This window comes from Thioalkalivibrio sp. ALR17-21, from assembly GCF_000420185.1.
Classification (GTDB): domain Bacteria; phylum Pseudomonadota; class Gammaproteobacteria; order Ectothiorhodospirales; family Ectothiorhodospiraceae; genus Thioalkalivibrio; species Thioalkalivibrio halophilus.
Genome location: NZ_ATUL01000017.1, coordinates 1 through 54366, shown reverse-complemented (window position 1 = coordinate 54366; position 54366 = coordinate 1). Strand labels below are relative to the sequence as shown.

59 protein-coding genes and 2 tRNA genes (1 of these 61 only partly in view) are annotated in these 54366 nt (G+C 66.1%); 49 read left to right on the top strand and 12 right to left on the bottom strand.

What is annotated here, in order from left to right; genetic code table 11:
- The 3 genes in view from G020_RS0110045 to G020_RS0110035 are tightly spaced (each overlapping or abutting the next) and all read left to right on the top strand, a layout consistent with a single transcriptional unit that may run on beyond the window.
- Window positions 1-147, top strand: partial view of a TolC family protein gene (locus G020_RS0110045; protein WP_231363063.1) — the end only. It extends 1152 nt beyond the left edge of the window; only the last 147 of its 1299 coding nucleotides appear in the window; its start codon lies beyond the left edge, outside the window; the stop codon is at window positions 145-147.
- A complete protein-coding gene (locus G020_RS0110040; protein WP_024329513.1) occupies window positions 144-2330 on the top strand; it encodes a type I secretion system permease/ATPase in 2187 nt (728 codons plus the stop codon). The genes G020_RS0110045 and G020_RS0110040 overlap by 4 nt, the downstream gene beginning before the upstream one ends.
- Window positions 2327-3583: an HlyD family type I secretion periplasmic adaptor subunit gene (locus G020_RS0110035; protein WP_231363062.1), complete on the top strand. Its 1257-nt coding sequence runs from the start codon at window positions 2327-2329 to the stop codon at window positions 3581-3583. The genes G020_RS0110040 and G020_RS0110035 overlap by 4 nt, the downstream gene beginning before the upstream one ends.
- 464 nt (window positions 3584-4047) lie before the next feature.
- Here G020_RS0110035 and G020_RS0110025 read toward each other — a convergent pair whose 3' ends face one another.
- Complete coding sequence (locus G020_RS0110025; RefSeq protein ID WP_019589477.1) at window positions 4048-4230, bottom strand: hypothetical protein; 183 nt, start codon at window positions 4228-4230, stop codon at window positions 4048-4050.
- A 321-nt stretch (window positions 4231-4551) separates the two neighbouring features.
- On the opposite strand from G020_RS0110025, the gene G020_RS0110020 reads away from it, so the two are divergent.
- Genes G020_RS0110020 through G020_RS0109995 form a run of 6 tightly spaced genes read left to right on the top strand, consistent with a single transcriptional unit; the run spans window position 4552 to window position 9992 of the window.
- Window positions 4552-5844 carry a TolC family protein gene (locus G020_RS0110020; RefSeq protein ID WP_024329511.1) on the top strand — a complete coding sequence of 431 codons (1293 nt, stop codon included), beginning with the start codon at window positions 4552-4554 and terminating at the stop codon, window positions 5842-5844.
- Between the two features lie 21 nt (window positions 5845-5865).
- Window positions 5866-7032, top strand: a complete 1167-nt coding sequence (locus tag G020_RS0110015) for an efflux RND transporter periplasmic adaptor subunit (protein WP_024329510.1) — start codon at window positions 5866-5868, stop codon at window positions 7030-7032.
- Between the two features lie 7 nt (window positions 7033-7039).
- Window positions 7040-7747, top strand: coding sequence for an ABC transporter ATP-binding protein (locus G020_RS0110010; protein WP_024329509.1), 708 nt, complete (start codon window positions 7040-7042; stop codon window positions 7745-7747).
- The gene (locus tag G020_RS0110005; protein ID WP_024329508.1) at window positions 7747-8976 is read left to right on the top strand and encodes an ABC transporter permease; all 1230 of its coding nucleotides are present in this window, start codon (window positions 7747-7749) and stop codon (window positions 8974-8976) included. The genes G020_RS0110010 and G020_RS0110005 overlap by 1 nt, the downstream gene beginning before the upstream one ends.
- Window positions 8977-9000: 24 nt before the next feature.
- Complete coding sequence (locus G020_RS0110000; RefSeq protein ID WP_024329507.1) at window positions 9001-9483, top strand: hypothetical protein; 483 nt, start codon at window positions 9001-9003, stop codon at window positions 9481-9483.
- Complete coding sequence (locus G020_RS0109995; RefSeq protein WP_019589472.1) at window positions 9480-9992, top strand: C39 family peptidase; 513 nt, start codon at window positions 9480-9482, stop codon at window positions 9990-9992. Before G020_RS0110000 ends, G020_RS0109995 begins: the two co-directional genes overlap by 4 nt.
- A gap of 30 nt (window positions 9993-10022) precedes the next feature.
- Here the strand turns inward: G020_RS0109995 and G020_RS0109990 are convergent, their stop codons facing one another.
- A complete protein-coding gene (locus G020_RS0109990) occupies window positions 10023-10538 on the bottom strand; it encodes a prepilin peptidase (RefSeq protein WP_024329506.1) in 516 nt (171 codons plus the stop codon).
- A 35-nt stretch (window positions 10539-10573) separates the two neighbouring features.
- Complete coding sequence (locus G020_RS0109985; protein ID WP_024329505.1) at window positions 10574-10750, bottom strand: Flp family type IVb pilin; 177 nt, start codon at window positions 10748-10750, stop codon at window positions 10574-10576.
- Between the two features lie 302 nt (window positions 10751-11052).
- Between G020_RS0109985 and cpaB the strand changes: the two genes are divergently transcribed.
- The 12 genes from cpaB (at window position 11053) to G020_RS0109925 (ending at window position 24060) form a co-directional block, all read left to right on the top strand.
- Window positions 11053-12033 carry a Flp pilus assembly protein CpaB gene (gene cpaB, locus G020_RS0109980; protein WP_024329504.1) on the top strand — a complete coding sequence of 327 codons (981 nt, stop codon included), beginning with the start codon at window positions 11053-11055 and terminating at the stop codon, window positions 12031-12033.
- A 19-nt stretch (window positions 12034-12052) separates the two neighbouring features.
- Window positions 12053-13321: a type II and III secretion system protein family protein gene (locus G020_RS0109975; RefSeq protein ID WP_231363061.1), complete on the top strand. Its 1269-nt coding sequence runs from the start codon at window positions 12053-12055 to the stop codon at window positions 13319-13321.
- Complete coding sequence (locus G020_RS0109970) at window positions 13321-14535, top strand: pilus assembly protein CpaE (RefSeq protein WP_024329502.1); 1215 nt, start codon at window positions 13321-13323, stop codon at window positions 14533-14535. The genes G020_RS0109975 and G020_RS0109970 overlap by 1 nt, the downstream gene beginning before the upstream one ends.
- A complete protein-coding gene (locus tag G020_RS0109965) occupies window positions 14532-15779 on the top strand; it encodes a CpaF family protein (protein ID WP_024329501.1) in 1248 nt (415 codons plus the stop codon). Before G020_RS0109970 ends, G020_RS0109965 begins: the two co-directional genes overlap by 4 nt.
- Before the next feature lie 39 nt (window positions 15780-15818).
- Window positions 15819-16712 carry a type II secretion system F family protein gene (locus G020_RS0109960; RefSeq protein ID WP_024329500.1) on the top strand — a complete coding sequence of 298 codons (894 nt, stop codon included), beginning with the start codon at window positions 15819-15821 and terminating at the stop codon, window positions 16710-16712.
- A gap of 10 nt (window positions 16713-16722) precedes the next feature.
- Window positions 16723-17667: a type II secretion system F family protein gene (locus G020_RS0109955; RefSeq protein ID WP_024329499.1), complete on the top strand. Its 945-nt coding sequence runs from the start codon at window positions 16723-16725 to the stop codon at window positions 17665-17667.
- 151 nt (window positions 17668-17818) lie between these two features.
- The gene (locus G020_RS0109950; protein WP_024329498.1) at window positions 17819-18445 is read left to right on the top strand and encodes a hypothetical protein; all 627 of its coding nucleotides are present in this window, start codon (window positions 17819-17821) and stop codon (window positions 18443-18445) included.
- Window positions 18445-18753, top strand: coding sequence for a DUF3613 domain-containing protein (locus tag G020_RS0109945; protein WP_024329497.1), 309 nt, complete (start codon window positions 18445-18447; stop codon window positions 18751-18753). The genes G020_RS0109950 and G020_RS0109945 overlap by 1 nt, the downstream gene beginning before the upstream one ends.
- A 17-nt stretch (window positions 18754-18770) precedes the next feature.
- Complete coding sequence (locus G020_RS0109940; RefSeq protein ID WP_255349527.1) at window positions 18771-20633, top strand: TadG family pilus assembly protein; 1863 nt, start codon at window positions 18771-18773, stop codon at window positions 20631-20633.
- A gap of 30 nt (window positions 20634-20663) precedes the next feature.
- The gene (locus G020_RS0109935) at window positions 20664-21131 is read left to right on the top strand and encodes a TadE/TadG family type IV pilus assembly protein (protein ID WP_043689170.1); all 468 of its coding nucleotides are present in this window, start codon (window positions 20664-20666) and stop codon (window positions 21129-21131) included.
- A 13-nt stretch (window positions 21132-21144) separates the two neighbouring features.
- Window positions 21145-21567, top strand: coding sequence for a response regulator (locus G020_RS0109930; protein WP_024329494.1), 423 nt, complete (start codon window positions 21145-21147; stop codon window positions 21565-21567).
- 87 nt (window positions 21568-21654) lie between these two features.
- Window positions 21655-24060: an ATP-binding protein gene (locus tag G020_RS0109925; protein WP_024329493.1), complete on the top strand. Its 2406-nt coding sequence runs from the start codon at window positions 21655-21657 to the stop codon at window positions 24058-24060.
- Window positions 24061-24074: 14 nt separating this feature from the next.
- Here the strand turns inward: G020_RS0109925 and G020_RS0109920 are convergent, their stop codons facing one another.
- The 3 genes from G020_RS0109920 to G020_RS0109910 form a co-directional block, all read right to left on the bottom strand.
- A complete protein-coding gene (locus G020_RS0109920; RefSeq protein WP_024329492.1) occupies window positions 24075-24848 on the bottom strand; it encodes a response regulator transcription factor in 774 nt (257 codons plus the stop codon).
- Between the two features lie 94 nt (window positions 24849-24942).
- The gene (locus G020_RS15385) at window positions 24943-25107 is read right to left on the bottom strand and encodes a hypothetical protein (RefSeq protein ID WP_196800314.1); all 165 of its coding nucleotides are present in this window, start codon (window positions 25105-25107) and stop codon (window positions 24943-24945) included.
- A 3-nt stretch (window positions 25108-25110) separates the two neighbouring features.
- Complete coding sequence (locus tag G020_RS0109910) at window positions 25111-26157, bottom strand: folate-binding protein YgfZ (protein ID WP_024329491.1); 1047 nt, start codon at window positions 26155-26157, stop codon at window positions 25111-25113.
- A gap of 111 nt (window positions 26158-26268) precedes the next feature.
- Here G020_RS0109910 and sdhC point away from each other — a divergent pair, with 111 nt between their 5' ends.
- The 6 genes from sdhC to G020_RS0109880 are packed head-to-tail and all read left to right on the top strand — an operon-like array spanning window position 26269 to window position 30633.
- Window positions 26269-26652, top strand: a complete 384-nt coding sequence (gene sdhC / locus G020_RS0109905; protein ID WP_024329490.1) for a succinate dehydrogenase, cytochrome b556 subunit — start codon at window positions 26269-26271, stop codon at window positions 26650-26652.
- Window positions 26649-26987, top strand: a complete 339-nt coding sequence (gene sdhD, locus G020_RS0109900) for a succinate dehydrogenase, hydrophobic membrane anchor protein (RefSeq protein WP_024329489.1) — start codon at window positions 26649-26651, stop codon at window positions 26985-26987. Before sdhC ends, sdhD begins: the two co-directional genes overlap by 4 nt.
- On the top strand, window positions 26984-28759 hold the full coding sequence (gene sdhA / locus G020_RS0109895) for a succinate dehydrogenase flavoprotein subunit (RefSeq protein WP_024329488.1): 1776 nt from the start codon (window positions 26984-26986) through the stop codon (window positions 28757-28759). Before sdhD ends, sdhA begins: the two co-directional genes overlap by 4 nt.
- Window positions 28759-29460: a succinate dehydrogenase iron-sulfur subunit gene (locus tag G020_RS0109890; protein ID WP_018945634.1), complete on the top strand. Its 702-nt coding sequence runs from the start codon at window positions 28759-28761 to the stop codon at window positions 29458-29460. Before sdhA ends, G020_RS0109890 begins: the two co-directional genes overlap by 1 nt.
- Complete coding sequence (locus G020_RS0109885) at window positions 29460-29714, top strand: succinate dehydrogenase assembly factor 2 (protein WP_024329487.1); 255 nt, start codon at window positions 29460-29462, stop codon at window positions 29712-29714. The genes G020_RS0109890 and G020_RS0109885 overlap by 1 nt, the downstream gene beginning before the upstream one ends.
- Window positions 29668-30633, top strand: coding sequence for a NifU family protein (locus G020_RS0109880; RefSeq protein ID WP_024329486.1), 966 nt, complete (start codon window positions 29668-29670; stop codon window positions 30631-30633). The genes G020_RS0109885 and G020_RS0109880 overlap by 47 nt, the downstream gene beginning before the upstream one ends.
- 36 nt (window positions 30634-30669) lie before the next feature.
- Here G020_RS0109880 and G020_RS0109875 read toward each other — a convergent pair whose 3' ends face one another.
- Genes G020_RS0109875 through G020_RS0109865 form a run of 3 tightly spaced genes read right to left on the bottom strand, consistent with a single transcriptional unit; the run spans window position 30670 to window position 34657 of the window.
- A complete protein-coding gene (locus tag G020_RS0109875; protein ID WP_024329485.1) occupies window positions 30670-32739 on the bottom strand; it encodes a DUF3488 and transglutaminase-like domain-containing protein in 2070 nt (689 codons plus the stop codon).
- A complete protein-coding gene (locus G020_RS0109870) occupies window positions 32736-33761 on the bottom strand; it encodes a DUF58 domain-containing protein (RefSeq protein WP_024329484.1) in 1026 nt (341 codons plus the stop codon). The genes G020_RS0109875 and G020_RS0109870 overlap by 4 nt, the downstream gene beginning before the upstream one ends.
- On the bottom strand, window positions 33743-34657 hold the full coding sequence (locus G020_RS0109865; RefSeq protein ID WP_024329483.1) for a MoxR family ATPase: 915 nt from the start codon (window positions 34655-34657) through the stop codon (window positions 33743-33745). Before G020_RS0109865 ends, G020_RS0109870 begins: the two co-directional genes overlap by 19 nt.
- Window positions 34658-34783: 126 nt before the next feature.
- Between G020_RS0109865 and G020_RS0109860 the strand changes: the two genes are divergently transcribed.
- From G020_RS0109860 to G020_RS0109830, 7 genes are read left to right on the top strand one after another with little or no spacing between them, the layout of a single operon-like run.
- Window positions 34784-35935 (top strand): ABC transporter permease, encoded by a 1152-nt coding sequence (locus G020_RS0109860; protein WP_024329482.1) that lies wholly within the window; start codon window positions 34784-34786, stop codon window positions 35933-35935.
- 3 nt (window positions 35936-35938) lie between these two features.
- Window positions 35939-36730, top strand: a complete 792-nt coding sequence (locus G020_RS0109855) for an ABC transporter ATP-binding protein (RefSeq protein WP_024329481.1) — start codon at window positions 35939-35941, stop codon at window positions 36728-36730.
- Window positions 36727-37758, top strand: coding sequence for an MlaD family protein (locus G020_RS0109850; RefSeq protein WP_024329480.1), 1032 nt, complete (start codon window positions 36727-36729; stop codon window positions 37756-37758). Before G020_RS0109855 ends, G020_RS0109850 begins: the two co-directional genes overlap by 4 nt.
- Window positions 37758-38390, top strand: coding sequence for a membrane integrity-associated transporter subunit PqiC (locus tag G020_RS0109845; protein WP_024329479.1), 633 nt, complete (start codon window positions 37758-37760; stop codon window positions 38388-38390). Before G020_RS0109850 ends, G020_RS0109845 begins: the two co-directional genes overlap by 1 nt.
- Entirely contained in the window at window positions 38390-38905 is a 516-nt protein-coding gene (locus G020_RS0109840) for a glutathione peroxidase (protein ID WP_024329478.1), read from the top strand. Before G020_RS0109845 ends, G020_RS0109840 begins: the two co-directional genes overlap by 1 nt.
- Window positions 38902-39429, top strand: coding sequence for a tRNA adenosine(34) deaminase TadA (gene tadA / locus G020_RS0109835; RefSeq protein WP_024329477.1), 528 nt, complete (start codon window positions 38902-38904; stop codon window positions 39427-39429). The genes G020_RS0109840 and tadA overlap by 4 nt, the downstream gene beginning before the upstream one ends.
- Window positions 39426-39797, top strand: coding sequence for a hypothetical protein (locus G020_RS0109830; RefSeq protein ID WP_024329476.1), 372 nt, complete (start codon window positions 39426-39428; stop codon window positions 39795-39797). Before tadA ends, G020_RS0109830 begins: the two co-directional genes overlap by 4 nt.
- 195 nt (window positions 39798-39992) lie before the next feature.
- Here G020_RS0109830 and G020_RS0109825 read toward each other — a convergent pair.
- Together G020_RS0109825 and G020_RS0109820 are read right to left on the bottom strand one after the other, a co-directional pair.
- Window positions 39993-40068: transfer RNA gene (locus G020_RS0109825), tRNA-Thr, on the bottom strand.
- 1 nt (window position 40069) lies between these two features.
- Window positions 40070-40154 (bottom strand) — tRNA-Leu (locus tag G020_RS0109820).
- Between the two features lie 90 nt (window positions 40155-40244).
- On the opposite strand from G020_RS0109820, the gene queA reads away from it, so the two are divergent.
- From queA to secF, 5 genes are read left to right on the top strand one after another with little or no spacing between them, the layout of a single operon-like run.
- On the top strand, window positions 40245-41330 hold the full coding sequence (gene queA, locus G020_RS0109815) for a tRNA preQ1(34) S-adenosylmethionine ribosyltransferase-isomerase QueA (protein ID WP_024329475.1): 1086 nt from the start codon (window positions 40245-40247) through the stop codon (window positions 41328-41330).
- Window positions 41320-42435, top strand: a complete 1116-nt coding sequence (gene tgt, locus G020_RS0109810) for a tRNA guanosine(34) transglycosylase Tgt (RefSeq protein ID WP_024329474.1) — start codon at window positions 41320-41322, stop codon at window positions 42433-42435. The genes queA and tgt overlap by 11 nt, the downstream gene beginning before the upstream one ends.
- A 48-nt stretch (window positions 42436-42483) precedes the next feature.
- Entirely contained in the window at window positions 42484-42813 is a 330-nt protein-coding gene (gene yajC / locus G020_RS0109805; protein ID WP_018870412.1) for a preprotein translocase subunit YajC, read from the top strand.
- A 13-nt stretch (window positions 42814-42826) separates the two neighbouring features.
- Window positions 42827-44692 carry a protein translocase subunit SecD gene (gene secD / locus G020_RS0109800; protein WP_018945649.1) on the top strand — a complete coding sequence of 622 codons (1866 nt, stop codon included), beginning with the start codon at window positions 42827-42829 and terminating at the stop codon, window positions 44690-44692.
- A gap of 16 nt (window positions 44693-44708) precedes the next feature.
- Window positions 44709-45659 carry a protein translocase subunit SecF gene (gene secF / locus G020_RS0109795; protein ID WP_024329473.1) on the top strand — a complete coding sequence of 317 codons (951 nt, stop codon included), beginning with the start codon at window positions 44709-44711 and terminating at the stop codon, window positions 45657-45659.
- Window positions 45660-45766: 107 nt separating this feature from the next.
- On the opposite strand, the gene G020_RS0109790 is transcribed toward secF, so the two are convergent.
- On the bottom strand, window positions 45767-46594 hold the full coding sequence (locus G020_RS0109790; protein WP_019022478.1) for an inositol monophosphatase family protein: 828 nt from the start codon (window positions 46592-46594) through the stop codon (window positions 45767-45769).
- 160 nt (window positions 46595-46754) lie between these two features.
- On the opposite strand from G020_RS0109790, the gene G020_RS0109785 reads away from it, so the two are divergent.
- The 10 genes from G020_RS0109785 (at window position 46755) to iscX (ending at window position 54145) form a co-directional block, all read left to right on the top strand.
- Complete coding sequence (locus tag G020_RS0109785) at window positions 46755-47540, top strand: RNA methyltransferase (RefSeq protein ID WP_024329472.1); 786 nt, start codon at window positions 46755-46757, stop codon at window positions 47538-47540.
- A gap of 56 nt (window positions 47541-47596) precedes the next feature.
- The gene (gene cysE, locus G020_RS0109780) at window positions 47597-48403 is read left to right on the top strand and encodes a serine O-acetyltransferase (RefSeq protein ID WP_018945653.1); all 807 of its coding nucleotides are present in this window, start codon (window positions 47597-47599) and stop codon (window positions 48401-48403) included.
- A gap of 60 nt (window positions 48404-48463) precedes the next feature.
- Window positions 48464-48982 (top strand): Rrf2 family transcriptional regulator, encoded by a 519-nt coding sequence (locus G020_RS0109775; protein ID WP_024329470.1) that lies wholly within the window; start codon window positions 48464-48466, stop codon window positions 48980-48982.
- Window positions 48982-50205 carry an IscS subfamily cysteine desulfurase gene (locus G020_RS0109770; protein ID WP_018945655.1) on the top strand — a complete coding sequence of 408 codons (1224 nt, stop codon included), beginning with the start codon at window positions 48982-48984 and terminating at the stop codon, window positions 50203-50205. The genes G020_RS0109775 and G020_RS0109770 overlap by 1 nt, the downstream gene beginning before the upstream one ends.
- A gap of 48 nt (window positions 50206-50253) precedes the next feature.
- Window positions 50254-50661: a Fe-S cluster assembly scaffold IscU gene (gene iscU, locus G020_RS0109765; protein WP_024329469.1), complete on the top strand. Its 408-nt coding sequence runs from the start codon at window positions 50254-50256 to the stop codon at window positions 50659-50661.
- A 7-nt stretch (window positions 50662-50668) separates the two neighbouring features.
- Window positions 50669-50992, top strand: coding sequence for an iron-sulfur cluster assembly protein IscA (iscA, locus tag G020_RS0109760; RefSeq protein ID WP_018870403.1), 324 nt, complete (start codon window positions 50669-50671; stop codon window positions 50990-50992).
- A 121-nt stretch (window positions 50993-51113) separates the two neighbouring features.
- Complete coding sequence (hscB, locus tag G020_RS0109755; RefSeq protein ID WP_018870402.1) at window positions 51114-51635, top strand: Fe-S protein assembly co-chaperone HscB; 522 nt, start codon at window positions 51114-51116, stop codon at window positions 51633-51635.
- Window positions 51636-51690: 55 nt separating this feature from the next.
- Window positions 51691-53580 (top strand): Fe-S protein assembly chaperone HscA, encoded by a 1890-nt coding sequence (gene hscA, locus G020_RS0109750; RefSeq protein WP_018945658.1) that lies wholly within the window; start codon window positions 51691-51693, stop codon window positions 53578-53580.
- A gap of 3 nt (window positions 53581-53583) precedes the next feature.
- Entirely contained in the window at window positions 53584-53922 is a 339-nt protein-coding gene (gene fdx / locus G020_RS0109745) for an ISC system 2Fe-2S type ferredoxin (RefSeq protein WP_024329468.1), read from the top strand.
- A gap of 19 nt (window positions 53923-53941) precedes the next feature.
- On the top strand, window positions 53942-54145 hold the full coding sequence (gene iscX / locus G020_RS0109740; RefSeq protein WP_018945660.1) for a Fe-S cluster assembly protein IscX: 204 nt from the start codon (window positions 53942-53944) through the stop codon (window positions 54143-54145).
- Window positions 54146-54366 lie beyond the last annotated feature (221 nt).

The following is a 54366-nucleotide window of genomic DNA, read 5'->3' as shown; positions in this document are numbered from 1 at the left end:
CTGGACCTGCTGAGCGCGGAACAGGATTATTTCCAGGCGCGCTTCGATCTGGTGGATGCACGTCATGACCGGCGCCTGCATGCCGTGCGGTGTCTGGAGCAGGGCGGAAGGCTGAGCGCGCTGCTGGGTCTGGGGACGCAGGAATGAAGGGCACGGCGCGCGACGCGGGGGCGTCCGCGACTGCGCAGGGTCTGCAAGAGTGGCTGGAGGCCCTGCTGCATGTGGCGCGCTACTACGAGTGTCCGTTTTCCGAGGAACATGCGAGATCGCTGGTTGCATGGGCCGGAGATGCGGAGCCCGGCGCCAGCCAGCTGGCGGCACTCGCACGGCAGCTGGGTCTGGAATTGGCGGAATCTCCGGATCGACGGGTGCTCGACAGGCTCGATGCCTGGAAGTTGCCGCTCCTGGTGGAACTCGAAGGCGGTGATGTGGGGGTCGTCGATGGAATAACCCACGACAGTAGCGCGTGGCAGGTGGCCTGGGCAGGTGAAGGCGATGTGCGCAGCGCGCTGGTGACGGAGGCGCTGCAGGCGGAGGTACGGCGTGTTTTCGTGGTGCGGCCCCTTCGAAATCAGGCAGACCCCCGGATCGACGAATACATCAAGCCCTATCGGCAGGACTGGTTTCGGGGCATCGTCTTTCGCGATCTGCGGCCCTATGGCCATGTCTTCGTGGCGTCGCTGCTGGCGAACGTGCTGGCGCTGGCCGGCCTGGTGTTCGCGATGCAGGTTTATGACCGGGTGATTCCGGCGGAGTCGTTCCCGACGCTGTATGTGCTGTTCGGTGGTGTAGTGCTGGCGCTCCTGTTCGAGTTCGCGATGCGGGTGGCGCGCCTGCGTATCATCGACGTGCTGGGCAAAGATGCGGATGTCCGCATTTCGGACCGGGTATTCGGGCATGCCTTGAGGATCCGCAATTCGGAGCGTCCGCGGTCGACCGGGAGTTTCATCGCGCAATTGCGCGAGCTCGAGCGGGTGCGCGACTTCATGACCTCAACAACGGTGTCCGTGTTGGCGGACATGCCGTTTTTTCTCCTGTTTCTGGTGGTTTTCTGGTACATCGCCGGCAGTCTGGTGCTGGTGCCGGCACTGGCCCTCATCGCGCTGGTTCTGCCGGGGCTTCTGCTGCAGGGGCGTCTGAGCCGTCTGGCGAACGAGGCCATGCGCGAGGCGTCGCGGCGCAACGGCATGCTGGTCGAGTCGATCCAGGGGGGAGACGACATCAAGACGCTGCAGGCCGAGCCGCGGTTTCAGAACCAGTGGAACCATTACAACGCGGTCACCACCGAGGTGAATCTCCGCCAGCGCCTGCTGACCAATTCGCTCACCGCCTGGGGGCAGACGGTACAGACCGGATCGTTTGCGGTGGTGATCCTGTTCGGGGCGCCCATGGTGATGAGCGGAGATCTGACAACCGGGGCGCTGGTCGCTGCCTCCATCCTGGCGTCGCGGATGCTGGTTCCCATGGCACAGATCAACCAGGTCCTCAATCGCTGGCAGCAGGCACGGGTGGCGCTGAAGGGACTGGATGGCGTCATGCGCCGGTCCGTGGATTATCCCGAGAGTGAGCGTCGGGTCCATCGCTCCCTGCTACGTGGACATTACCAGCTGGAGCGGACCAAGCTCATCTATTCACGTGCGGATCCACGTCCGGCACTGACGATCGGGCGCCTGGAGATTCAGCCGGGCGAACGGGTTGCCGTGATCGGGCGCAGCGGGGCAGGGAAGTCCACATTGCTGCAGGGACTTGCCGGTCTGCTTGATGCCGCCGAGGGCGAAGTCATGCTCGATGGCGTGCATCTGGCCCATCTGGATCCGGCCGATGTGCGCCGGGATGTGGGTCTGGTCAGTCAGAGCGCGCGGTTGTTCCATGGTTCGCTCAGAGAAAACCTGACGCTGGGCGCGCCCGGCGCCACCGATGATGAGATCCTTCGGGTGCTGGGACGGATCGGCGCTCGCGACTTGCTGAAGCGGGTACCGGACGGGCTGGACTACATGGTGAGCGAGGGGGGTGCGGGGCTGTCCGGTGGACAGCGTCAGGCGATTGTACTGGCCCGGGTTCTTCTGCGGCGTCCTTCGGTGCTGTTGCTGGATGAGCCGACCACTGGCATGGACGATCGGGCCGAAGCTGCAGTGATCGGCGATCTGGCACATTTGCCGCCGGGCAATACGCTGGTCGTGGCCAGCCACCGCCGGAACGTGCTCAACCTGGTCGATCGTGTCATCGTTATCGACGCGGGGCGCGTCGTTGCGGACGACGAACGCGATCGCGTACTCGCGAAATTGCGCCAGGGGAACGATGTGGCGGCCCGGGACGAGGCGCAGGGATGAAGGCGGGCACATGGCTGGCGGATTTTGGGCAGGCCGTGCGACGGTGGTGGCACGGACGCCCTACGCCGAGGGGCACGGTGTCGTCCCAACCGGTCCATTTCCCCGGTGAGGAAGGGCGGGCGCCGACAGCAGTTCGCCTGGTGTCGCTAGCGTCCCTTCTGTTTGCAGCGTTCGGCGTCTGGGCCTACTTTGCAGAGGTGACCCAGGTTTCGACCGGGCAGGGTACGGTCGTCCCGCAATCCGGGTCGCAGGTGATTCAGTCGATGGAAGGCGGAATATTGCGCGAGCTCTACGTCCGGCGGGGCGATTCCGTCGACGTGGGCCAGAAACTGGCGGCCCTTGATCCGGTACAGACGCGGGCGGAGAAAGAAGAGGTAGAAGCGCGCTATCTTGGAGCGCTCGCCCGAAAGAGCCGCCTGGAAGCCGAGGTCACCGGGGCGCCCGCAATCGATTTTCCGGACGCGCTGGAATCCGCACCCGACGTTACCGCGCCGGAGCGCGCTCTGTTCGACAGTCGCCGGGAGGGTTTGGAACGCAGCCTGCGAAACATCGAGACCGCGATCGATCTTGTGGAGCAGGAACGGTCGATCACGGCCGAGCTCGTGGAAGCCGGGGCCGCCTCGCGGGTCGAACTGCTGCAGCAGCGGCGTTCCATGGCGGAGTTGCGACAGCAGAAAGAGGAGCTGGAGGACGATTTCCGGGTGCGTGCGCGTGAAGAACTCGCCGAGACGCGTACTGAAGTAGAAGCTCTCCGCTCGGCGCTAAGAGGGCATGAGGACGCCCTGGAACGCCTGGTCCTGCGTTCCCCCGTTCAAGGCCGGGTGCAGAACCTCGAGCTCCAGACCCTCGGTGGGGTGGTCTCGCCTAATGGAAAGATCATGGAAATCGTGCCCCAGGACGAGGACCTCATCATCGAAGCGAGGATCTCCCCGCGTGACATCGCACACGTGCACCCCGGACAGAAAGCGCAGGTGGAGATCACCGCTTACGATGCTTCGCGCTACGGGAAACTCCAGGGGATTGTCACGGATATCTCGCCGGATACCTTCCGCGACGAGGTGAACCCCGAAGAAATCTATTATCGCGTCTCTCTTGAACTGGAGGATACCTCCCTCGAGACGGATACGGGTCGGTCAGTGGCAGTCGCGACCGGGATGATTGCCCGCGTGGATATCGAGACGGGCGAACGAACGATTCTTGAATATCTCCTGAAGCCGTTTAACCGTGCCGGCGATGCGTTGAGCGAGCGATAATGCGCGCCATTCTTGTCGCCCCTTAATAAAGTAGGGGTGACCGGATCCCGTGGTGTGGATATGGTGAGACTGCCTTTCGGTTTGAATCCGGGAGGTTTCCAAGAAACCCATGTAAAGGAGCGAAATCATGGATGTCATTGATGGTCTGCTTGGTACTGTCCTGGGTCTGGCCCAGCCGGTGCTCGATCTGGTGAGTGAACTTCTGGGTGGCGGTCTGCTGGGCGGACTGCTCTAAGGCCCGGTTGCAGCCAGAAGTACGGGCGGCATGCCGGTCGGTATGTCGCCTTTTTTGTGTTCGCACAAAAAAACAGAGGAAGGAGATCCGATCTCCTCCCTCTGAGCGCTCCCCCGGATGGGTAAGGGGAGCTACTATCCTCGAGACAGGGGGGCGCTCGAGGATAGACCGTGTCTCTCACCCGTGAAGTTCACGGATGAGAGCAATGGAGCACGCTTTGCGCTCTTTTTCAGAGGACTCCGCCGAGCACTCCGGTCAGGCCAATCAGCAGGTCGTTGGTTGCTTCAGCGACCGCGGCGAGGGCCGGCATGGCGGCGTCGACGGTGATGGTGCCCAGGGCACCGAGATTGATCGTGGCATCGGCGCCACCGACGACGGTTTCCATTTCTGCAGTGTCCAGTTCGCGGAACATGCTTGCCTCCTTTGGCTGTGTCTGGTCCTTCACAGGTCGGCGATGACCGACGGGATCTAGTAAATACGGATCAGTGTTTTACGTCAACGATCCGCGAGCTGGCAATTGGTGGACGTAGGGAAGTATTGGGAACAGGAAGAGCGAAAAGACTAGTAGGAAACGGTACTTCGGTTCCGGGCTGTCCGTTTGCATGATGTACGCTCTTTATAGTTACGGAGGCGCACCTTGTTTCATGCTCGGTTGAAAGAAGCGACGCGTCAGGCCCTCATGGGGGTGGGATTGAGTCTCTTGACAGCCTCCGTCCCCGTGGCGGGAGCGGACGTGCTCACCCTTGAAAGCGCAATCCAGATCGCCCTCGACAATAACCCCGAAGTCCATCGCACCCGGGCCGAGCGGGACGTGGCGCAGGCCGGGGTGGAACGCGCCGAGGCGGCCTATCGCCCGCGGGTGAACGTCGGGGCGGGGGTGGAACATCTCACACTCAACAGTGCTTCCCCGGAGGAGGGGCGGCCGGAGCTGGACTTCAGCGGAATCTTTCCGGGCACGGAGCCCGTGACGGTGGACGAACCGGATCGGGACATGTCGGGCTTTACCCGTTACAGCAGTGATGTCTCGGCCGAATACATCCTGTGGGATTTCGGTCAGCGCCGCAGCGAGAAGGATGCGGCGCTGGGCGACCGTGCGGCGGCACGGGCACGCGAGAACGTGGTGGAAGCGGACACGGTGCTGGAAGTGGCGAAGGGATACTTCGATCTCCTGCATGCACAGGCACTGCTTGAGGTGCACGAGGAAGCGCTCGCGCGGCAGGAAGAGTCGGCGGCGCTGGCGCGGCGGCTGCATCAAGCAGGGCGTGCGACGTCCGGTGATGTGGCGCGGGCCGATGCGGATGTGGCGCGGGCCGAGGTGGACGTTACGGAAACCCGTAACGCGGTGGAGCGGCACCGGCTGCGGCTGATCCGGGCAATGGGCGTCCATCCCCACCGCGCCAACTTCGATGTGGATACGCGCAGTCGCATTCGGGATCCGGGCGACTGGAGGCAGGCGCTGGAAGACACGGACTGGGCCGAGGAGCATCCGGGCGTGGTCGCAGAGGTACGAACGGTGGAAGCACGGCGCGCCGAGCTGGAACGGCATCGGCGGAGTTTCCGCCCGACCTTGCAGGCTGGCGCGACGTACCGGGTGGAGAAGTTTGCCGACGGAGGCACCGCACCCAATTACACGGTCGGTGTGGAGCTTCGCTGGGAAATGTTTGACGGAGGTGCCCGGGATTCGCGGGTGGCCGAGGCACGGGCCCGGCAGCTGGCAGCGGCGGCGGCGCGTGAACAACGCTATAACGAAGTCGTTACGCAGGCCCGGGAGGCCGAAAACGACCTGGGGGAAGCCGAAGAGCGGATCGAGCTGGCTCAGCGTGCCCTGGCGGCGTCGGAGGAGGATCTGCGCAACGCCAGGGGTGGCTACCGTGAGGGCGTGCGGAGCTTTTCGGATTTGTCGGATGCACAGGTGGATGTGGCGGAAGCCCAGGCGCGACTGGAAGGTGCGCGGTTTGATCGCCAGAAAGCTCTGGCGAGTCTCTACTGGGCGCTCGGGTCTATTCCGACCGACACGCTGCGCTAGGGCGGCCGGGTGATACGCGGCATGTTCCAGGGGCGTAACGGCAACCAGATCTTTGCCTTGCGGTTGGGACTGGTGGCTGCGGTGGTGCTTGCGTTGCTGGTGGCACTCATCGTGTTGCCGGATGACGGGGGGCTGCCGGACGGTGCCGTGGCTGCGCCGATTGCCGAACGCGTGGTCAGGGCCGAGGTGCGCGCGGATGGGGAGTTGCGGGCCAGCGGACAGCGGGCCCTTTTTGCCCGGGTCCCGGGCGCGGTGGTGGAGATTGCCCGGGGGCGCGGTGAGGTCAGCAAAGGCGATGTGCTGGTCGAGCTGGATGACCGCCAGGTTCGGCATGAGCACCGCGAGGCCGAAGCGGCGATCTGGAGTGCCAAGGCAGAAGAGGCCACCGCGGTGAGCCGGTATGAACAGGCGCGCAGCAGCAAGGAGCGCGCCCGCCGGCTGGCGAACCAGGACCTGATCCCGCGCGAGGAGTTCGAACAGGCGCGGGCAGATTATCTGGAGGCCCGGGCAGCACGGGAAAGGGCCGAAGCCGAGGTCGAACGTGCCCGTGTGCACCTGCAGCGTACCAGTGAGGATCTCGAGAACACCCGGATCAGAAGTCCGTTCGACGGGGTTCTGTTGTCGGTGCACGCAGAGCCGGGGCAACCCGTTTCGTCCAGTACTTCGACGCCTTTGGCAGAGGTCGCTCCCTCCCTGGATGAAATACGCCTGTTCCTGGATGTGCATGAGGCGGACGTCGGTCGAGTGGAAGCCGGGCAGGAAGTGCAGTTTTCCATCGAGGCGCGCCCCGGGGAGGACCACCGCGCCACTGTGGAGGAAGTCGAACGGGGTGCTCGGAACAGCGATGGCGTGCGGCATTACCGGGTGATTGCCCGGACGGCGAATGAGAATGGGGCTTTCTACCCGGGCATGAGTGCCCGGGCGCGGATCGACGTCGGTGACAATCGGGAACGCCGGGCGGTGCCGGTCGAAGCCCTGGCGTATCAGCCGCCGTCGGAATTCCAGGGCGAGCACGAAGAGAGACTGAAGTCCCTCAGGGACAAGGACTTCACGGTCATCTGGGTGGTCGACGATGCGGGGCGGGTAGAGCCCGCTGGCGTGCAAATCGATTTTCAGGATGACGAGTACGCGGCCCTTGAAGAAGCGGATGGGGAACTGGCGAACGTTCGCGTCCTGCTGGACGAGTGAGGGCCTCGTGTCCGAAGTCCTGGCACTGTACAAGGTGGAGAAGGGGTTTTCGGTGGGCGGCCACCGGGTCGAGCCCCTGCGGGGTGCCAGCATCACGGTGGCGCGCGGGGATTACGTCTCGATTGTCGGTCCCTCCGGCTCCGGCAAGTCCACGCTGCTCCACGTGCTGGGCTGTCTGGAACGCCCCGACCGCGGCGTGGTGCGGGTGGAAGGCACGGAAACGTCGTCCCTGTCGGACGAGGCCCTGTCCACCTTTCGCGGCAGGGTTCTGGGATTCGTTTTTCAGCGTTTCCACCTGGTGGACCGCATGAGCGCACTGCGCAACGTGGCGATGCCGCTGGATTACCGCGACGATCTGACGCCGCGGGAGAAAACGGAACGGTCGCAACACGCGCTAAGTCAGGTTGGACTCGACTCGCATGCCGAACATCGACCGCGTCAGCTCTCCGGGGGACAGCAGCAACGGGTGGCGATTGCGCGGGCGCTGGCGGTGCGCCCGCGGATCCTTCTGCTGGACGAGCCGACCGGCAACCTGGATCCGGAAACAGGTGCGTCGGTGATGCGGATCATCGAAACGTTGCAGGGCCAGGAACCGGACCTGGCGGTCATTCTCGTGACCCATGACATGGACCTGGCTGCGCGGGCGACTTTCAGTTATCGGCTAGAACAGGGGCAGCTGCGACGGGTTCCGCCGGTCGGGGAGGGCATCCGCTGATGCATGTCCGGCTTGCCGAGTTCCTGACCAGCCTGGGGGATGCGCTCGCCCTGTTGCGCGAGCACAAGGTCCGTTCTGCACTCACCATTCTGGGGATTGCGGTTGGCATCTGGTCGGTGGTGACACTCATCGGCATTGGTCTGGGTGCCAAGAACTACATCGAGGCCCAGGTGCAGGTGCTGGGGTCGGATCTGCTGGTGGTGACCCCCGGGAACCCCGAAGATCCAACGTCATTCTTCGATCCGCGGATCGCGGAAAGCCTGCATGCCAGGGATGCGCAGGAGATCGCATCCGGGATCGAACATGTCCGTGATGCGGCCCCGGTCTATCAGATCCGTGGCGAGCTCCGGCGCAGTGACCGGCGCGCCGTGGGCACGATGGTGGGAACAACGCCCGGTTACTTCGCTATGCGGGACATGGAAATCGCGCGTGGGCGGGGCCTGACGGAGAGCGATGCAAACCGGGGTTCGGCGGTCGGGGTGATAGGTGCCGAACTGGCGGACCGTCTGTTCGGTAATCGACCGGCCTTGGGGCGCGTCGTGCAGTTTCAGGAGCGCTCGGTCGAGGTGGTCGGGGTGCTTGAAGAACGCGAGGATGCGGCTCTGGGCGACGGGCAGGATACCGAACTGCTGGTGCCGGTGAGCTTTGTCCAGCGGCAGGTGGAAGGGGTGCAGCACGTGCAGCACATCCTCGTGGAGGCGGACCGCGAGTACAAGGACGCCGTAGAGCGTTCGATTGAACTGTATCTGATGTCGGCGAAGCGCAACCTGGCACGTAACGGTGCGGCCCACAGCGTGACCGATTTCGGCGAGATAGCGAGCCTCGCCGGGCGCATCGTTGATGCGATGACCTGGATTCTGGTCAGCATTGCCGGAGTGAGCCTCGTCGTGGGTGGAATCGGCGTTATGAACGTGATGCTGGCCTCGGTCAGCGAGCGAGTCAGCGAGATCGGGATCCGGCGCGCCGTGGGCGCGACGGCCGGACGGATCCGAATGCAGTTTCTCGGGGAAGCGGCGATGCTGACGGTCGTGGGCGGATTGATTGGCCTGGCGCTGGCCGGCCTTTCGCTGCTGCTGGTCGCGCAGTTTCTGCCGTGGACGCCGGAGCTCGACTTGCTCATTGTTCTTGCGGTGGTGTTGTTCTCGGCGTCGATTGGCGGTTTTTTCGGGTATTACCCGGCGCAGAAGGCGTCGACGCTGTCCCCGATGGAAGCGTTGCGCTACGACTAGTTGGACCAATGACGCGAGGGAAACATGGCATCACTTTACAGCAAACTGGTGCGCCGCCCTCTGGGGGTGCTGGAAGAGCTCGAAGGAGGCGTCGCGGAATGGCTGCAGGGGGTAGGGCTCCTGCTTGTGATCGTGGTGCTCAACACTGCACTCAGCCTGCTGGCCGGTGCAAAGACGCCCGTGGAGGAATTCCTTGAGGCGTTGCAGGCGGCGGTCTCGTTCTCTGTACTGCTTGCGGCCAGCGTCTGGGTGGTTCTGGCTCTGGTCCTCGGCCGGACCGAGTCGCCGCTGAAGATTCATGCAGCCAGTATCATCATCATGTTACCGCTGATCCTCGGGCCCGTTCCGGTGATGGGGTTGATCGCCGTGCTCGTGACCTTCGGGCTAATCTATGTGCTGCTGCACCAGATCGCCCGCCTGAGCCGGGGGCAGGCTGCGGGCCTGATGCTGCTGGTCTGGGCCATCATCGCGGTGGTGGCCGTTGCCTATGCACGGTTGTGGGCATGAGCCGCGGCGAACGGGTAGTGCGGCAGACCCACGCTCGCACCTGCGGCGCGGCGGCCCTGGCAACCCTCCTGCGGGAGGTGCTGGGTCAGCCCGCGGACGAGGCCGGCATCCTGCGTAAACTGGGTACCCGGAAGGCGGTGGACATGGATCGACTGCGGCGCTGCGCGGCGGGCCTGGGGCTGCGGGCACATGGCTATGCGCTGGATACCGCGACGCTGGGGCGTGTCGGACGGCCCGGGATTCTGCATCTGCAGGGCTCGCGTGAGCTGGGCCACTATGTCGTGCTGCGCGGAGTGGATGCGGAGAACATACGCCTCGCTGACCCCGCGCGCGGTGATCGGCATGTAAGCCGTGACGCATTCGAGGTGCTGTGGACCGCCGGGCGCGGCGAAGGCCGCGTGCTGTACGTGGACCAGGCGGATTCGGACTGGCTGCCCCTCAAGGGCCCGGAGGATCTGCCCGGCCGCCGAGCCGAATCCTCACCGCTGGACTGGTTCCCGCCCCCTTAGGAATACGCGCCCCGATGGTCCCGGGCGCCTTCAGGCCGCCGGCCACGCCAGCGCGAACGCGTAGACGACGAGCCCGGCGGCGAAGCCGACCCCCAGCGGGATGCGGCGCAGATCGGCAGTCGCGACCCCGCGACCGAGCCGCTGCACGCTGGCAGGCAGGGGCAGAGTGCTGACTGCGGCCGAGCGTCCGGCGAGGGTGGTACCCAGCAAGAATACCGCCAGGCCGCCTGCCCCGAGGACGGCCGCCAGTACCGCGGGGAACCCGCCGAGCAGGGCCACCGCCAGCAACATCTTCACGTCGCCGCCACCCAGCTTGCCGAGCAGGTAGCCCGGCAGGGCGAATGCCAGTGCCAGACCGATGCCGCCCAGCCCATGGGTCCAGGGTGCCTGGCCCAGCAGGGTGAACTGTAACGTCACCACATAGGCGGCCCCCGCCAGCATGGCGGGGGCCGTCAGGGCGTTGGGGATGCGTCGCTCACGCCAGTCGAGGGCGGCGCAGGCGAGCGCCCACAGGGCAAGGCCGATGGCTGTCAGTAAGGGCCACATCGTGGCTCAGGACGCACGTCGTTGCGGGATCGTCACTAATCTCCAGCGCCGCTAATCGCATCGCCGATGGTATTGAACATCTCTTCGATTTCTTCGCCAGCAAAGGTCACCGCACCTGCAATGACCACGGCGATCAACGCGGCGATCAACGCATATTCGATGGCAGAAGCTCCTTCTTCGTCGTTCCAGAGGTTACGGATGAAATACTTCATGGCGTACTCCTTGATGTCCACAATTAACGGGTGGGTTATTCCATTCATGCTGAACCCGTAAGGAATTTCGGCGAGCGGCTTGTCCGGGGCAAATACCCATAAATTGAAAGGTACATAAGCAAACGCTTACGAAGTAACTAGTCTGGAAGTATGATTGCCGCCGCCGCGATGCGGAAACCATCGTGTATGCCATTCGGCGGGGCGACGGTGTTGGGGGGGGGCGTGGAGTCCGTGCGGTCATCCCGGCCATGTCGGCGGGGCATGGGACATGTCGCCGGAACGAGGCAAAAGGAGAAGAGTTGATGAGCAGCCGATTGCTGATGGGGCTGGCCGTGGTGTTTTTCACGGCGGCGCTGGTGCTGGGCTGGCTGGGGATCCAGTTGTCCACCACGCCGGCCGTGAGCGAGCCGGAGGTCGAGGCTCGTGAGGAAGAAGAGCCGGACCCCCGAGCGGACGCTGAAGATTCGGTCGACGAGGACCGGGTGGACGTGGTGTTCGCCAGCCGGGATCTGGCCGCGGGCGAGCTGGTACGGGCCGAGGACCTGCACGTGGAACGCCTGCGCGAGGTGCCGCCCCTCGCCTTTGGGAAGAAGGAAGAGGTCGTGGGGCGGATGCTCGCGAGTCGGGTGCGCGCTCACGAGCCCCTGACGGAAGCGCGCTTTGCACGGGCGAGTCAGCTGACCCGTTCGCTGGGGCCGGGGGAGCGGGCCGTGGCCATCAGTGTCAATGATGAGACGGGCGCCGGCGGCTTTCTGCGGCCGGGCGATCGTGTGGACGTGCTCCTGCATCTGCCGGGCGAACGGCGGGCCGATGTCGATGAATCGGCGCAGCATGCCCACCGCAATCTCCGTGTACTGGCCTATGGCAAGGATCTCGCGGTCCCGGCCGATGGCGTGGTCGATCGTGACGAGGACGACGAGGGCAGCCGGCGTCGCGGAGCCAGTACCGCCGTGCTGGCGGTGCCGGACGAGGAGGCGACGCGTCTGATGCTGGCTGATCATGCCGGTTCGTTGCGTCTGGCCGCGCGGCCGGCGGTGGAACGGCGGCCCGACTTCGACCGCGAAGCCTTCGACGAATACGACGAGCGCGAGCGGCAGGATCCGTTGACCCTGGACGTGCTGCGAGAACCCGAAGACGAAGACGGGGACCGCGGTCTGCTGGCGCTGGACGATCTGCGGCCGGAACCGCGGCGCGAGGAGTCCGAACCCGGCGCGCCGGAGCCGCCGCCGGTATTTTTGCACCGTGGCGGTGATTCCGAAGCGATTCAACCATCCGAGCAGTGAGGGGGTAGTGATGCACGCAATGACAGGGAAGCCGGCCGGCGCGCCCGGGCCCCGGCGCATGATGAAGCTGGTGGCGGTGGCTGCGCTGGCGTGGGCGGTGGCGGCGCCGGCAACAGCGGGTTGTGATCGCGTTAACGAGATCATGCCGCACATGCAGCATATGGATGAAGGCACCCAGAAAAGGATTGAGTTTCCTACGCGGATCGAGAGAGTCGCAGTCGGCGACGACGCGGTGGCGGACGTGGCCGCAGTGAATGGCAACGAAGTCCTGGTGACGGGGGTGGGGAGCGGCCTGACATCGCTGTACGTCTGGACGTCCTGCAACCCTGATCCGGAACGTTCGCTGGTGACGGTATCCGCCGGTGAGGCGCTGAAAGTTCACGAGCGTGAACATAGCCGCGAGGAGGTGGCGGATCTCCCGATGCAGGTGCAGGCGGATATCCGGCTGGTGGAAGTCAGCCGTTCCAAGCTGCGGGAACTCGGGGCTTCGTTCCTGGGCCGCCGGGGTTCTTCGAACTTCCTGTTCGGTACCCCGGGGGTCGTGGATGGTCGTGGCGTGCCCGGCGGGATTGCCGGGGCCTCATCGGGCATCCCCGGGTCGGAAGATGGGTTCAATATCTTTTATGGCGGAGGCGGGGACCGTTTCCTCTCGCTGATCAACGCGCTGGAATCCAGCGATTTCGCTTACACCCTCGCCGAACCCAGTCTGGTCGCTCTGAGCGGGCAGAACGCGACGTTCCACGCCGGTGGCGAGTTCCCGGTTCCCGTCCCGACGTCGGGGTCCGATTCGGTGAACGTGCAGTTCAAGGAGTTCGGCGTTCGGGTCTCGTTGACACCGACGGTGATCGACGAGAACCAGGTTACGCTCAAGGTGGCCCCGGAGGTGAGCGAGCTGGATCAGTCGTCGGGTGTGCAGATCGAGGGGACCATGGTGCCCGGTATCCGGGTTCGGCGAACGGATACGACGGTCTCCCTGGGGGACGGCGAGAGTTTCGTGATTTCGGGGCTGGTGAGCAGCAGTACCGCGTCGCAGGTGGATCGCCTGCCGGGACTGGGAGAGATTCCGGTGCTCGGGGCCTTTTTCCGCAACTCAATGGTGGAAGAGGATGATCGAGAACTGCTGATGATCGTGACCCCGCATCTGGTGCAGCCGATGTCGCGAGACGCGGATCTTCCGGATCTCCCGGGGGAGGCGTATCGGGAGTATTCGCCGAATGCGGCGGAGCAGTTCTTCCTGGAGGATGGCAGCTTCGATCGTCTCCGGAGCGACAGCGGAGAGGCCCGGTGATGACGGAAGAACCGAGACTGGATGCGCCTTCCCGTTTCGTGGCGAGTCTGCTGGGTGGCCGCGAGCTGGAGTGGCTGAAAATGAGTCTGGGTGACCTCGGCGCAGTTGTTCCGGCCGAATCGGATCAGCTCGACGAGGTGCTGGGGCTGCTGGACCTCGGCGATGCCCGGGTGATGTTCGTCGGGGTGACGGCGGGTGACCTGAATCGTGCCTCGGCCCTGATTGAGGGGATCACGGCCGCGCGGCCGATGCTGACCGTCATCGCGGTCGGTGACGGTAATGCACGCGACGAGCTGCTGGCCGCGATGCGTGCCGGTGCACGTGACTTTCTCGCGGTCGGGACCCGGGCGAGCGAGGTACGGGCACTGGTGCGCCGGGCACTCGATCGTGTTCCGGTCCAGCAGGATGATCGCGATGATCGGGGCGTGGTGTGGGCGGTCATGAACGCCCGCCCCGATTTGTCGAATGCCTTCATTGCTTCCCATCTGGCGGTTGGTCTGCGGCACGAGAAACCGTCCTCGCGGGTGCTGCTCCTGGATCTGGGCGTGCCGTCCGGTGATTGCCTGACGCTCCTCGGTCTGGAGTCGTCTTTCACCTTTTTTGATGCGATGCGCAACCTCCGGCGCCTCGACCAGACGTTGCTGGAGAGCGCGTTGCCGTCCGACTGCTCGGGGGTCCACGTGCTGTCCATCCCGGAAGACGGCGATGGGGAAGAAGAGGTTTCCACCGCCGAGTTGTATCTGCTGCTGGGCACCCTGAAGCGTCATTACTCGCATGTGGTCGTGAATCTGGGGGGGCTTCCGCAGGGCGCCTTCCTCCATGTGATGCTGAATAATGCCGATGAGGTGCTGCAGCTGGTGGACCAGAGCGTGCCCAGTTTCCGACAGAACGTGAAACGCCTGGATCAGATGCGCACGGCCGGGACGCAGATCCGCTCGTTGCGCGTGGTGGTTGACCGTGTTCAGTCACGGCTGGCCCCTGATGCGGATACGGTTGCTGAACGGATCGGGGCGCCGTTGTTGGCAACGCTCCCGGGGAATGGTCTGCAGCGGATGCGGGCGATCAATCTGGGCAAGAGTCTGTTCGAGATGGCGCCGCGGGACAGCCTGGTTGCGGGCATCCGGACGCTGATCCGCCGTCTGGATGCCCACCAGGGTGACCGCCCCGGGGGGGTCCGCGAGTGGCTGCGCGGCATGACCAGGAGGAACGGATGAAGATAGGGGGGGCCCGCGGAGGGGTAGCGGTACGCGACCAGGGGGACGAGCAGGATCTCAAGCTGAATCTACATCGGTACCTGGTCGAGTCCATCGAGGAAGATGAGGTGGAACTCTCGTCATGGGTGCGAGGTGCAGTCCTGGAATACGTACGGGAGAAGGTTGCTCAGTACGTCGCCGGGCATCAGCTGCCGCTGACCCAGATGGATCTCGACCGACTGGCCGAAGATCTGGTGGACGAACTGACCGGGCTGGGGCCGCTTCAGGCGCTGCTGTCTGATCCCTCGGTGTCGGAAATCCTGGTCAACGGTGCCCAGCACATCGTGGTGGAACGTGAAGGACGTCTGGAGGAGACGGATCGGCGATTCATTGATGACGCCCATGTGCGCCGGGTAATCGAACGCATTCTCGCTCCGCTGGGTCGCCGGCTGGATGAAGCGAGCCCGATGGTGGACGGGCGGTTGCCGGATGGCAGCCGGGTTAACGCGGTTATCCCGCCGGTCGCCATGGACGGGCCCTCCATTTCCATTCGCAAATTCAAGGCAGACCCTCTTCAGGGAAGGGACCTGGTCGTCTACGGCACGCTCAACGAGGAACTGCTGTCCTTCCTCCGCAACGCCGTCGAGCGGCGAGCCAACATCCTGGTGAGCGGCGGTACCAGCACCGGCAAGACGACCCTTCTGAACGTACTGAGTGGATTCATCGGCGACTCGGAGCGCGTCGTCACCATTGAGGATACGGGGGAGCTTCAGCTGGGCCACCGCCATGTCGTTCGTCTGGAAACCCGTCCTCCGAACGTCGAGGGTTTCGGCGAAGTAACGGCGCGCGATCTGGTGAAGAACGCCCTGCGCATGCGTCCTGATCGTATCGTGCTGGGTGAGGTCCGCGGCGACGAGGTGATGGACATGATGCAGGCGATGAATACCGGCCACGACGGCTCCATGTCCACGATTCATGCCAACAGCGCCAGTGATGCATTGCTGCGCATGGAAGCCCTGTTCGGCATGGCCGGTCGCCAGATCCAGGAGGCGACCGTGAGGCAGATGATCGGTGCGGCCGTCGACGTGATCGTTCAGCTGGTGCGGTTGCCGAATGGACGTCGCTGCATCAGCGAGGTCGCGGAGGTGGTGTCGGTGCGTGACGGTCATTACGTCACCAACGTGCTGTTCGAGCTGGACCGTGCCCACGACCGGATCGTGCACCGGGAAGGTGCGCCGGCGTCCGGCAAGCTGCGGAGAAACTGAAGGGATGGCCCCGGGAGCGCCAGGCCAGGGGAGGGGGCGATGATGGAACCTCAGGGATACCTGTTTCTGGGAGCGGCGGTGGCGATGCTTGCCGTGGGTGTGCTGGTGCTGCGTGCGGGCTGGACCCGGGTAGACAACGCGGCAATCGATGAACGCCTGAGGACTGCGGGGAGCGGGGCCAACGGCGATCCGACGCGTCGTCGGTCCGGGCTGGAACGGCTGTGGCTGCGGGCCGGAATGGGTGAAAGCCGCCTTCCTGCCGCCGCGCTCGCGGCGCTGTGGCTGCTCGTGATCCTGACGGGCAGCGTGCTGGGAGGCTGGCCGGGTCTGCTGGGCGGAATTGTCGCGGGGCTGGGGATGAATTACGCCGTGCTGACCTGGTCGGCCCGGCGGCGACGGGAATTCCTCCAGCAGCAGCTTCCCGGATTTGCCGAACACGTGGTGCGGAGTCTGCGGGCCGGCCGGACGCTCCCGGCTGCAGTGACGGGCGCGGCGGCGGAGATGCGTGCCCCGCTGGGGGAGGTTCTGGCGCGGGTCGTGCGGGAGGTCGATCTGGGCGTGAGTCTGGGCGAGGCGATGGAGAGTGTCGCCGAGGACTATGATCTGCGTCCGCTGAGGCTGTTGGCCCTGGGGGTCCAGTTCAACATGCGTTACGGCGGCAGTGCCGTGGAACTGATGGAGCAGGTGGTGCGCATGCTCCGGCAGCAGGAGCAGGCGCGCCGTGAATTGCGTGCGCTTACGGGCGAGACGCGGGTGAGCGCGCTGGTCTTGGCGGTGCTGCCGATCGGACTGGCGGGCTATACGGTCTCCATGAATCCTGACTACTACGCTGCAATGCTCGAAAGCACCGCCGGTACCGCGGTCCTCGCGGGAGCGATCGTCTGGCAGGCACTGGGCGTCCTGATCCTTTGGCGCATGCTGCGAAGTCTTTGAGGGGTATGTGATGACGCTCGGCATGTGGTTGCTACTGATGGCGGTCCTGCTGCTTCTGGGCGGCGGTGTCATGACGGCATGGCTCTGGTGGCAGGGGAGCGGGGAGCGCGACGCCATCACCGCGCGCCTGGAAGGAACAACGGGGGCGGAAGCGGTGAACTACGGCTCGGCCGCTGGGGTGGAACGCCCGGAAAGGACCCGTACACGCCCGTCGGCTGCGGGGCTGGTCGCAAGATTGCGGGGCTCGGACCCGGAGCTGGCGCGGCTTCTGCGGCGTGCAGGTCTGATCCGGCCGGCGAAGCGGCGGACCACCGCATTTATGGTCCAGTTCGCTCCGATCGTCCTGGTGGCTGTTCTGTTTTTGCTGCTGGCCGCCACCGGGGATGGCCTTGAGGGCGGCGACCTTCTGGTGCTCGGGGCCGGTGGACTGGCGGCACTGATGTTGCCCCGGCGGGTGATTGCGGCGGTGGCGAACGAGCGCGGACGGCGGATCGGCGATCAGGTCAACGTAATGGTTCAGCTTCTGCGGATGCTGTTTGATTCCGGACAGTCGGCAGACGGGGCCCTGCGCGTGGTGGCGACGGAGAGCCGCGCGTTGATCCCGGATCTTGCGGCGGAGCTTGACGTGGTCCTGCAGAAGGTTGGCACCGGGGTCTCGCTGGCGCAGGCCCTCGGTGACATGGCAGAGGGACTGGAAGTCGCGGAGCTGGATGATGCGGTCCTGATCCTGAAACAGCTGGTGGAACAGGGCGGGGATGTGAAGGCACCGCTGCAGCGGCTGTCGCAACTGATCGAAGACCGTCAGCGGACCCGGGTGCAGGAGCGGGTGAACAAGATGTCGGCGCGCATGAGCGTGGTGATGATGCTGTTTCTGTTCCCGGCCCTGCTCGCGGTGCTGGCGGCGCCAGGATTCATTGGCCTGATCGACGCACTGGGGGGAGTCGGTGATGGATAGAACGCGACATCGGATTGCAGGTTTATTGGCGGTGATCGTGACGTCCTTGCTGCTGCATGGCTGTGCGGCGCTGCCCACGGGCGGTGGCGATGGAGCTGAGCAGCATACTGCTGCGTTGGACTGTGCCTCCGATCTGGGGACCGAAACGCGTATGGCGATGCAGATGGCCGAGGAGCAGGCGATGGAGGGCCGCTGGTATGCGGCCCTGGCCGAACTTGATGCCCTGGGCACGCAGCACGACGAGGTGGTTCTAGCCCGTGGCCAGATACTGAGTCGTATTGGCCACGAGGATGCACGGGATGCCTTCAGGCAGGTGAAGAATGATCCTTGCCACCGAGGGGCAGCCCATCATGGCCTGGGCATTCTGTCCCTGAGGGAGGCGGATTATGCAGCGGCGGAGGAGCACCTGCGCGAGGCGCGGATGGCGCTGCCCAACGTCTCGCAGGTGCGGAATGATTACGGGTTCGTGCTGATGTTGCTGGGAAAAGACCACGATGCCGAGTTCGAGCTAAGGACCGCCCTGGAACTGGATGACGGGCGCTCGAGAGCACTGGAGAACCTCATGCTCCTGTACCTGAGTCGGGGCGAGACTCGGCCGCTGGATGACCTGGTCCGCGAACACGGGGCGGACGCGGAGATGGTGTCCCGCCTGAACGATCGCGTCGATCGGCTCGAGGCCACTCGTCTCGAGGCACAGGGCGAGATCATCCTGGGGCAGCCTCTGGATGGCACGGCCGACGAGTTTGAACTCGGAATCCCGAACGAAGGAGTGGAGTGATGAAGGCATTGAGCGTGTTTTCGGTGGTGAGCGGCGGACTGTTCCTCGTGATGGGGATGATGGCCGGGCCTGTTACGGCCGGGACTGAGGTCGGTTCACGGGCAGTGGCGGATGCCGGGGTTGATTCATCCCCGTCGGCCGGGACCCGCGACTGGCTGTCCATGCAGCGCGGCGGCGAGCAGGCTTCCGGCCATGTTCAGGGACTGTCGGAAGCGGCACGGACCCGGGCACTGCGGCGTTATCTGGACAGCTTCAGCCACCCCATTCCGCCGCATTACATCGATCGGGATTCGTTCAGCGCGGATTGAGCCGCGTCGGGGGCCATATGTTCACGTTGCGCTCGGGAAGCGGCATCCGCCGGCGAGGAACATCGCGGCATCAGGGCGGTGCCATTGGACTGATGGCGGCGCTGGTGCTGTTGCTGGTCATGCTCACCATGGCGCTCGCGATCGATGCGGGGCGCCTTTACATGGAACAGCGCAGCCTGCAGCGGATTGCGGACATGGCGGCCCTGGAGACTGCCCGTCACCACACTGGCTGCCAGGCCACGTCGGTGGATGCGGCTGAGCGTGCGCAGCGGAGCGCGGAGCGCAACGGTTTTTCCGGGGACCTGAGGGCCGATGACGGACAGGTGCAGCTGGGGGCGCTCGAAGTTGTGGACGGACTTCGGGTATTCGAGCTCGGCAGTGGCGACCCGGATGAGGTGCCGGAGGCCGTGCGTGTGGTGGCGACGGAGGAGGTGCCCTCCAGCGTCGTGCTGGGGGGGCTGCTGGGCGGGACGACCGCCCTGTCGGCCGAGGCCGTGGCACAGCGCCAGAACATGGCCGGAATCTCCGCGGGTTCCTGGGCGGCACGGATCTCCGCTGAAGATTCGGTCCTGCTGAATCTGCTCTTAAACGAACTGCTGGGCAGCGATCTCGATCTCGATGCGGTGGCCTACCGGGGGCTGGCCGATACGTCGATCACCCTGCTGCAGCTTGCCGACGACCTCAGGGTCGCGGGCGTGGATCTGGCGGTCGGGACGGTCGACGAACTGCTGACCACCAGCGTGTCGGTCCTGGAGCTGGTCGAGGCGTCGATCTCGGCGGTGGACCGGCAGGACGTGGCGGATGTGGACCTCTCGGTACTGGAACAGCAACTGCTCGGCCTGAGAGTCGATGAGCTCGAGCTGGAGCTCGGGGACTTGCTTCACGTAGAAGCGCCCTCAGACCCGGAGGCTGCCCTGGATGCCGAGCTCAACGTGCTGGAGCTCATCTTGATGTCGGCCCTGACGGCCACCGGGGAGGACGCCCTCAACCTGGAACTTGAACTGCCGGTGGATGTGCCCGGACTGGCCGTGGTCGACACGGGGGTGTCGATTGAGCTGGTCGAACCGCCGCAGATGGCGATCGGGCCACCGGGTGTCGTGCCCGGGAGTTCGGCCGGCGATGCCCCTGCCGACCGGTGGCGGACGCATCTGGAGACGGCTCAGGCGAGAATTCAGGTGGACCTGGGGCTGGGCATTCTGGGCGGACTGGAGGATGGCGAAGGGCTGAATCACGATATCGAACTGGATCTGGGACTGGCGGTTCAGGCCGCTCAGGGCGAAGCGTGGCTCGAAGGGGTCTCGTGCCCGGATGGAAACGGGGATGGAACCCGCGTGGATGTAGGGGCTCTGCCCGGACTCGCCAGCGTGCACATCGGACGGTTCGCCAGCAGCGATTCGGACGAACTGGAACCCTCCCGGCTGAAGATCCTCGGATTGGCCGAGGTGGATCTTCAGGCGGAGGTCCCCGTCGGGTCGAGCGGACCCGAGACCCTGGAATTCCTGGTGACCGATCGGTCCGAACTGCCCACGGAGCCGCTATCCACGTCGTCCGGCGTGGGGGATTCACTGGGGCACGCGGTGGAGACCCTGGGTGAAGAGCTAATTCTCGAAGTCCGTGTCCTCCCCACGTTTGAAGGGGAAGTGTGCGACGGGCTTCTCGGGGGGCTGTTATGCGGGGTCGCGGATCTGGTCAACGAGGTCCTGGCGGTTGTGGTAACCCCGATCCTGCGCGCCCTGCTGGCGGACGTCGTGGCGCCACTGCTCAACGTGGTGGGCGAAATTCTCATCGACCCGCTCCTGGATATTCTGGGCGTGAAGGTTGGCGGAATGGATGTCCAGGTGGTGGAGTTGCGTGAAGGTGGCGTTGATCTGGTGCGGTGACGCTCATCGCGCCGCGGATGGAGAGACCGGATGGAATCGAACAAGGCGTTTGCGAGGATGCGTCATGGACGCCGCAGGTCGCGTCAGGGCGGGGCGGTGGCGATCGAATTCGCGCTGACTTTCGTGATTTTCTTCGCGGTGTTTTACGCGATTGTGTCTTATTCCTTTCCCCTCTTGCTCATGCAGAACATGCACACCGCCGCTGCGGAAGGCGCACGGGTTGCCATCCAGATTGATCCGGCGGCGGATGATGCAGTGGAGCGGATGGAGGCGCTGGCGGCCGAGCATGCCGAGCGCATCATGGAAGACGCCCGGATGCTGGCGCTGTTTCCGGGGGATTTCGAGATCACGGCAGACATGGATGAGGACGTGCTGGAAGTGACGATTGCCTATGACTATGCGCAGGCGCCCTTGCTGGTGCCCATCGAACTGCCGGGGATCGGCCCTGTGCCCAGAATGCCGGGGGATTTACGCGCGCAGGCTTCGATTGACATGTAGGCAGGAGGGGACGATGGACGATTTGAAAAAGGTGTTGCTCGTGGATGATGACGCGGATATCCATGAGGAGTTGCGGGAGGCCCTGGAGGCCGGTGGTTATCAGGTGTGGCACGAGGCGAACGGTGCGGGGGCGCGGAGTGTTCTCGGAAAGCACCCGGGAATCCGCATCATCCTTCTGGATCTGCGACTGCCGGGCGAGGACGGCATGGCAATCCTGGAGTCGATTCGGCGTGACTTCGGCGACGCTCATGCGGTGATCATGGTGACAGGGCACGGCAGCAAGGACACGGCAATCACGGCGCTGAGGCAGGGCGTAACGGATTTTCTGGAGAAACCGGTGGATCCCGATTCGCTGTTTTCCGCGCTGGAGCGCGCGGAAAGGCTGCTAATGGAAAAAGACTTGCAGGTGCATTCCGCGGATGGTTGTGACGGGTAAGCGTGCGTGCCGGACTGGTTTTGCGATCGGATGGCGATGACAGGGGCATAAGCGGCCTGTGCCGGACCGGCCGGGCAGGAGAACAGCATGCTGATGGACGCAGAGTCTGTTGAAGGAGTACGGCAATACGGAGAAGACCCTCGGAACGCGATTGATGCGTTGATCCGCTCGATGATGGTGACGCCGCTCGTTCGGCAGGCGGAAGGGCGTTATCTGGATCGGGTACTGGCGGATCTGGGGCGGATGATGGCCGCGGACCGGGCCCTGCTTGTGGTACGAGAGGAACAGGGCCGGGGGGGTGGGCGGATTGAACGAAGCTGGATGCTTCATGAAGGCATGGTTGCGCCGACGGGAGCGGATGAACCCCGGCGTCTTCTGGAGTGCGCCGCCGTACGCGGCGAGATCGAACATGGTCGTGTGGTTTTTCTGGAAGGTTCGCGCGGAGACTGTGCCGGCAGGGTGCTTGTACGCCGTGGTGTACGGTCGCTGGTTCTGCTTCCATTACTGGCCGGCGGAAGGGAATGGGGGGCCGTGCTGGTAGAGTCGCTGTCGGATCGGGCGGACTGGGCTACGTGGTCGTCAGGTCTGGCCCCGGTTGCCGCCATGCTGGGCGGAATTCTTGCGGCGCGTCAGGAAACTGTGCGGGTTTCGCTCACGGAGAGCCATGCGGATGCGGTTGAAAGGGTCGAAGGGATGGGGTCGTGGACTTTTGACCCCGAGGCCCGGCGACTCTGGCTTTCATCGGAGGCCCGTCGGTTGGCTGCCGATCCCGAAGGCCCGGATCTGGCCGAGGCGTTTGGCGTGATCGCCGAAGATCGAAGCCGCCTGAAGGCCTGGGTCGAGTCGCTGTGCGGGTCAGCGGGAATGGCGCCGGCCGAACTGACTGTCAGGGCTGCGGGAGGCGGTCAAGGGTCCTCCCTGCGTTTGCGTTTCCGTGGAGTATGTGCCCTTGGTGATGGCTCCGGCCATGTGCGGAGGGGAACGGTTACGGATGTCAGTGCACGTGACGAAGGAGACCGGCGTCACCAGGAAACGAGTGAGCTGTTCGCGGCATTGCTGGAGTCGGCCCCGGTCCTGGTGTATCTGGGCCATCTGGGGGCCGGAGGATTGCGCATAACGCATGCGAGTGCCTCGTTGTGGAGCATTACTGGCAGTCAGGATCCGTCCTGTCTGGAAACCGCCAGCCTTGCGTCCAGGACTCACCCCAACGATCTTTCCGTGGTGCGTGAGCGGTTGGAAAAGCTGGAGTCGGAAGGTCGTTTCGAGGGGGCGTATCGGCTGAGGAATGCGGACGGCAATTACTCCTGGGTTTATGAGGAAATCCGCCGTACGGGCTTCGGGACGGACAGTCGTTTGGTGGGGATCCTTCTGGATATTACTGAGCGAAAATCGTTCGAGGCCAACGTTTATGCGAGTGAGCGTCGCTACCGGGCTATCGTGGAGGATGTCCCCGTATTTATCGTGCGGTTCGGCGCAGATCTGAAGCTGAATTTCGCCAATACGGCATTCCTGGATGCATTCGGTTTTGACCACCAGCAAGGCCCGGAGGGCCATTCGTGGCCAGAGTTTCTCGGTGAAGACGAAATCCGACAGCTGGGGACGCGTCTCGCCGGACTGAGCCCCTCAAGCCCTACGGTGGATCATGAAATGGAGATGGTCCTTCCGGGACTCGGGGTTCGGTCGGTAGTGTGGTCCGAACGCGGATTTTTCGACGATCGGGGCGATCTCGTCGAGGTGCAGGCCGTAGGACGAGACAACACGGAGATTCGGGAGGCGCGTGAGAAGCTGATTCATGCCGCCAAGATGGCGACGCTCGGAGAAATGGCCACCGGTGCGGCGCACGAAATCAACCAGCCCCTCAATGTCATACGCATGGCTGCCCACAATGCCCGGCGGCTTCTGGACAGCGGGGAGGAGAACCCGGAGCTGTTGCTGGCCAAGATCGACCGAATCGAAGGGCAGGTATCGCGGGCCGCGAGTATCATCGACCAGATGCGGATGTTCGGACGGCGCAGCGACCGGACCCCGGTTCTTTTTTCTGTGCGGGAGGCGGTTGATAACGCATTGGTCCTGGTACGGGAGCAGTTTGGAAACAATGGCATTGATCTGCGGCTCGATACGGAGATCGAGGGGTCGGATAACGTCCTAGGTCACCGTGATCAGCTGGAACAGGTATTGATGAACCTGATGGTCAATGCACGAGATGCCATCGTGTCTTCTGGAAGTGAGTCCGGACACTCGATCCGGATCCGACTGGTAAGCACGGATGATGGCGGGACTATCTTGCTGGAGGTTTCGGATACGGGGGGAGGCGTCGACGAAGGGGTTCAGGAGAGGATGTTTGAGCCGTTCTTCACAACCAAGGAGGTCGGGAAAGGGACCGGTCTGGGGTTGTCCATCAGTTTCGGAATCATTCAGGAAATGGGGGGGCGGATAACGGTGACCAATCAGGAAAGGGGTGCCTGTTTCCGTATCGAGTTGCCCGCCGGATAGAAGCGGGCGACGTATCAGGAGAGGGGGTGGCGGGTTGCGGCAAGCGCGAGCTGGGTGCGGTTCGATAGGCCCAATGTGTGCAGGATTTGTGATACGTACAACTTGACGGTGTTCTCGGTAATGCCAAGCTCGTAGGCAATCTGATAGTTACTGTAGGCATTGGCAACCAGCGCCACAACTTCCCGCTGGCGGGCGGTCAGCTTGTCAAACTCGGGCCGATCGAGGTTCACATTGGATTCGGGGCCGGATCCGCTCTCGGGGGTGTGAGTCGGGAGCCCCAGCTGGTTTCTCAATGTTGCGAGGTCGTTGGAAACACTGGCAATGGCGTGGTCGAGAGAATCCAGCTGAGGAGAAATCCGGGCCGAGCGGGTTTCGTCGCGCCGCTTCTGAACCCGATCCTCAAGTTGCTGGATGGACGCGGATACGGCCCGAAGGTCCAGCGGCTTCTGAAAATAATCGCGTACGCCGTCTCGCAGGGCCCGGATTGCGGTGTCGTGAGAACCATGACCGGTAATGACGGCCGTCTCGAAAATCCGATCGCCTTCGTGCTGATCCAGGAGCCATTCAATGAACTGGAATCCGTCCTCGGTAGGCATTTTGATGTCCGTCAGGACGATACCAATCGATGGATCCTCGCTGAATTTGCTGCGAGCGTCCCGAGCACTGAAAGCAGGCTCACAGGAGTAGCCGTCGGCCTCCAGGCTTTCCTGAATTTCTTCGACGATGTCGGGTTCATCGTCGACGATCAGAATTCGAACCGCGGAAACCTGAGGCGTGGTGGCCGACATCGGCGGGACTCCTGTCTCAATATGTTCGCAAGTATGCCAAGGTGATTGGAACTGGGAAAGGTGTGTCGGTTACTTCAATCCTTTAGGAGCGTAGTTATATCACCCCGTCGAGTCGGAGGTAGCCGATCAGGAACAGGATCGCCAGCACCCCGGCCAGGGCGTACAGCCAGTTGGACAGGGTCGGATTGTCGGGGCGGCTGAAGAACGCCGCCCACAGCGCCAGCAGGATCAGGACGAAGAAAAAGAACAGAAAGCGCATGCGTCAGGCCCCTTCGGGAACGTCGTAGGGGAGGTCGCACAGCGTCACCGGCGCGCCGTCCGGGGAGCCGCAGCGCAGTTCGGCCTCGGCCGCGTCCACCTTGAGCACCGCCAGCGCGGAATACTGGCCGTCGGGGTGCAGTTCGACGGCGACCAGTTCGCCATCGGCCTGGTCGGGTTTGCCATCGGCGCGAAACACCGGCATGCCCGGTGTCGGGGGTTCGCCATCCTGGATCGCGAGGCGGAACATGCGCCGCTTGAGCTTGCCGAGGTAGTGCATGCGCGCGACCACCTCCTGCCCCGGATAACAGCCCTTGTCGAAGCTGATCGCGCCCAGGGCGTGCAGGTTGAGCATCTGCGGCACGAACATCTCGGTGGTGGCCTCGACCACGCTCGGGATCCCGGCGAGGATGTCCAGCAGCTGCCATTCGTGCGGGCCCACCGGGGCGCCGCGCACATTGAGGGCGTCCCACAGCCGGCGCATCGCGTCGAAGCCGCCGAACAGTTCGAAACGCGGGTGCACGCCCTGCACGCGCAGCGCCGTCACCCCGTCCTTTTCCACGACCTCGTGGATCTCCGCGGGACAGGCGCCCAGGGCGTCCTGCAGCTCCTTCTCGGCATCCGGACCGGACAGGCCGAAGCGGATGCGGCTGTCGCCGGCCTGCTCGATGATCACGTCGGAGCGCAGGACGAACATCTGCAGTCGTTTGGCGACCGGCTCCACGCGATCCGCCGGCATCTCCAGCAGATAGCCGTCCTGAGTGCGCAGGACACGGAACACCGCATAGGTGCGGCCCTTGGGGCTGGCGTAACTGGACAGCTGGGCGTGGCGCGCGTCCACCTGCCGGATATCATTGCCGAACTGGCCCTGGAGGAATTCGGTGGCATCGGCACCGCGGATCTCCAGCAGCCCGCGATGGGAAAGGTCGCAGATGACATCGCCGTTGACGGCCATCTGCCGTTCACGCTCCGGGTTGCCGTAGTGGACGAGCTCGTCGCCCTCGAATTCGGCACCGGAATCGACAAGGTGTTTCTTCCAGTCTTCGCGCATTACGCATCTCCTGTAGCCGCGGGGGCGGCATTTCCCTGGCGGCCCGATAGTAGACGAACGCCGTGTCGGGTGTCAGGATCCCTTATGTCGCCCATCCGAGCGAGAGGTCGCATGCCCCGGTCACCGGTTCGTCCCGTTTTCCTCGATCTGCGCAGAATCCGGTTTCCGCTGAATGCCGTGGTCTCGATTCTGCACCGCGTGACCGGCGTGCTGCTGATTCTCGCGATCCCCGTGCTGTTGTGGCTGCTGCAGCTCTCGCTGTCCGGACCCGAGGGTTTTGCCCGCGTGGCCGGCTGGGTCGGTCACCCGCTGGGCTTGCTGGTGCTGCTGGGTGTCCTGTGGTGGCTGCTGCATCACCTGTTCGCCGGCATCCGTTATCTGGCGATGGAATTCGGGATCGGCGAGGACCGCGAGGGGTCGCTGCGCACTGCGCGCCAGGCCCTGATCGCGGGGGTCGTCGCCACCCTGATCGTCTGGGGAGGACTGTGGCTGTGAGACTCCTGAGCGGACAGCGGGCCTGGCTGCTGCAGCGGATCACGGCCGTGTACCTGGGCGTGTTCACCGTGCTGATGCTGGGTTATTTCGTCTTTTTCCCGCCGGCCGATCATGCCCTCTGGATCGCCTTCGTCGGGCATCCGGTGGTCGGGCTGCTGACTGCACTGGGCGTGCTGGCCCTGCTGCTGCACGCCTGGATCGGCCTGCGCGACGTGATCATGGACTACGTCCATCCCTTCGGCATCCGCCTGACGGTGCTGACCCTGTCGGCCACCGGCCTGCTGGTCCTTGGCCTGTGGGCCTTCGCAATCCTGTTCAAGGCATGGCTCTCATGAACGTGACCCGGCGCAAGTTCGACGCCCTCATCATCGGGGCCGGCGGGGCCGGCTTGCGGGCGGCCCTGCAGCTGTCCAACGCCGAGGCCAAGGTGGCCGTGGTGTCCAAGGTGTTCCCCACGCGCTCGCACACGGTGGCGGCCCAGGGCGGGGTGAACGCCGCGCTGGCCAACGTGCTGCCCGATTCCTGGCACTGGCACATGTTCGACACGGTGAAGGGTTCCGACTACCTGGGCGACCAGGACGCGATCGAATACATGTGCCGCGCCGCCTCCAGGGTGGTCTACGAGCTGGACCACTTCGGCGTGCCGTTCTCGCGCCTGGACAACGGCAACATCTACCAGCGTGCGTTCGGCGGGCAGAGCCAGAACTTCGGCCAGGACCAGGCCGCGCGCACCTGTGCCGCCGCCGACCGCACCGGCCACGCGATCCTGCACTCGCTGTACCAGCAGAACCTGCGCGCACGCACGCATTTCTTCGACGAATATTTCGCGGTGGACCTGCTGCGCGATGCCGAGGGGCACGTGCTGGGGGTGCTGGCGTTCGAGATCCTCAGTGGCGAGCCGATCGTGATCGAGGCCAAGACCACGCTGATCGCCACCGGCGGGGCGGGGCAGCTGTTCCGCACCACCACTAACGCGCTGATCAACACCGGCGACGGCATGGCGATGGCCCTGCGCGCGGGGATCCCGCTGGAGGACATGGAATTCGTGCAGTTCCATCCCACCGGGATCGCCGGGCGCGGGATGCTGATCACCGAGGGCGCGCGCGGCGAGGGCGGTTACCTGATCAATTCCGACGGCGAGCGCTTCATGGAGCGCTATGCGCCGAACGCGAAGGACCTGGCCTCGCGCGACGTGGTCTCGCGCGCGATTGCCACCGAGGTGCGCGAGGGCCGCGGCTGCGGGCGCAACGCCGATCACGTATTCCTCGACCTGCGCCATCTGGGAGCGGACACCATCATGCAGCGCCTGCCGGGGATCCGCGAGGCCAGCCAGACCTTTCTCAACGTGGATCCGATCGAGGCGCCGATCCCGGTGTTCCCGACCTGTCACTACAGCATGGGCGGGATCCCCACCAACCGCGACGGGCAGGTGGTCGCGCCGGTCAAGGACTCGCCCGAGGACCCGGTGCCGGGGCTGTATGCCGCGGGCGAGGCCGCCTGCGTGTCGGTCCACGGGGCGAACCGGCTGGGTGGGAACTCGCTGCTGGACATCCTGGTGTTCGGCCGCGCCGCGGCCAATCACATCCTCGAATACCTCGAGGAGAACCGCTATCACCGTCCGCTGGACGAATCCGCGGTGGAGGCGGCCATGGCCCGGCTCGCCCGCTGGGATCGGCGCGATTCGGGCACCGGCGAAACCGAGTCGGTGGACGGGCTCAAGCGCGAACTGCGCAAGGTGATGGAGGACCACTGTTCGGTGTTCCGCACCGACGAGGTGATGCGCGAGGGTGTGGAGAAGGTACGGGAGCTGCGCCGGCGCCTGGACCACGCGGTGATCCATGACCACACCCCCACCTTCAACACCGCGCGGGTGGAGGCGATGGAGCTGGAGAACCTGATGGACTGCGCGATCGCCACCATCCGCTCCGCGCTGGGGCGCGAGGAGAGCCGGGGCGCGCATTCGCGCATCGATTTCCCCGAGCGCGACGACCGGCAGTGGCTTCGGCACAGCCTGTATTCGCTGGAGGACGACAGCCTCGACTACAAGCCGGTGCGGACCCGGCCGAATACCGTGGCCTCGTTCCCGCCGAAGGAGCGCACCTACTGATGGAATTCTCGATCTACCGCTTCAACCCGGAGACCGACACGCTACCGAAGATGCAGCGTTTCACCCTGCCCGACGAGCAGGTGGAGCCGGGGATGATGCTGCTGGATGCCCTGCTGCTGCTGAAGGAGCAGGACGACTCGCTGGGTTTCCGGCGTTCCTGTCAGCACGGGGTCTGCGGCTCCGACGGCATGAGCATCAACGGCACCAACGGACTGGCCTGCGTGACGCCGCTGGAGGAGCTCGACACCCCGGTGACCCTGCGCCCGTTCCCGGGGATGCCGGTGATCCGCGACCTGATCGTGGACATGACCAATTTCTGGGACCAGTACCGGGCCGCCGAGCCCTGGCTGGTGAACGACAGCCCGGAGCCCGAGGTAGAGCGCAAGCAGGACCCGGCCGACCGCGACGAGCTGGACGGTCTCTACGAATGCATCCTGTGCGGCTGCTGTTCGGCGGCCTGCCCGTCGTACTGGTGGAACCCGGACAAGTTCCTCGGCCCCGCCGCGCTGCTGCAGGCGGCGCGCTTCATCAAGGACACCCGCGACGAGGCGACCGAGCACCGGCTGGAGCGGCTGGACGATGCCTGGAAGCTGTACCGCTGTCACACCATCATGAACTGCACCCAGGTCTGCCCCAAGGGCCTGAACCCGGCGAAGGCGATCAGCGACATCCGCCGCACCATGCTGAAGAGGTCACTGTGATGGAACCCGACAGCCGCACTCGCTGGCGCTGCCGTCGCGGGATGCTGGAGAACGACTGGCTGCTAGGGGAGTTTCTCGCGCAGGGATATGCGCAACTGGACCAGGAGGGTCGTGATGCCTTCGAACGGCTGCTGGATTATCCCGACAACGTGCTCTACGAGGTGGTCATGGGCCGCCAGACCACCGCGGATGCCGGGATAGCCCGGCTTGCCCCGCTCATCCGCGCCGCCGCTGCGGCTGCGCCTGCACCCTGACCCGCGGCTCGCGCGGCGGATTCTCGCCGGTCAGGTGCTGCTGAGCACCGCGGTCGTGTTGTACGCGCTGGTCTACGGCGTGTGGTGGACATGGCCGGCGGCGGGCGTCCTGGTGGCGGCCGCGTTCGGCTGGTCCCGGCGTGGCCGTCAGCCGGACTTCGACTGGCTGGGCTGCACCGCGTACGGGCGCTGGTGGCTGGCCACCGCCGAGGGCCTGCGCCAGGAACGCATCCACGATATCGAGATCCTGCCGGACACCCGGGTGTTCGCGACCCGTGTGGTGCTGCGCTATCACCCCGCTGGAGGGGGGCGCCCGGGGACCCTGTGGCTGTACCCGGGGCGGGTGGATGCGGACGACCTGCGCCGGTTGCGCATGCGCCTGCGCTGGCCCGCGCCGGGTCCGGCGGAAGCCGGGGAGCCGGTGAGGCCTCGCGACGTGATCGCGCGCGGCGTTGCTATACTGGCCGCACTGCGAGCTAGCGGAGGCCGGATCATGGCGGGAGATCAAACGCGTCCCGACAACGCACAGGTCATGGTGGACGTGTCGCACCTGCTGAAGGACGACCCGGATCACGTCTACAGCGAGGAAGAGCTGGACGCGATCGAGGAGCTCGATCCGGAGCTGGCACTGCGCCTGGACCGGGCCCAGACCCATGCGGCGCGGGAACAGGCCGACGTGCCGGCCGACGGTCCCATCGACGAGGACGCGGTGCGCGAGGCCATCGAGGAGGCGCGGCGCATCATGATGCAGGATGGCGGCGACATCGAGTTCGTCGAGCTGGACGGGCGCACCGTGCGCGTGCGCCTGAAGGGGGCCTGCGTCGGCTGCCCGCGTTCCACCCTGGATCTCAAGAACGTGGTCGAACGCCTGGTGCGCTCGCGGGCGCCGGGCGTGGCCTCGGTGGCCAATACCTTCTGAGCCCGCTGACCCTCCGCTCCTGACCCGGAGCCCCGCTCAAAGCCGGGTGTCGGCAGGCGTTTGCGCGTCCGAGTCCGTGTCCGTGGCCGGCCGCCGCCGCGGGATGCGGGCGAGGGTGGCCTTCAGGGCCTGGCGCTGTTCGTGTCGTCCCTGCCTGTCCAGCGGCGCGAAGCGCAGGGCGTTGTAGTGCCGGGCGAAGGCCTCCAGGGCTTCGCGGTCCTGCGGGCGCGCGGCCGCCACGCGCCGGACCCAGGCATCCACGCTCTCGTGCGGCTGGTGCGCCAGGCCCGCACCGCGCAGGCGCCGGGACAGCCGGTACAGGGCGCGCTGCGCCGGATCCCGGCGCTCGCGTCCGCGCAGCAGCAGCCACAGCGCGACCCCGGCGGCCAGGGTGCCGAAGCTGACCCCCAGCGCGATCAGCACGCTGCGCCAGTCGCGCGGGTCCAGGCCAAAGCGCTCGAACAGCCGCTGCTGACGCTCGGGGGTGAAGGCCAGCACCCAGGTCTCCCAGCGAAAGCCGATGAACTCCCGCCAGTCCTGCAGCTCGAAGCGCGCCTGCTGCAGCCAGGAGAGGCCCTCGCGGCGCAGGAAGTCCGGTGTCTGCTCGCCCTCGGAGGGTGACAGGCCCTGCAGGCCCTGCTCGATGCGCTCCGGCGCGATCGCCGCGGTGGGGTCGACCCGCCGCCAGCCCTCGCCGTCGATCCAGACCTCGTTCCAGGCATGGGCGTCGGCGTTGCGCAGGCGCAGATAGCCACCGCGTTCGCGCCACTCGCCTCCGTGATAGCCGGTGACCACCCGCGCGGGGATGCCCGCCGCCCGCATCAGCACCGCGAACGCCGAGGCGTAGTGTTCGCAGTAGCCGGCGTGGGTATCGAACAGGAACGCATCGGTGTGATCGCCCGTCGTCTGCGGTGGCTGCAGGGTGTAGCGGTAGGGTTCGCCGGAGAAACGCGCCAGGGCGGTTTCAATGATGGCGCGGGGGTCGTCGTGCGTGGCCGTCCAGAGCCCGGCCTGGGCGCGGGCCTGCGGCGCGGCGCTTGGGGGCAGTGCGAGCGCACGCTCGCGGGTCTCGGGATCCAGGGCGGGAGTGTCGGCGTCGCTGCCCGGGGGGCGCGTCAGGTCGGCGCTGGCGGTGTACTGGATGCGCCCGGTGATGCGCTGGTCGCGGATGACCTGATGGTTCGCGCGCAGCTCGGCATCGTCGGGCAGGCGGGCGGGATATTCCAGAACCGGCAGGTAGCGGGAACGCGTGGGTTCCAGCGTGACGGTGTAGTCGACGGTATCGCCCTCCACCGCGGGCCGTTCGATCGACGAATCTCCACGATCGGCCCGCCACTGGCGGCCGTCGAAGTCGGTCATCACCATGCTCCGCCAGTATTGTGCGCGGGTCGGCGGGATCTCGCCGTGGAATTCGACCCGGGCGGCGACGGTTTCGTCCTGCAGCAGTTCGGCGATGTCGCCGGGGTTCATCTGGTCGGACAGGCCGGTCTGCGCGGTGTCGTCCCGGTCCTCGCGATCGCCCCAGAGCGGCCCTTCGATGCGCGGGAAGACGATGAACAGGATGAGCATGAACGGCAGGGCGTGTACCAGCATGGTCCCGGCGCGGCGGGCCAGATAACCGGGCGTCAGCGGGCGGGCGGCGTGCAGCTGCACCAGGGCCGCGGTCAGCAGCAGCGCCCCCAGCAGCGACCACAGCCCGATCCAGAAAGCCTGGTCGAAGAAATACGTGGTGACGATGACGAAATAACCCAGAAACAGCGCAATGACCACGTCGCGTCGGCTGCGCGCCTCCAGCAGCTTGAGCGCGATCATCACCAGCAGCAGCGCGCTCCCGGCCTCCTGGCCGAACAGGGTGCCGTAATGTGCCAGGGTCATGGCGCCGGCACCTAGGGCGAGGAGGCTCATCACCCACAGCGAGGGCGCGCGGGTCCCGCGCCAGTGCACCCAGCCGCGCAGCAGCACGGCCAGGGCCATCAGCAGGGTCACCCAGGCCGGCTGGTACCAGGCGTGCGGCAGCGCGGCCACGGGCAGGGCGATCAGCGCGATGCCCAGCCCGCGCAGTTCCTCGCGCGGCGGGGCCGGGCGGGTGAGCCAGCCCTCCCTCATGCTCCGTCCTCCAGCGGCAGGGGTGCCGGGGCGGCGCGATAACGGGCCAGCGCCTGCAGGCAGTGGTCACGATGTTCCGGGCCCTGGCCGGGGTCGATGCGCTGGCCCGGCAGACGCAGGCCCCAGGCGCGCTCCTGCGCATGGGCCTCCAGCACCTGATGGCAGAGCATCGACAGGCGGGTCTCGGTGTCGCCGTGGGGCAGGGCGTCGTAGTCGAACCAGAGGTCGTCCTGTACCCCGCCGGGGCTTTCGCGCACATGCAGCTTGCCGCTGCGGGCATAGGCCTTCCAGATGATGCGGCCGGGCGGGTCGCCGGGGCGGTAGGGCCGGATGTGGTCGGGCGGTTCCTCGGATTGCCCGCGGGCGCCGGTGTCCTCGTCGCCGTCGCCGTGTCCGGCCAGGGCCCGGCCCGGGTCCACGGGCGACGGATAGACCAGGATCTCGGCGTCCAGATTGAGCCAGCTCCAGGCCTCCAGGACCCCCAGCGGGAAGCGCGTGTCCACGCGCTGGCGCGGCAGGCGGTAGACCCCGCGCGGCACGGCCGGCAGCACGATGCGGGCATCGCTCCGGCCACCCGCGGGGATGGCGACCGGTTCGGAAGCGTGTGCACCGACCCGCACGGTAATGGCTTCGCGTCCCCGGCCGTCGGTTTCATGGAGTCGCAGTTGCGCTTCGGGCGCGCTCCCGGCGAACACCGGGTCGATCGGCAGCGGGCGAATCTCCAGTCCCAGCAGGTTGCGATGGGTGTACCAGATGGCGTTGTGCCCGATCCCGGCCAGCAGGAAGGTCAGCAGGAACGCCATGTTGTTGGCGTAATTGATCGAGCCCAGCAGCATGATCAGGATAATCCCGAGCAGGGTGTAACCGGCGCGGGTGGGCAGGATGTAGATGCGGTCGCGGCCCAGCCGCGCATGCTCGCCGTCGTGCGCGTGGCGGCGGTTGATCCAGCGGATCGCGTCGTCGCGCAGGCGCTGCCAGGCGCCGCGCAGGCGTCGCCGGCGGTTCAGCGGCTGGGCACGCATTCCAGCAGGGCCTCCACGGTGCGGGCGGGATCCTGCGGCTCGCGGGCGCGTACGCGGTGGCCGGCCACCGCCGGCAGGACCCGGGCGATGTCGTCGGGGGTGATGTAGTCGCGCGTATCCAGGAACGCATGGGCACGTGCCGCGCGCAGCAGGCCCACGCCGGCACGCGGCGACAGGCCGTGGGCGAAGCGGGCGGTATCGCGGCTGGCACTCACCAGCTCCTGGAGATAGTCGAGCACCTTGGAATCGGCGTGCACGGCATCCACGGATGCCTGCCACTCGGCCAGCTGTTCCGGCGTGGCCATGGTGTCCGGGGCCGGGTGGCCGGTGTCCCCGCGGCGTTCCAGCAGGGCGCGCTCGGCCCTTGGGTCGGGGTAACCGAGTTCGATGCGCATCAGGAACCGGTCCAGCTGCGACTCCGGCAGCGGATGCGTGCCGACCTGCTCCTCGGGGTTCTGGGTGGCGATCACGAAGAACGGCTCGGGCAGGTCGCGGGTCGCCCCTTCCACGCTGGCCTGGCGTTCTTCCATGGCTTCCAGCAGGGCGCTCTGGGTCTTCGGCGGTGCGCGGTTGACCTCGTCGGCCAGCAGCACCTGGGTGAAGATTGGCCCGGGATGAAAGCGGAATTCGCCGCTTCCCTGTTCGAACACCGACACGCCGAGGACGTCGCCGGGGAGCAGGTCGCTGGTGAACTGGACCCGGCGGTAGTCCAGGTTCATCGCGCGCGCCAGTGCGTGCGCCAGCGTGGTCTTGCCCACGCCGGGCAGGTCCTCGATCAGCAGATGGCCGTTGGCCAGCAGGCAGGTGAGCGCCAGACGGATGGCGCGGGGCTTGCCGAGAAGGATCTGGTTGAGGGCCTGTTCTACCCGCTGCAGGGCGTCCGTTCCCGAAGACATGGCATTCTCGCGTTATGGGGGAGTTGCAGAAGAGTTTGTAGCGGCCGGATGGTTCCCCTGTATCTGCAGAGTGTCCCCCGCGCTCCGGCGCGGCTACCATGGTCGCGCACGAGTCGGGAAAACGGCATGGACACAGCGTCAGGGGCCCAGCGGCCAGCCTTCCAACATGATGCCACAGACGGGCCGTCCCCCGGTCTGCGCCTGTCGGGCAGTCTGGACACCGCCGCGGTGGAACGGTCCTGGGGCCCGCTGCGCGACCGCGTGCGCCTGCTGGCGCGCGAGGCGGGGGGCGGGACCCTGCCCGTGGATGTCACCGGTCTGAGCTATTGTGACGGCGCCGGGGCCGCCCTGCTGCACGCACTGGAACGGGATGCCGCGGCCGGGGGGGTGACGCTGGAGCTGGTCGGCGCCACGCGCATGGTCGAGGAGCAGCTGGCTCCGTATCGTGAGCTGGATGCGGTGACGCCCGCGCGCGGTGAGGGCCGCAGTGACTGGCGCAGCCGCTGGGCGGACGCGGTCGGACAGGTGGGACGCGCGGGCTGGGAGCAGATGGCGTTCATCGGCGAACTGGGCCGTGCCCTGGGGGCGGCGCTGCGGCATCCGCGGCAGGTGCGCTGGGGCGATACCTTTCGCGTGGCCGAGGTTGCCGGGTTCCGGGCCCTGCCGATCGTCTCTTTGATCGCCTTCCTGATGGGCGTGATCCTGGCGTTCCAGTCGGCGATCGCGATGCGTCAGTTCGGGGCGGAGATCTTCGTGGCCGATCTGGTCGCGGTGTCGCTGTTCCGCGAGCTGGGCCCGCTGATGATGGCGATCCTGCTGGCGGGGCGCTCGGGGGCGGCGTTCGCCGCCGAGATCGGGACCATGAAGGTGAACGAGGAGGTGAATGCCCTGCAGACCATGGCCCTGGATCCGGTGCGCTTCCTGGTGGTGCCCAAGGTGCTGGCGGGCACCCTGGTCGCGCCGCTGCTGGCGCTGTACGCCAACCTGATCGGCCTGCTGGGTGCGGCCCTGGTGCTGCAGGGCTTCGGCATCCCGTGGGTTGCGTTTCTCAACCAGGTGACCGGCGCGGTGTCGCTTTCGGACCTGTTCTCCGGATTGTTCAAGGCCGGGGTGTTCGGCCTGCTGGTGGCCAGCGTTGGCTGCCTGCGCGGCCTGCAGACCGGCAACGGCGCGGCGGCCGTGGGCAGCTCCACCACCAGTGCGGTGGTTACGGCGATCATCCTGATCGTGGTGTTCGACGGCCTGTTCGCGGTCCTGTTCTATCACCTGGGGGTGTGAGGCATGGCGCAGTCCGATACGGATCCGGTGATCCGGGTGGAAGGCCTGACCATGGGCTTCGACGATTTCGTGCTGATGCGGGATCTGAACTTCGAGGTCCGCCGTGGCGAGATCTTCGTGATCCTGGGCGGCTCCGGGAGCGGCAAGAGCACGCTGCTCAAGCACATGATCGGGCTGTATACCCCGCAGGCCGGAAGGATCTGGATCGGCGACGCGGATATTGCCCACGCCGACGGCGAGCGTTTCGAGGCCATCCTGCGGGGCATGGGGGTGATGTATCAGATGGGCGCGCTGTTCGGGTCCATGACCCTGCAGGAGAATGTGCGCCTGCCGCTGGAGGTTCACACCGCTCTGCCGCGTTCGGCGATGGACGCTGTGGCCCGCGCGAAGCTGCAGCTGGTGGGGCTGGGCGCGTTCGTGGATTTCATGCCCTCGGAGATCTCCGGTGGCATGCAGAAACGTGCCGCCATCGCGCGGGCCATGGCGCTGGACCCCTCGGTGCTGTTCCTGGATGAACCCTCGGCCGGGCTGGATCCGATTACCTCGCGCGAGCTGGACCGGTTGATCCGGCGGCTCGCGCGCAGCCTGGGCATGACCATCGTGATCGTGAGCCACGAGCTCGCGAGCATCTTTGCCATCGCCGACCGCGTGATTATGCTCGACAAGGAAACCCGGGGCATCGTCGCCGACGGGGATCCGCGACGCCTGCGCGAGGAGTCGGCACACCCCTGGGTGCGGCGCTTTCTGGGCGGCGACCAGGACGAAGCAGCCAACGGCGAGGAGGCCTCCGCATGAGTGCCCGACAGCATTTCCGGCTGGGCCTGTTCATCCTCGGCGGGCTCGCATCGCTGGTGATCATCCTGTTGATTGCGACGGCGGGGAATTTCTTCCGACCGTCGATGATGATCGAGACCTACATGGATTCCTCGGTGCAGGGGCTGGAGGTCGGCGCCCCGGTGAAGTTCCGCGGTGTCCAGATCGGCGAGGTGACCCGGCTCGGCTTTACTTCGGTGGAGTACGAACAGGATGTGCCCCCGGCGGAACGCAAGCGCTACGTGCTGGTGCGCGCGCGCCTGTGGCCGGACCGTTTTGCGACCACGCCGCAGGAAGCCCTGTTCGAGGACGATGTCCTGGAGCAGCTGGTCGAGGCCGGGCTGCGGGTGCGCATGGCGGCCCAGGGCATCACCGGCATGAACTACCTGGAGGCGGACTTCGCCGATCCCGCGGAACACCCGCCGCTGGACCACCCCTGGGATCCGGAGTACGCCTATCTGCCGTCGGCGCCCAGCATCACGATGCAGTTCATTGAGTATGCCGAGAAGCTGCTGGAACGCATCGACGATATCGATATCGAGGGCGTGGTGGGGAATCTCAACAGCCTGCTGGTCAATCTCGACGACACCGTCTCGAGCATCGACGTGGAGGGTATCGCCGGACGGGCGGACGACCTGATCGGCGAACTGGAGACCACGGCCACCAGTGCCGAGCGCATCATGGAATCCGTCGAGAACCTCCTCGACCATCCTGATACGCAGGCCCTCCCGGGCGAGACCCGCGAGACCATGCGTCAGCTGAGGCGCACCGCGGAACAGGCCGAGATTGGCGAGCTGGTGGCCCGGATCGAGGGCATGGTGGAACGCCTGGATCGTGGCGTGGAAGTGAACGAGGCGAAACTGGCGGAGACCCTGGAAGAGCTGCAGAGCACCACGCGCAGCCTGCGCAGCCTTTCGGAAGACGTGCGGCGCAATCCGGCGGGTACCCTGTTCGGGGCACCGCCGCCGCGCAGTATCATGGACCGGGACAACCGGGGAGAGGAACGCTGATGACACGCGCGCTACTGCTGGCGGTGCTGGCCGCATTCCTGCTGGGGGGCTGCGGCCTGCTGGCCGAACGCGAACCGGTGGAGCGGGCGTGGTTCCTGCTGGAACTGCCGGAGGACACCGGGCCGCCCGCAACGGATGCCGGCGTGCCCGTGGCAGTGGAGCTGGGCTCGGTGCGCGTGGCCCCCGCCTATGCCGAGAAGGGGCTGGTGTACCGCCTGGGGCCGCACGAGTACGAAGCGGACTACTACAACGAATGGTTCCTGCGTCCGGCGGAACAGGTGGAACAGCTGCTGCGCGAACGCTGGACCCGTGGCGACGGCGCCGTGGTTCTGGTGGACGACGCCCGCGCCGCGCGGGCGGCCGGGCAACCGGTGGTGGAACTGCACGTGCTGGTCACGGCCCTGTACGGTGACCTGGATACGAACAGCGGCCGCGATGCCGCCCGCGTGGGGCTGCGGACCCGGCTGGGTGGCGCTGACCGGGCCGAGCTGGCGCATTTCGAGGCCACCGAAGCCCTGCAACAACGCTCGCCTCGGGCCCTGGTGGCCGCCCTGTCCCGCGGCATGGCGGCCAGCCTTACGGACCTCGAGGCGGAACTCCAATCCTTCGCGCGACAGGAGGCGGACGGATAATGGCCGACCCGCAAGCCACGGTGTATGACTTCGAAGTGCCCCGCGCCGACGGCCGGCGGCAGCGGCTCGACGAGTACCGCGGCGAGGTGCTGCTGATCGTCAACGTCGCCTCGCAATGCGGCTTCACCCCGCAGTACGAAGGGCTGCAGGCGCTGCAGGATCGCTATGGCGAACGCGGCTTCCGGGTGCTGGGGTTCCCCTGCAACCAGTTCGGTCGACAGGAGCCGGGCGATGCCGACTCCATCCGGGTCTGCGGTCTGCGCTTTGGCGTGAGCTTCCCGGTGTTCGCCCGCATCGAGGTGAACGGGGAGGGTGCCGACCCGCTGTTCCGCCACCTCAAGACGGCCGGCCCCGGTGCCCTGGGCACGCAGCGGATCAAATGGAACTTTACCAAGTTTCTGGTGGGGCGGGACGGCCGCGTCATCCGGCGCTTCGCCCCCACGCGGCGCCCGCAGGATCTGGCCAGCGCCATCGAACGGGCGCTGGACGAGCCCGCGCCCGCCAGCGCCGCATGAGCGAGCAGGATGACGTGCGCTGGATGGAACAGGCGCTCGCACAGGCCGAGGCCGCAGCCGTAGCCGGTGAGGTGCCCGTAGGCGCGGTGCTGGTGGACGCCGAAGGCAACGCCCTCGCGGCGACCCACAACGCACCCATCGCCAGCCGTGACGCCACCGCGCACGCCGAGATCCGCGCCCTGCGCGCGGCCGGGGAGCGTGTTGGCAACTACCGCCTCCCCGGCACCACCCTCTACGTGACCCTGGAGCCCTGTTCCATGTGCGCCGGCGCCATCATCCACGCCCGCGTGGCGCGGCTGGTGTACGCCGCGGCCGATCCACGCACCGGGGCCACCGGCAGTGCCATCGACCTGATCCACCATCCGGCCCACAACCACCGCGTGGCGGTCACCGGCGGCGTGCTGGCCGAACGTGCCGCGACCCAGCTGCGCGACTTCTTCCGCGCCCGTCGGCGCAACACGCCGGCCGTCGGGGACGAAAATGGCGCGCAGCCCGAACCCGATCCTCAAAGGAGAACTTCATGATCCGAATCCGCCACATGCTGCTGGCCCTGCCGCTGGCTGCGGGCCTGCTGGCCACGGCCGTTGCCGCGAACGAGATCCACAGCGTGGAAGCCCTGAATCAGGCACCGGAAGAGCTTGAGGGCGAGACGGTGCGCCTGGAAGGCATCATCGCGCAGGTCAACAAGGACATCATGGGCCGCAACTTCCTGCGACTGGTGGACGGCACCGGCGAGCCCGGCGACTTCATTACCCTCACCAGCCAGCAGACCGCCGATCCGGGTGACCGTGTGCGGGTGGAAGGGGTCTACGTGCTCGAAAGGGACTTCGGAGCCGGTTACGTCTACCCGGTCCTGATCGAACAGGCCCGCCTGGAGGATTCAGGAGATTGACATCGGCACGCGCCGCATGACGTAGCGTTGCACTTCTTGGTTGAATTCAGGATCTGGGGGAAGATGATGCTGGGAGCGTAGCGCCAAAGGCAGGGCGAAAAAACTGGCTACCGTTTCTGTACGCCACGATGTGCACCACGGAGGGGAAGGCGGGGAGTGTTGCGGCGGGTGATGTGCCGCAAACCCTTGATTTTATGGAGCCGGTGACAGGAGTCGAACCTGCGACCCTCTGATTACAAATCAGACGCTCTACCAGCTGAGCTACACCGGCCTGGTGCCGGGAGTGGGACTCGAACCCACAAGGCCGAAGCCAGCGCATTTTGAGTGCGCCGTGTATACCAATTCCACCATCCCGGCTTGCAGCGCCCGTAGTGTAGCGCACGCAGGGGGTGTGGCAATACGGCCGTGCGGTATCCCGCGAGCCGGGGCGTGGTAGGATCGCGCGCCATGCGAGTTGCCGATTTTGATTATGAGCTCCCGTCCGAGCTGGTCGCTCAGGATCCGTTGCCGGAGCGCACCGGGTCCCGGCTGCTGGTCCTGGAGGGCGAGGAGCCGGAGGATGCCGTGTTCGCGGACATCGGGCACTGGCTGCGTCCGGGCGATCTGCTGGTCCTCAATGACACGCGGGTGATCCCGGCGCGGGTGTTCGGGCAGAAGGCGAGCGGCGGCCGGGTGGAGGTCCTGTTCGAGCGGGTGCTGGAAGGCGGGCGCGAGGCGCTGGCGATGGTGCGTGCGAGCCGGGCTCCGGGCATCGGAGTGCGGTTGTGGCTGGCGGACGGGGCCTTCGAGGTGGAGGTGACCCGGCGCGAGGGGCCGTTCTTCCGCCTGTCGCTGTGTGGCGAAGGAAAGGCGGGCGAGCAGGATCTGCCGGCCCTGCTGCATGCCCATGGTCAGGTGCCGCTGCCGCCGTATATCGAACGCGCGCCGGAGCAGGAGGACGCCACGCGGTATCAGACGGTGTTCGCGCGACGAGAAGGGGCGGTTGCGGCGCCGACGGCGGGGCTGCATTTCGACGACACCCTGCTGCGCGGATTGCGCGACAGTGGCGTGGAGACGGCCACGGTGACGCTGCACGTGGGCGCGGGGACGTTTCAGCCGGTCAAGGTGGAGGACACGACGGACCACGAGATGCACGCGGAATGGCTGGAGGTCTCGCCGGAGCTGTGCGCGGCGGTGGCACGCTGCCGCGAGCGCGGCGGCCGTGTGGTGGCCGTGGGAACGACCTGCGTGCGTGCGCTGGAGTCGGCCGCGGCAGGTGGCGAGCTGGAGCCGTTCACGGGCGATACGCGGCTATTCATCCAGCCGGGATATCCGTTCCGCGTGGTGGACCGCATGATCACCAATTTTCATCTGCCGCAGAGCACGCTGCTGATGCTGGTATCGGCGTTTGCCGGGTATCGGCGGCTGTTTGCGGCCTACGCACATGCCGTGTCGCAGCGCTACCGGTTCTTCAGTTACGGGGATGCGATGTGGCTGGCACCCGGCGATCCGGGCGATCAGCCGCCGAGCGCGGAGACTTCCGATGCAGTTTGAACATCTGGGCAGCGACGGTGCGGCCCGCCGCGGCCGGCTGACCTTCCCGCGGGGAGAGGTGGAGACGCCGGCGTTCATGCCGGTGGGAACCTACGGCACGGTCAAGGCGATGACCCCCGAGGAACTCACGGGGCTGGGGGCGCAGATCATTCTGGGCAATACCTTCCATCTGATGCTGCGCCCCGGGACGGAGATCATCCGGGCGCACGGCGATCTGCATGACTTCATGCACTGGGAGGGGCCGATCCTGACCGATTCCGGCGGGTTCCAGGTCTTCTCGCTGGCCGAGATGCGCAAGATCAGCGAGGAAGGTGCGCGCTTCCAGTCGCCGGTGGACGGCTCGAAGGTGCTGATGACGCCCGAGTCGTCGATGCAGGTCCAGCGCGAGCTGGGCTCGGACATCGTGATGATCTTCGACGAGTGCACCCCGTATCCGGCCACGCATGACGAAGCGCGCCGCTCCATGGAGCTCTCGCTGCGCTGGGCGGACCGCTCGCGTCAGGCCCACGGGGACAACCCGGCGGCGCTGTTCGGGATCGTGCAGGGGGGCATGATCCCCGAGCTGCGGCGGGAGTCGGCGGCCGGCCTGCGCTCGATCGGTTTCGACGGGTACGCCATCGGCGGGCTGTCGGTGGGCGAGCCGGAGGAGGAGCGGCTTGCCACACTGGACGTGACTCTGCCGGAGCTGCCGGTGGAACAGCCGCGCTATCTGATGGGAGTGGGGCGGCCCGAGGACATCGTGGAGGCGGTGCGCCGCGGGGTGGACATGTTCGACTGCGTGATGCCGACCCGTAACGCCCGCAACGGTTTTCTGTATACCCGCGAGGGGGTTCTGCGGATCCGTAATGCCCGGTTCCGCGACGATACCCGCCCGATCGACCCCGAGTGCGGGTGTTACGCGTGCCGCAACTACTCGCGGGCCTATCTCAAGCACCTCGACAAATGCAACGAGATTCTCGGCTCGCGCCTGGCGACCACGCACAACCTGCATTACTACCAGGACCTGATGCGCGGGATGCGCGAGGCGATTGCCGAAGGGGCTCTGAATGCCTTCGTGGCGGATTTCTATCACCGGCGCGGCATGGACGTGCCTGCTGTGCCATAATTCGCGCCGCCTGTTTGACCGAACCGATTTGCTGAACGGAGAAGCTGCATGGATTTCCTGATTTCCGCCGCCCACGCGCAGGAAGGCCAGGCCGCCGGTGGTGGCCTGATCGAATTCCTGATCATGATCGTGATCTTCTTTGCGATCATGTACTTCCTGATCATTCGTCCGCAGAGCAAGCGGGCCAAGGAACATCGCTCCATGGTCGAGTCCCTGTCGAAGGGTGACGAGATCGTGACCAATGGCGGCATGGCCGGGAAGATCACGGAAGTCGGCGAAAACTTCATTCACGTCGATGTGGCCGATGGCGTGAACGTCGTCGTGCAGAAGCAGTCCGTGCAGTCCGTCATGCCCAAGGGTTCCCTGAAAGACCTCTGAAGGCCCGTAGCCGATGCGCAACTCCTATCCGGTGTGGGTGTATGCCCTGATCGTCGTGGTCGTGACGATCGGGCTGCTTTATGCCGCCCCCAACCTGTTCCCCGAAGATCCGTCCGTGCAGATCGACAACCCCATGGCGGGGGAAGTCGAGGAGAACATGGAGGGCGTGATCGGTACCGTGCTCGGTGCCCAGGGCCTGACCCCGATGCGGGCCGAGCGCCGCGACGGCCAGCTGCTGCTGCGGTTCGAAACCGCGGACCAGCAGGCCCGGGCCGCGGAAATCCTGCGGAATTCGCTGGACGACAACCACACGGTCGCGCTCAACATGGCGCCGGCCACACCCGACTGGCTGCGTGCCATCAATGGTCAGCCGATGTCGCTCGGGCTCGATCTGCGGGGCGGGGTGCACTTCCTGATGGAAGTGGACCTCAACGCGGTGATCGGTACGGCCATCGAACGCTACACCAACGAGCTGCGTCCCCGCCTGCGCGAGGAACGCCTGAGCTTCTCCGCGCTCGAGGATGGCGGTGACGAGTTGCGCATTCGCTTTGCCAGTGACGGCGAACGCGACGAGGCCGAGAGCTGGCTGAGCAGTGAATACCGCGGCGAGCTCGAGTGGGCCCCGCGCCGGGAGGACGACGACTGGTTGCTGGTCGGCACTCTCGAGGAGGAACACCTGACCGAACTGCGCCGCCAGGCGCTGCAACAGAACATATCCACGCTGCGCACCCGCGTGGATGAGCTGGGCGTGGCCGAGCCGCTGATCGCCCAGCAGGGCGAGCATCGCATCGTGGTGCAGCTGCCGGGCGTGCAGGACACCGCGCGCGCCAAGGAAGTGCTGGGTGCGACCGCGACTCTGGAATTCCGCCTGGTGTCCGAAAGCGGGGATCCCATGGAGGCCCGCGAAACCGGCGAGGTGCCTTCCGGGACCCGGCTGTACGAAGAGCGTGACGGCACCCCGGTGCTGCTGCAGCGGCAGGTCATGCTCACCGGGGAGTTCATTACAGACGCCTCGTCCGGCATCGCCGACGACACGGGCGGGCCGGCGGTCTTCATCAATCTCGACGGCCAGGGTGCCCGCATCTTCTCGCGCGTGACCTCGGACAACGTCGGCCGGCTGATGGCCACGGTGTTCATCGAGACCACGATCGAGACCGAGGAAGAAGACGGCGAAGTCGTGATGCGCAGCTCGCAGAGCGAGGAAGTGATCAACGTCGCGCGCATCAACGAGCCGCTGGGCGGGCGTTTCCAGATCACCGGGCTGGATTCCACCACCGAAGCGCGCAATCTGGCGCTGCTGCTGCGGGCCGGGGCGCTGGCCGCACCCATGTCGATCGTGGAGGAACGCACGGTCGGCCCGAGCCTTGGCCAGGAGAACATCGACCGCGGGATCCAGTCGGTCATCATCGGTTTCGTGCTGGTGATGCTGTTCATGATCCTGTACTACCGGGTGTTCGGCGTGATCGCCAACGTCGCGCTGGCGCTCAATCTGGTGTTCATCGTGTCGGTGCTGTCGATGCTGCAGGCCACGCTGACGTTGCCGGGGATCGCCGGGATCGTGCTTACGGTCGGCATGGCGGTGGACGCCAACGTGCTGATCTTCGAACGCATCCGCGAGGAGCTGCGCAACGGCATGTCGCCCCAGGCGGCGATCGCGTCGGGCTACGACCGCGCCGTGACCACCATCGCGGATGCCAACGTGACGACCCTGATCGCCGCCGTGGTGCTGTTCATCTTCGGGACCGGCCCGATCAAGGGCTTCGCCATCACGCTGTCGATCGGGATCGTCGCCTCGATGTTCACCGCCATCGTGGTGACTCGGGCCATCGTCAATCTGACCTACGGACGCCAGCCGCGGCTGGCCCGTCTGTCCATTTAAGTCCGGGAGCCGGGGAATGCTGCCGCATCTCAACTTCGCCGAGTCCAACTTCGACTTCCTGGGCAAGCGCCGGGTCACCCTGGTGATCTTGGTGGTGCTGATCGTGTTGTCCGTGCTGATGCTCGCCACCCGCGGGATCAATTTCGGCATCGACTTCACGGGCGGAACCCTTGTGGAGGTCGGCTACCCGGAAGCGGTGGAGCTCGATCCGATCCGGGAAACCATCAACGAGGGCGGATTCCAGGGAGCGCAGGTCCAGACCTTCGGGACCGCGCGGGATGTGCTGATCCGTCTGCCTCCGCGCGAGGACGAGCCGGACGAGGCGGCGCTGTCCAATCAGGTCATGCAGTTGCTGGAGGCCGGGGGCCCGGAAGGTGCCGAACTGCGCCGAGTGGAATTCGTCGGGCCGTCGGTGGGCGAGGAGCTGCGCGAGCAGGGCGGTCTGGCGATGATCTACGCCCTGGTCGGGATCCTGATCTACGTCGCCGTGCGGTTCGAGTGGCGCTTCGCCGCGGGGTCCGTGCTGGCGCTGGTACATGACGTGGTGATCACGCTGGGGATCTTCTCGGCACTGCAGCTCGAGTTCGACCTCGGGGTGCTGGCGGCGGTCCTGGCGGTGATCGGTTACTCGCTCAACGACACCATCGTGGTGTACGACCGCATACGCGAGAACTTCCGGGTCCTGCGCAAGCAGGGGACCGAGTTCGTGATGAACAATGCGGTCAACAAGACCCTCGCACGAACCATCGTGACCAGTATGACGACCCTGCTGGTGCTGTTCGCGCTGTTCTTCCTCGGCGGGGCGGCTCTGCAGAACTTCTCGGTGGCGCTGATCATCGGTGTCATCGTCGGGACGTATTCCTCGGTCTTCATCGCGGCCACGGCGGCGCTGATGCTGGGGGTCGACCGCCAGGTGCTGTTGCCGGTGAAGAAGGAAGGTGCGGACGAGGAGGATGCGACGCCCTGAGAACGCCCTGATTCGGGGGGGCAGGGACGGACAAGGAAGCCCGCCCCACTGGGATATGAGGGCGTGGCTGCGGGAGCGGAGCGGGGCCGATGACCGCCCCGGGCGATTCAGCCTTCGCCGTGCGGGCTTCCGGTCTTGCGTCCCTCCACCTCCGCAGCGTGCAGACGCTGCAGCATCGTTTTCAGGACCTTGGGGTTCCCGGCCACGACATCGCCCTTGCGAAAGATCTCGTTGCCACCCTGCCAGTCGCTGGTCAGGCCACCGGCTTCCTGCACCAGCAGCAGTCCCGCTGCCATGTCCCAGGGCTGCAGGCCCATCTCCCAGAAGCCGTCAAAACGGCCGCAGGCGACCCACGCCAGATCCAGCGCCGCGGAACCCGGCCGCCGAATGCCGGCCGTGCCCGGGATCATGTGGCGCAGGGTGCGCAGATAACGTTCCAGGTCCTGCCCCTCGCGAAACGGGATGCCCGTGCCCAGCAGCGCACCTGACAGATCCTTGCGCTGCCCCACGCGGATACGCCGGTTGTTGAGGAAGGCGCCGCCGCCGCGCGTGGCGGTGAAGAGTTCTTCCTTGATCGGGTCGTAGACCACCGCGTGTTCCAGGCGCCCCTTCTGCCGCAGGGCGATGGACACCGCGTACTGAGGGATCTCGCGCAGGTAGTTGGTGGTGCCGTCCAGCGGGTCGATGATCCACTCGTGTTCGGCGCCGGTGGCCCCGGGCTGGTTGCCTCCCTCCTCCGCGAGGATCGCGTGGTCGGGGTAGGCCTTCTTCAGCGTCTGGACGATCGCCTGCTCGGCGTTGACGTCGACATCGCTGACCCAGTCGTTGCGGGCCTTCTCGCGAGTGTTGACCCGGTCCGGTCGCCCCCAGGCGCGGGTGGTGATGCGTCCGGCCGCGCGGGCCGCCGATACCGCCGTGTTCAGCATGGGGTGCATGAGGGTTCTCCGACATCGCTTGGGAAGGAATCGGGGCCGGCGCACGGACGCCCCCGAAGGTCGCGAACAATACACAACGCATCGGGGCTTTGGAAGTGGTCGGGCTTCCCGCGGCGCGGCGGTGTACAATCGCGCCCGCATGCGAGCGGGCAGGGGCGCCATGGAATCCAGGACAGACGAGCATCGACCGATCGATCCGGGCCCGGGGGCCGCCGCCCGGGTCCGGGTCGTGCTGGTGGGAACGACCCACCCGGGCAATATCGGATCCGCGGCCCGCGCCATGAAGGCGATGGGCATGCGCGACCTGGCGCTGGTGGCGCCGGAGCGCTTCCCGCATGCCGACGCCACCGCGCTGGCGTCCGGTGCCGACGACGTGCTGGCAGGGGCCACGGTGGTCGACACGCTGACCGAGGCGGTCGCCGACTGTCATCAGGTGGTGGGGACCAGCGCCCGCACGCGCACCCATTCGGTGCCGGTGCTGGAGCCCGACGGTGCCGCGTCGCGGGTGCTCGGCGGGGCGGCCGAGGGGCCGGTGGCATTGGTCTTCGGCCGCGAGCACAGCGGCCTGACCAACGAAGAGCTCGACCATTGCCACGCATTCGTCCGCATCCCGACCGACCCCGATTTTTCCTCGCTCAATCTCGCCGGCAGCGTCCAGATCATGACCTGGGCGGTGCGCCGGGCGGCACTGGCCGATGTCGGGGAGTCGGGTGCCGTGGTGCGCCAGGCCTCGGCGGCGGAGCGGGATCCTGCGGCCACCCACGCGGAGCTGGAAGGTCTGTTCGAACATTACGAGAAGACCCTGGAGGCCATCGACGTGCTCGATCCGGAGAATCCGCGCCACACCATGCGCCGGTTGCGCCATCTGTACCTGCGCGCGGAACCGACGGCCTCGGAGGTGCGGCTGCTGCGCGGCATATTGACGCACACCCTGCGGGGCCGGTGAGCGCGGATTCCCGGCTGTGATACCCTACCGAATAACTCAGGATTGAGACCGGAATCATGTTCAAGACCCTGCGCGAGGATATCCGCTGCGTATTTGCGCGCGATCCCGCTGCCCGCAATGCCTTCGAGGTGCTGACGGCGTATCCGGGTCTGCATGCGCTGTGGTTTCATCGCGCGTCGCACTGGCTGTGGAATCATCGCATGCGCTGGCTGGGGCGCATCCTGGGCAATATTGCGCGGCTTCTGACGGGGATCGAGATTCATCCCGGAGCCACCATCGGACGCCGGTTCTTCATCGACCACGGCATGGGCGTGGTGATCGGCGAGACGGCCGAGATCGGCGATGACTGCACGATCTACCACCAGGTGACCCTCGGGGGGACCAGCTGGGAGGGCGGCAAGCGCCATCCGACTTTGGGGAACGAGGTCGTGATCGGGGCCGGGGCCAAGCTGCTGGGGCCGATCCATATAGGGGACCATGCGCGGGTGGGCTCCAATGCCGTGGTGCTCAAGGATGTGCCCGCGGACGCGACGGCGGTGGGGATTCCGGCGCGGGTGCTGGGGCCGCGCCCGGAGCCGGACCCACGCTTTCAGCAGGCCGCCAGTCGCATGGGTTTCGACGCCTACGGTGTCACCCGGGACATGCCCGACCCGGTGGCGAACGCCCTGCACCGCATCGTGGATCGCGTCCACGAGCTGGATGACCGTATGGAGAAGGCCTGTCAGGCGCTAAAGCGCGCGGGGATCGACCCGGGCGAGGCGATGGGCGAGGATACCGGCCATCCGCTGGAGCCCTGCGACCTGGAAGGGCTGGAGCCGGATGACTGTGAAATCCCTCCCCGCAAACAGCAGGGTAATAGTTGACCGTTTTGCTCAGGAATTGCTAGGCTCTCCAGCAACCTGAACAAGAAGGCGCATCGAGTCATGAAACTGACGACCAAAGGACGTTACGCCGTAACCGCCATGCTCGACGTGGCGACTCATACCCGCGAGGGCCCGGTCTCGCTGGCCGAGGTGGCGGGGCGGCAGAAGCTTTCGCTGTCCTATCTGGAGCAGTTGTTCTCGCGGCTGCGCAAGAAGGGGCTGGTGGTCTCCAGCCGCGGCCCTGGCGGCGGTTACGCGCTGAGTCGCGACGCGGCCGAGATCAGTGTGGCCGAGATCATCGTGGCGGTGGATGAACCGGTCGATGTGACCCGCTGTGGCGGCAAGGCCAACTGCAACAAGGAATCGCGCTGCCTGACTCACGATCTGTGGGCGGACCTGAGCGATCAGCTTTATGATTTCCTCAGCAATCGTTCGCTGGCGGAAGTGCTGGAGCGCCACGAGGCAAGCGTGCAGGCGCGCGAACAGGGAGAGCATCCGGTGACGGTGCACGGCTCGAACGGAAAAGAAAACGATCATGCGGGCGCCACGGTAGCGGCCGCGGACAGGAGCAATGCGTGATGAGTGACCTGAAACTGCCGATCTACCTCGACTATTCCTCGACCACCCCGGTGGACGAGCGCGTCGCCGAAGAAATGAAGAAGTTCCTGACGCGGGACGGTTTTTTCGGTAACCCGGCCTCCCGGAGTCACAGCTTCGGCTGGGATGCCGAGAAGGCGGTCGAGAACGCGCGGGAACAGGTCGCCGCTCTGGTGGGTGCGGATCCCAAGGAGATCATCTGGACCAGCGGGGCCACCGAGGCCGACAACCTGGCCCTCAAGGGTGCCGCGCACTTCTATCAGCGCAAGGGCAAGCACGTCATCACGGTGAAGACCGAACACAAGGCCGTGCTCGATCCGGCGCGCCAGCTGGAGCGGGAAGGCTTCGAGGTGACCTATCTGGGGGTCGACGAGAACGGTCTGGTCGACCTGCAGGAACTGCGCGACGCCATGCGTGACGACACCATTGTGGTGTCGGTCATGCACGTAAACAACGAGATCGGCGTCATTCAGGACATCGAGGCGATCGGCAATCTCTGTCGCGAACGCGGCATCGTATTCCACGTGGACGCGGCGCAGTCGACGGGCAAGGTGGCGGTCGACCTGTCGAAGCTGCCGGTGGACCTGATGAGCTTCTCCGCGCACAAGACCTACGGTCCGAAGGGCATCGGCGCGCTGTTCGTCCGCCGCAAGCCGCGCGTGCGGATCGAGGCGCAGATCCACGGCGGCGGGCATGAACGCGGCATGCGTTCGGGTACGCTCGCGCCGCACCAGATCGTCGGCATGGGCGAGGCTTTCCGTATCGCCGGCGAAGAGATGGGCAGCGAGCTGGAACGTATCCGCATGCTGCGTGACCGCCTGTGGGAGGGCCTCAATGACATGGAAGAGGTCTACCTCAACGGTGACAAGGAGCGCCGGGTGGCCCACAACCTGAACGTGTCGTTCAACTTCGTGGAGGGCGAGAGCCTGATCATGTCGCTGCGCGACATCGCGGTTTCCTCCGGTTCGGCCTGCACTTCGGCCAGCCTGGAGCCCTCTTACGTACTGCGCGCCCTGGGTCGCGACGACGAGCTGGCGCACAGCTCGATCCGCTTCTCCATTGGCCGCTACACCACGGTCGAAGAGATCGACCACACCATCGACATCGTGCACAAGGCAGTTGGCAAGCTGCGCGAACTGTCGCCGCTCTGGGAGATGTACCAGGACGGGATCGATCTCAAGAGCATCGAATGGGCGGCCCACTGAGGCCGTTCCGGAACATCCACCCACGGGTACGCGAACAGGAGAGTCATCATGGCTTACAGTGACAAGGTGATGGATCATTATGAAAATCCGCGCAATGTCGGCAGCTTCGAGAAGGGCGATGAATCGGTAGGCACCGGCATGGTCGGTGCGCCGGCCTGCGGTGACGTGATGAAGCTGCAGATCAAGGTAAACGACGATGGCGTGATCGAGGACGCCAGGTTCAAGACCTACGGCTGCGGTTCGGCGATCGCGTCCAGCTCGCTGCTCACCGAATGGGTGCGCGGCAAGAGTCTGGAAGAAGCGAGCCAGATCAAGAACACGCAGATCGCGGAAGAACTGGCGCTGCCGCCGGTGAAGATCCACTGCTCGGTGCTGGCCGAAGATGCGATCAAGGCAGCGATCTCCGACTATCAGGAGAAGCACGGCGCCGAGGAACCGGAACAGAAGACGGCCTGAAGACGATATGGCAATCACACTGACCGACAGCGCGGCCGACCGCATCCGGCACTTCCTCGAACAGCGGGGCAAGGGTGTCGGCGTGCGGCTCGGGGTGAGGACCACGGGCTGCTCCGGCATGGCCTACGTGGTGGAGTTCGCCGACGAGGTCGAGGAAACGGACACGGTGTTCGAGGTCGACGGGGTGAAGCTGGTGGTGAGTCCCAAGTCCCTGGTGTACCTCGACGGCACCGAGCTCGACTTCGGCAAGGAAGGCCTGAACGAGGGTTTTCGTTTCAACAACCCGAACGAGAAGGCCCGCTGCGGCTGCGGTGAAAGCTTCAACGTCTGAAGGTACCGGGCCAGCGCGGGGTGCGGCGGGATCGTCCGGATACGGGCGTCCCGCTCACCCCTTTTCTTTGCCGGGCCTGCGGGCCCGGTTTTCGCTACGGACAAGGGATGACAGTCGGCCGATGAACGATCCGTTTGAACAGTTCGATCTTCCGGTCGCCTTCGAGGTGGATCGCGATGCCCTGGAGGAACGTTTCCGGCGCCTGCAGGCGGAGCTTCATCCCGACCGCTTCGTGCGTCAGGGCGATCAGGCGCGGCGCATGGCCGCGGCGATGGCGGCGGACGTGAACGAGGCCCACGATATCCTGGCGAACGACTATCGGCGCGCCCTGCACATCCTGGAGCGGGCGGGGTTCGAATTCGATCCCGAACGCGACACCAGCCGGGACATGGGGTTCATCGAGGCCCAGATCGAATGGCGGGAACGCCTGGAAGATGCGGAACGTGCCGGCGATGCCGCGGCGCTGGATACCCTGGCCGACGAGCTGAATGGGGCGCGGGCCGAGGCACGCGAGAAAGTGGCCACGGCCCTGGCCGACCCGGAGAAACCGGCGGACGATGCCCGTGATCGGGTGCTCGAGCTGCGATTCTTCGACCGTTTGCTGGAGGAGCTCCAGCGAACCCGACAGTCGCTGGCGTCGTAACCGACGCCGGCGGAAGATTCCCCCCGACCGAGAGCTTCATCAGGAGCCGAACGCGATGGCGTTATTGCAGATCACCGAACCCGGCGTTGATTCCGCCCCGCACCAGCGTCACCTGGCCGCGGGCATCGACCTGGGCACCACTCACTCGCTGGTGGCGACGGTCCGCAGCGGCGAGGCCGATACCCTGCCGGACGAACAGGGTCGCCATATCCTGCCCTCGGTGGTGCACTATTCGGCGGACGGTGCGCAGGTCGGATACGAGGCGGCGGAGCATGCCGGCGATGATCCGCACAACACCATCGCATCGGTCAAGCGCCTGATCGGCCGCGCGGCATCCGACGTGGCGACGCTCTCGGGCGAGCTGCCGTTCCGGCTGAAGACCGGAGACGGTTCGAGCGTGCCGCGCATCGAGACCGCCGCCGGGGACAAGAGCGCCGTCGAGGTCTCCGCGGATATCCTCGGCAGCCTGCGGGCGCGCGCCGAGGAGAGCCTGGGTGATGAGCTGGAAGGCGTGGTGATCACCGTGCCGGCGTATTTTGACGACGCCCAGCGCCAGGCGACTCGTGACGCCGCCCAGCTTGCGGGCCTGAATGTCCTGCGCCTGATCTCCGAGCCGACCGCCGCGGCGGTCGCCTACGGGCTGGACCAGGGTGAGGAAAGCACCATCGCGGTGTACGACCTCGGCGGCGGAACCTTCGACATCTCCATCCTGCAGCTGCGTCGCGGCGTGTTCGAGGTGCTGGCCACCGGCGGCGACTCCGCGCTGGGGGGCGACGACGTGGACCGCAGCGTGGCCGAGTGGCTGCTGCAGCAGGCCGGGATGCAGGGGGAAAATGATCCGCAGCGCCTGCGCCGCGTGACCCTCGAGGCGCGCCGCGCCAAGGAGGCCCTGACCGAGGCCGACACCACCAAGGTGCGGGTGACGCGCGCCGATGGCAGTGAATGGCAGGGGCAGCTGGATCGCGCCGGCCTGCTGGAACTGGCGCGCCCGCTGCTGGACCGCACCCTTGAGTCCTGCCGTCAGGTTCTGGCGGACGCCGATCTGGAGCGCGACGCCATCGACGAGGTGATTCTGGTGGGGGGGTCGACCCGCATGCCCGCCGTGCGCGAGGCCGTGCAGGAGTTCTATGGCCGCGAACCGCGCGCCGGTATCGACCCGGATCGCGTGGTCGCGATCGGCGCGGCGCAACAGGCCGACATCCTCGCCGGCAACAAGCCGGACACCGAGCTGGTGCTGCTGGACGTGATCCCGCTGTCGCTGGGACTGGAAACCATGGGCGGGCTGGTCGAGTTCATTGTCCCGCGCAACACCACCATCCCGGTCAGTCGGGCGCAGGAATTCACCACCTTCAAGGACGGCCAGACCGCCATGTCGGTGCACGTGGTGCAGGGCGAGCGCGACGTGGTGGACGCCAACCGTTCGCTGGCACGCTTCACCCTGTCCGGGATCCCGCCGATGGTCGCCGGGGCCGCGCGCATCCGCGTGAGTTTTCAGGTGGACGCCGACGGCCTGCTGAGCGTGACCGCGCGGGAGCAGACGCAGGGCGTGGAGGCCCACGTGGAGGTCAAGCCCAGCTACGGCCTGACGGATGCCGAGATCGAACAGATGTTGCGTGATTCCGCCTCGGCGGCACGTGACGACATGGAGGCCCGCCGCCTGCGCGAGGAGCAGGTGGAGGCCGATCGCGTGCTGGAGGCGCTGAACGCCGCCCTGGAAACCGACGGCGACCGCTATCTGGACGCCGAGGAACGCGCGAACATCGAGAGTGCCCGCGACGCCCTGGCCGAAGAACGCGGCCGGGGCGAGGATCCGGACGCCATCGAAGCCGCGCGCAAGCGCGTCGAGCAGGCATCCGAGGCCTTCGTCGCGCGCCGCATGAACGACAGCATTCGCCGCGCACTGGCGGGGCACAACGTCTCCGAATACGACGACTCAGGGAACTGACCCATGCCACAGGTGATCTTTCTGCCGCACCAGGAAATCTGTCCGGAGGGCGCCTCCATCGAGGCCGAGCCGGGCATCAGCATCTGCGATCTCGCCCTGAAGAACGGGATCGAGATCGAACACGCCTGCGAGAAGTCCTGCGCCTGCACGACCTGCCACGTGTATGTGCGCGAAGGGATGGACAGCCTCGAGGAGCCCAGCGAGGATGAAGAGGACATGCTCGACAAGGCCTGGGGGCTCGAGCCCGATTCGCGCCTGTCCTGTCAGGCGGTTGTGAGCGATGCAGATCTGGTGGTCGAGCTGCCCAAGTACACCATCAACCAGGTGTCCGAGCACCACTGATCAGCGGGAGAGTGCGGTCATGAAATGGACTGATACCAGCGAAATCGCGATGCAGCTTGCGGATGAGCATCCGGACGTGGATCCGCGCAACGTCAACTTCGTTGACCTGAGGAACTGGGTGGTGGAACTGCCGGAGTTCGATGACGATCCGGAACGGTCCGGCGAGCGCATCCTGGAGGCGATCCAGCTCGCCTGGATGGACGAGGCGGACGTCGACGACTGAGCGGGATCGGCGAGGGGGCTCGCCGCCTGCAGGTCGAACCCTGCCCCCGGTGGGAGGCCGGCCCTCCGGCCGATTCCCCGTCCGGCCCATCTACCGCGCCGGATCGGCCAGAGGCTGGCCTCCTACAGGATTCGTCAGGCATGTGGGAGCGGCCTCGGCCGCGAACGGATATGCGGGATCGGCAGGTGCCGGATCGGCCAGAGGCTGGCCTCCTTGTGTGT

Excerpts from the sequence above, each read along its gene's own strand:
- G020_RS0110040 (WP_024329513.1), top strand. The coding sequence starts at position 144 with ATGAAGGGCACGGCGCGCGACGCGGGGGCGTCCGCGACTGCGCAGGGT.
- G020_RS0110035 (WP_231363062.1), top strand. The coding sequence starts at position 2,327 with ATGAAGGCGGGCACATGGCTGGCGGATTTTGGGCAGGCCGTGCGACGG.
- G020_RS0110025 (WP_019589477.1), bottom strand. The coding sequence starts at position 4,230 with ATGTTCCGCGAACTGGACACTGCAGAAATGGAAACCGTCGTCGGTGGC.
- G020_RS0110015 (WP_024329510.1), top strand. The coding sequence starts at position 5,866 with ATGTTCCAGGGGCGTAACGGCAACCAGATCTTTGCCTTGCGGTTGGGA.
- G020_RS0110005 (WP_024329508.1), top strand. The coding sequence starts at position 7,747 with ATGCATGTCCGGCTTGCCGAGTTCCTGACCAGCCTGGGGGATGCGCTC.
- G020_RS0110000 (WP_024329507.1), top strand. The coding sequence starts at position 9,001 with ATGGCATCACTTTACAGCAAACTGGTGCGCCGCCCTCTGGGGGTGCTG.
- G020_RS0109995 (WP_019589472.1), top strand. The coding sequence starts at position 9,480 with ATGAGCCGCGGCGAACGGGTAGTGCGGCAGACCCACGCTCGCACCTGC.
- G020_RS0109990 (WP_024329506.1), bottom strand. The coding sequence starts at position 10,538 with ATGTGGCCCTTACTGACAGCCATCGGCCTTGCCCTGTGGGCGCTCGCC.
- G020_RS0109985 (WP_024329505.1), bottom strand. The coding sequence starts at position 10,750 with ATGAAGTATTTCATCCGTAACCTCTGGAACGACGAAGAAGGAGCTTCT.
- cpaB (WP_024329504.1), top strand. The coding sequence starts at position 11,053 with ATGAGCAGCCGATTGCTGATGGGGCTGGCCGTGGTGTTTTTCACGGCG.
- G020_RS0109975 (WP_231363061.1), top strand. The coding sequence starts at position 12,053 with ATGACAGGGAAGCCGGCCGGCGCGCCCGGGCCCCGGCGCATGATGAAG.
- G020_RS0109970 (WP_024329502.1), top strand. The coding sequence starts at position 13,321 with ATGACGGAAGAACCGAGACTGGATGCGCCTTCCCGTTTCGTGGCGAGT.
- G020_RS0109965 (WP_024329501.1), top strand. The coding sequence starts at position 14,532 with ATGAAGATAGGGGGGGCCCGCGGAGGGGTAGCGGTACGCGACCAGGGG.
- G020_RS0109960 (WP_024329500.1), top strand. The coding sequence starts at position 15,819 with ATGATGGAACCTCAGGGATACCTGTTTCTGGGAGCGGCGGTGGCGATG.
- G020_RS0109955 (WP_024329499.1), top strand. The coding sequence starts at position 16,723 with ATGACGCTCGGCATGTGGTTGCTACTGATGGCGGTCCTGCTGCTTCTG.
- G020_RS0109950 (WP_024329498.1), top strand. The coding sequence starts at position 17,819 with ATGGCGATGCAGATGGCCGAGGAGCAGGCGATGGAGGGCCGCTGGTAT.
- G020_RS0109945 (WP_024329497.1), top strand. The coding sequence starts at position 18,445 with ATGAAGGCATTGAGCGTGTTTTCGGTGGTGAGCGGCGGACTGTTCCTC.
- G020_RS0109940 (WP_255349527.1), top strand. The coding sequence starts at position 18,771 with ATGTTCACGTTGCGCTCGGGAAGCGGCATCCGCCGGCGAGGAACATCG.
- G020_RS0109935 (WP_043689170.1), top strand. The coding sequence starts at position 20,664 with ATGGAATCGAACAAGGCGTTTGCGAGGATGCGTCATGGACGCCGCAGG.
- G020_RS0109930 (WP_024329494.1), top strand. The coding sequence starts at position 21,145 with ATGGACGATTTGAAAAAGGTGTTGCTCGTGGATGATGACGCGGATATC.
- G020_RS0109925 (WP_024329493.1), top strand. The coding sequence starts at position 21,655 with ATGCTGATGGACGCAGAGTCTGTTGAAGGAGTACGGCAATACGGAGAA.
- G020_RS0109920 (WP_024329492.1), bottom strand. The coding sequence starts at position 24,848 with ATGTCGGCCACCACGCCTCAGGTTTCCGCGGTTCGAATTCTGATCGTC.
- G020_RS15385 (WP_196800314.1), bottom strand. The coding sequence starts at position 25,107 with ATGCGCTTTCTGTTCTTTTTCTTCGTCCTGATCCTGCTGGCGCTGTGG.
- G020_RS0109910 (WP_024329491.1), bottom strand. The coding sequence starts at position 26,157 with ATGCGCGAAGACTGGAAGAAACACCTTGTCGATTCCGGTGCCGAATTC.
- sdhC (WP_024329490.1), top strand. The coding sequence starts at position 26,269 with ATGCCCCGGTCACCGGTTCGTCCCGTTTTCCTCGATCTGCGCAGAATC.
- sdhA (WP_024329488.1), top strand. The coding sequence starts at position 26,984 with ATGAACGTGACCCGGCGCAAGTTCGACGCCCTCATCATCGGGGCCGGC.
- G020_RS0109890 (WP_018945634.1), top strand. The coding sequence starts at position 28,759 with ATGGAATTCTCGATCTACCGCTTCAACCCGGAGACCGACACGCTACCG.
- G020_RS0109885 (WP_024329487.1), top strand. The coding sequence starts at position 29,460 with ATGGAACCCGACAGCCGCACTCGCTGGCGCTGCCGTCGCGGGATGCTG.
- G020_RS0109875 (WP_024329485.1), bottom strand. The coding sequence starts at position 32,739 with ATGAGGGAGGGCTGGCTCACCCGCCCGGCCCCGCCGCGCGAGGAACTG.
- G020_RS0109870 (WP_024329484.1), bottom strand. The coding sequence starts at position 33,761 with ATGCGTGCCCAGCCGCTGAACCGCCGGCGACGCCTGCGCGGCGCCTGG.
- G020_RS0109865 (WP_024329483.1), bottom strand. The coding sequence starts at position 34,657 with ATGTCTTCGGGAACGGACGCCCTGCAGCGGGTAGAACAGGCCCTCAAC.
- G020_RS0109860 (WP_024329482.1), top strand. The coding sequence starts at position 34,784 with ATGGACACAGCGTCAGGGGCCCAGCGGCCAGCCTTCCAACATGATGCC.
- G020_RS0109855 (WP_024329481.1), top strand. The coding sequence starts at position 35,939 with ATGGCGCAGTCCGATACGGATCCGGTGATCCGGGTGGAAGGCCTGACC.
- G020_RS0109850 (WP_024329480.1), top strand. The coding sequence starts at position 36,727 with ATGAGTGCCCGACAGCATTTCCGGCTGGGCCTGTTCATCCTCGGCGGG.
- G020_RS0109845 (WP_024329479.1), top strand. The coding sequence starts at position 37,758 with ATGACACGCGCGCTACTGCTGGCGGTGCTGGCCGCATTCCTGCTGGGG.
- G020_RS0109840 (WP_024329478.1), top strand. The coding sequence starts at position 38,390 with ATGGCCGACCCGCAAGCCACGGTGTATGACTTCGAAGTGCCCCGCGCC.
- tadA (WP_024329477.1), top strand. The coding sequence starts at position 38,902 with ATGAGCGAGCAGGATGACGTGCGCTGGATGGAACAGGCGCTCGCACAG.
- G020_RS0109830 (WP_024329476.1), top strand. The coding sequence starts at position 39,426 with ATGATCCGAATCCGCCACATGCTGCTGGCCCTGCCGCTGGCTGCGGGC.
- queA (WP_024329475.1), top strand. The coding sequence starts at position 40,245 with ATGCGAGTTGCCGATTTTGATTATGAGCTCCCGTCCGAGCTGGTCGCT.
- tgt (WP_024329474.1), top strand. The coding sequence starts at position 41,320 with ATGCAGTTTGAACATCTGGGCAGCGACGGTGCGGCCCGCCGCGGCCGG.
- yajC (WP_018870412.1), top strand. The coding sequence starts at position 42,484 with ATGGATTTCCTGATTTCCGCCGCCCACGCGCAGGAAGGCCAGGCCGCC.
- secD (WP_018945649.1), top strand. The coding sequence starts at position 42,827 with ATGCGCAACTCCTATCCGGTGTGGGTGTATGCCCTGATCGTCGTGGTC.
- secF (WP_024329473.1), top strand. The coding sequence starts at position 44,709 with ATGCTGCCGCATCTCAACTTCGCCGAGTCCAACTTCGACTTCCTGGGC.
- G020_RS0109790 (WP_019022478.1), bottom strand. The coding sequence starts at position 46,594 with ATGCACCCCATGCTGAACACGGCGGTATCGGCGGCCCGCGCGGCCGGA.
- G020_RS0109785 (WP_024329472.1), top strand. The coding sequence starts at position 46,755 with ATGGAATCCAGGACAGACGAGCATCGACCGATCGATCCGGGCCCGGGG.
- cysE (WP_018945653.1), top strand. The coding sequence starts at position 47,597 with ATGTTCAAGACCCTGCGCGAGGATATCCGCTGCGTATTTGCGCGCGAT.
- G020_RS0109775 (WP_024329470.1), top strand. The coding sequence starts at position 48,464 with ATGAAACTGACGACCAAAGGACGTTACGCCGTAACCGCCATGCTCGAC.
- G020_RS0109770 (WP_018945655.1), top strand. The coding sequence starts at position 48,982 with ATGAGTGACCTGAAACTGCCGATCTACCTCGACTATTCCTCGACCACC.
- iscU (WP_024329469.1), top strand. The coding sequence starts at position 50,254 with ATGGCTTACAGTGACAAGGTGATGGATCATTATGAAAATCCGCGCAAT.
- iscA (WP_018870403.1), top strand. The coding sequence starts at position 50,669 with ATGGCAATCACACTGACCGACAGCGCGGCCGACCGCATCCGGCACTTC.
- hscB (WP_018870402.1), top strand. The coding sequence starts at position 51,114 with ATGAACGATCCGTTTGAACAGTTCGATCTTCCGGTCGCCTTCGAGGTG.
- hscA (WP_018945658.1), top strand. The coding sequence starts at position 51,691 with ATGGCGTTATTGCAGATCACCGAACCCGGCGTTGATTCCGCCCCGCAC.
- fdx (WP_024329468.1), top strand. The coding sequence starts at position 53,584 with ATGCCACAGGTGATCTTTCTGCCGCACCAGGAAATCTGTCCGGAGGGC.
- iscX (WP_018945660.1), top strand. The coding sequence starts at position 53,942 with ATGAAATGGACTGATACCAGCGAAATCGCGATGCAGCTTGCGGATGAG.